Source organism: Variovorax endophyticus (assembly GCF_025376855.1).
In the GTDB taxonomy this organism is placed as follows: Bacteria; Pseudomonadota; Gammaproteobacteria; order Burkholderiales; family Burkholderiaceae_C; genus Variovorax.
Window position 1 is genome coordinate 1 of sequence record NZ_JAHUTH010000027.1, and the last position, 57671, is coordinate 57671.

Here is a 57671-nt window from a genome sequence, read left to right on the forward strand (position 1 = left end):
GCGGGCGTACGAGGCGCCCGAGGGGGAGGTGGAGCAGGCGCTGGCGGGTATCTGGGCGGAGGTGCTGGGCGTGCAGCGCGTGGGACGCAACGACAACTTCTTCGAGCTCGGCGGGCATTCGCTGCTCGCGCTGCGCCTGCTCGAGCTGGTGCGCCGGCGCCTGCCGGACCTGGGCCTCGATCTCCAGCGGCTGATGGCGCGGCCGACGATCGGCGGCCTCGTGGAGAGCGCGCCGGGCGTTTCGGCGCTCACGCCGCTGAACAGGGCCGTGGACGAGGTGCCGCCGCTGTTCTGCATTCATCCGGGCTTCGGCACCGTGCTCGGCTACCTGCCGATCGCGCGCCGGCTCGACGGCGTGCGCCCGGTCCTCGGCCTGGCCTGCCGCACGCTGGCCGATCCCGCGCACCGCGACGAGTCGCTGGACCGCATGGCGCAGGATTACGTCGCGATGGTCCGCGAGCGCCAGCCAGCGGGGCCCTATCACCTGCTCGGCTGGTCGCTCGGCGGCACGCTGGCCGCGCGCATGGCGGCGAGGCTCGAGGCCCTGGGCCAGGAGGTGCGTTTCCTCGGACTGGTCGATTCCTATGTCTCGCTCGATGGCGAGCACGAGGCGCCCAAGCCCTGGCGCGGCGAATTCCCGGTCTTCCTCGAATCGATCGGCGTGCGGCTCGATGCGGGCTGCGTGCTGCCCGAGGGCATCGCCGACCCGATGCAGGCCGAGGAGGCGCTGCGCGACTGGATGCAGGCGCAGATGGCGCAGGGCCGCGCGACGGGCCTCGGCGCCCACGAAGGCGTGACGGCCGGCGAGTTGGTGCGCCTGTACGTCACCAGCCGCGCCCTCGCCGAGACGGCGCGGCGCTCGCGCGGACCGGTGGACGCGGTGGCCGCCGCCGCGCACTGCTGGTGGGTGAAGGACCGGCCCCAGGCGCAGGTGCAGGGGCTGGGCCGGCAGCTCGGCGCGTCGGTCGCGCACGGCTATGTCGATGCCGACCACATCCGGATCGTGGAGAGCGAACCGCTGCTGCAGGCGCTGTCGAGGTTGCTCGCGCGGGAAGCGAGCGCCTGAAGCCGGGGCGCGGCGGGCGCGTCCGCCTGCCGCGTCCCCGCCCGACCAGGTTGCCGCGAGCGGCGACCTTTCCCAAAAGGAAGAGCGGGACCTTCGTTGCCGAAGGTCCCGCTCTTCTTGCGTGGAGTGCGCCTCGCGGCGCGGGTGCCTACCAGCGATAGGTCGCGGTGCCCACCACCTTGCGGCGCTCGCCGTAGCCGCAGCTGTACTGGTCGCAGCTGCGGCCCACGTAGATCTTGTCGGTCAGGTTGCGCACGTTGAGCGCGAGGCTCCAGTTCTCGAAGTCGTAGCCCACCATCGCATCGACCACGGTGTAGGAGGGGATCTTCGCGATCGAGGAACTGTTGGCGCCCCAGGTCGAGCCGACGAAGCGCACGCCCAGGCCGGTCTTCACGCCGTTGCCGAAGCGGTAGTCGCCCCAGATCGCGATCTGGTTGCGCGGCGTGGCGATGAGCTGCCTGCCGATCTTCTCGGGGTTCGCGTCCGCCGTGATCTTGGCCGAGGGCGTGTAGGTGTAGGCAGCGACCAGGTTGAGGTTCTTCACCGGCTCGAAGGTGGCCTCGAGCTCGAGGCCGCGCACGCGCACCTCGCCGGTCTGGCGCGGCACGAAGTCGGAGTCGAAGGTCACGATGTTCTTGCGCCGCAGGTCGAACAGGGCGGCGCTGTAGCTGCTCTTGGTGCCCGTGGGCTGGTAGCGCACGCCGACCTCGTACTGCTTGCCGGTCTCGGGCTGGAACGGCTTCTTGGTGTCGGGGTTGATGAAGGTCGAGGGCGAGAACGACTCGGAATAGCTCACGTACGGCGCGATGCCGTTGGGTGCGAGATAGACCAGGCCGGCGCGCCCGGTGAACTTGCGGTCGACCTGGTAGGAGGTGCTGTTGTCGTCGAGCCGGTTGATGCTGAAGACGCTCGCGCGGTCCCAGCGGCCACCCAGGGTGGCGACCCAGCGATCGCCCCACTTGATCTGGTCCTGCAGGTAGAAGCCGGTCTGCACCAGGCGCACGTACGAGTTGGTGCTCGGCGTGGCGGGCAGCTCGAAGGGCGCGCCGTAGACCGGCGCGAAGACGTCCAGCTGCGGGCCGGCGCCGTAGTACTGGACCGTGTCGAAGCTGCTGCGCTGGTGGTCGAGGCCGGCCAGCAGCGTGTGCTGCCAGGAGCCCGCTTTCAGCTTGGCCTGGATCTGGTTGTCCATGGTGAAGAGGTCGCCCTGCTCGGGGCTGCTGGCGAACAGCTGGCGGTTGACCACGCGGTAGTTCAGCGGGCTGAACGGGTTCTCGGGATCGAGGGTGGCGAAGCCGCCGCCGTAGATCTGGCGGTAGTCGGTCTTGATCTTGCCGTAGCGCGCGCTCTGGCGGATGGTGATCGTGTCGTTCAGCCGCGATTCGAGCTGGTAGCCGACGTCCCACTGCTTCTGGTTGAAGCGGTCGAAGTCGGGTTCGCCGAGGAAGGTCGAGGTCGCGATGCGGCCGTTGGGCGAGGCCAGCAGCGAGGCTTGCGGGGGCAGGAAGCCGTAGGTGTTGCCGACTTTGTAGTTCGTGTAGTGCGCCATCAGCGTGATCGAGGTGTCGCTCGAGGGCCGCCAGGTGAGCGAGGGCGCGAAGTACTGGCGCTTGTCGGCCGCGTAGTTGACCTGCGTGTTGCTGTCCAGGCCGAGCGCGGTGAGGCGGTAGAGAAGCTTGCCCTCGGCGTCGATCGGGCCCGAGAAGTCGGCCGCGATCTGTTTCTGCGAATGGTTGCCGACCTGGACCTGGATCTCGCGCAGCCGCTCCTCGGTCGGGCGCTTGCTCACCACGTTGATCATGCCGCCGGGACCGGTCTGGCCGTACAGCACGGACGAGGGGCCGCGCAGCACCTCGATGCGCTCGGCGCCGTAGCCCTCGAGGCGCCACACCGCGTAGTTGGAGTTGTTGCGCACCTGCATGCCGTCGAGATAGAAGCCCGGCGAGTAGGCGTCGAAGCCGCGCAGCGTGAGCCAGTCGAAGCGGCTGTCGAGGCCGTCGAGCATCTTCACGCCCGCGGTGTACGCGAGCGCGTCGGACAGGCGCGTCACGCCGAGCGAGCTGATGCGATCGGCCGTCACCACCGAGATCGACTGCGGCGTCTCGATGATCGGCGTGTCGGTCTTGGTGCCGGTGGCGCTGCGCTTGGCCACGTAGCCGTTCACGCGGCTGGTGGCCGAGGACTCGGTTTCGGAGTTGACGGTCACCGGCGGCAGCGTCTGGCCGCTCTGGCCGGTGACGGGGGCCGTGCCGGCCGGCGGCGCGTCGGCGGTCTGTGCCGCGGCGCAGAGCCCCCACAGCGCGGTGGCGGTTCCGAAGGCCGCCACGAGCGAGGCATTCAGCAGGCGTTGGCGGGGCAGGGGAAGGTTGCGCATGAAAGTTCTCTTCATTGTTGAGCCGGCCGGATTTTAGTGAGAATGGTTCTTATTTGTGTGACATGGTTACAACAGGTGTTCCTCGAGGCATGCGCTTTTTCTGCAACCGGGTGGCGAAATAGTTCTTTCGTATTTATGCGCCGCGCCTGACGTGCGGCGCGAGCAACTCGAGGCCCTGGTGCAGCGCGGGGAAGAGGCTCAGGTTGAAGTTGTTCCAGCGCAGCTCGAGGATCGAATCGCCGGGCCCGATGTCGGTGCCGAGCACGTCGAAGATCACTTCGCCCGAGTCGATGCCGTTGTCCACGTAGTGCAGCGACGCACCGGTCTTCGTCACTCGTGGCGCGGGCACTTTCGCCATCGTGTGCCAGTCGCTCACCCGCAGGCCCTGCGCGCCGTGCAGCGCGTCGAGCGTGGCGTGCGCGCCGCGGCGCTCGTAGGGCGACTCGATGCGCGTGATGCCCGGATGGATGTTGACCATGCGCCGATGGAAATGCGCGCCGGGCCGCACCAGCTCGTCGAGGATGATCAGCAGGCCGTCGAGCACGACGATGTCGGCCTGCAGCGTGAGCAGCTTGTCGAGCAGCGTGCGCTCGTAGGCGCTCTTCGCGGCCGGCCGCTCGGCGGCATCGAGCGGCAGCCGCCTGTAGGTCGACGGCACCGCGTGCAGCATCTCGCGCAGCAGCCGTCCCTGCACGCGCTGTTCGGCCGGGAAGATCCACGCCTTGTCGGGATGCCAGGCGAAGCCGTAGTCCCGCAGGGCCGCCTGGTCGCGCGGCGACTGCTCGTCGTCGTCGTAGACGATGCCCTCGAGCGAATACTGCTCGCCCAGCGGCGTGTGCTCGAGCGCGTGGGCCAGGTACTCGAGCGGCGATTTCATGTAGCGCTGGCCGCCCTGGTAGGCGATGTGCTGGCCGGCCTTGTCGGCGGCGCCGTTTCTCAGCGAAAGAACGTAGACGAGCTTTGCCTTGGGCATGGATGTGTGCGGGTTGGGATGGACGAACGCCGGCGGCGACCGCTCGCAGGCGGGCCGCCGCCGGTACCTTCGTGAAGAGACGCGGGGGCGTGCGATCTGTTCACGCCTCGGCGGCGCCGGCCTCGCGATGCCGCGGCGCGAGCGGGCAGGCCCCGCAGTGCTCCTCGCCGGGCAGCAGGTGGTAGAGGCAGCATTGCCGGTGCAGCCGCAGCGGTGGGCGGGGATCGCCCGCCGGGCGCGGCAGCACGCGCTGCCGCCCGTGCATGGGGTTCGCGCCCTGCAGGCTCTCCGGGGCGCGTGGCCAGCGGGTGGCGCACAGCAGGTGCTCGCGGTCCTCGGCGACGCGGGCCATGCCGCCGGTCAGCGCATGGGCCTGCGCAAGGATCGGCTCGAGCACGCGCGCCACGTCGCCCCAGAGGATCTTCGGCGCCACCTTCGTGAGCGCGCAGAGCGCTTCGAACAGCGGATGCAGGTGCCGCCACAGCAGGGCCTCGTAGCGTTGCGCGGTATCGGCGCCGGGCAGCGGCATGCCGATCTCGCGCAGGTGGAAGTCGATCGGACCGCCGCCGGCGTCGAGCCGCACCCAGACCTCGGCGGCATCCATCGGGAACACGTGCTGCACCACCGTGGCCGCGGCCACCACCGGCGGCAGCAGCGCGCCCAGGTAGTCCAGCACCCAGGCCGAGGCGACCGCGCGCAGGTCGGGGCCGGCCACCTGCCGCACCGCGGCCTGGCGCTGCATCAGGGCGCGCAGCACGTCGCCGTGCAGCAGGCTGTCGACCCGCAGTGCACCGGGCGGGATCGCGTCCGCGCACTGGAGGCGTTCGCCCATCGGCGCGAACTGGCCCTGGAAGAACGGCTTCAGCAGCGCGAGCATGGTTGGGCTCGCCCGCGACACGGGCAACGGATGGGGCGGTACATCACGCAAGGACGTTCGGCCACGCCGCATGTTCATCGCCGGCTGCGCGATGAACATCGGCGCCGCTGGCGCGTCTACCCCGCAAGCGGCGTCGTGCCGCCGGCAATCCGTGCCCTGCGGGGCCGTGCAATCGCCCCTCGTGGCGGAAAGAGTCTTCGAATGACATCCCCTGGCGGCCACCGCTCCGAGGCCCTGCGCCTGCTGCGACCCTTCCTGCCCTGGATCGCGCTGTCCGCGATCACCGGCGTGTGCGCCGGCGTGGCCACCGTGTTCCTGCTGCGCACCATCAACGAGGTGCTCAACCAGCAGGGCGGCATGGCCGGGGGCCTGCTGTTCACCTTCATCGGCCTGTGCCTGGTCGCGCTGTTCGGGCGCATGGCCTCCGACGTGTCGACCAACTTCGTCGGCCAGCGGCTGGTGGCGCAGGTGCGCAAGAGCCTGGCGCAGAAGATCCTCGCCGCGCCGATCGACGCGCTCGAGCGCTACCGCACCCATCGCCTGATGCCGGTGCTGTCGCAGGACGTCGACATGATCAGCGACGCGGCCTTCGTGCTCTCGTCCACGCTGATCGCGCTGGCGGTCGCGCTCGGCTGCCTGACCTACCTGGCGGTGCTGTCGCTGCCGCTGTTCTGCCTGCTGATGGTGGCGCTGGTGCTCGGCGCGACGGCGCAGATCGTGGCCCAGACCCGCGCCGAGGCCGGCTTCTGGAAGGCGCGCGAGCACGAGGACCAGTTGCACAAGGCCTATCGCCAGATCAGCGAGGGCGCCAAGGAACTGCGCATGCACCGCGAGCGCCGCGTCGGCATCTTCGGCGGCCAGATCGAGCGCATCGTCGACGACATCCGCCGCGTCAACGGCCGCGCGATCAACATCCACGTCATGGCCACCGCCTTCGGCTCGGCGCTGTTCTTCCTGCTGATCGCGCTGATCCTCGGCTGGGCCGCGTTCCGCAGCACCGAGCCCGCGGTGCTCAGCGGCTTCGTGCTGGTGCTGCTGTTCATCAAGGGGCCGATCGACATCATCGCGGGCACGCTGCCGAACGTCGGGCGCGCCAAGGTCGCTTTCAAGCGCATCGCCGACCTGTCCGCGCGCTTCGCCACGCCCGAGCCGCATCTGCACCTGGAGCGCGCCGGCGGCGGCGCCGCGATGGCGCAGGGCATCGGCATGCGCGGCGTGCGCTATGCCTTCGACGCGCCCGAGGGCGAGGCGCCGTTCGTGCTCGGCCCGATCGACCTCGAGCTGCGCCGCGGCGAGATGGTCTTCGTGGTGGGCGACAACGGCTCGGGCAAGACCACGCTGATCAAGCTGCTGCTGGGCCTGTACGCGCCGCAGCAGGGCGAGGTGCTGCTCGACGGCGCCGCCGTCACGCCGCAGTCGCGCGACGACTACCGCCAGCTCTTCACCACCGTGTTCTCCGATTTCTACCTGTTCGAGGACCTGGTGTCGCGCGAGAAGGGCGAGGCCGCCGCGCACGCGCTGCCGCAGGCGGCGCTGCCCTACCTGCAGCGGCTGGAGATCGCGCACAAGGTGAGCGTGAAGGACGGCGCCTTCAGCACCGTCGACCTCTCGACCGGCCAGCGCAAGCGGCTCGCGCTGGTGCATGCCTACCTCGAGGGCCGACCGGTGCTGGTGTTCGACGAGTGGGCGGCCGACCAGGACCCGGCCTTCCGTCATCTCTTCTACACCGAGCTGCTGCCCGAACTGCGCGCCAAGGGCCACATGCTGGTGGTCATCTCGCACGACGACCGCTACTTCCACGTCGCCGACCGCGTCATCACGATGCGCGCGGGACGCATCGCCGAGGACCGCGCGCGCCCGGCAGCCTCGCGGCCTGAGGCGCGGCCCGCGCACGCCCACACCCAACAGACAGGAGTTGAGATTCATGCAGCACATCCATGACCTGATCGGCGTCGGATTCGGCCCGTCGAACATCGCGCTGGCGATCGCGCTCGAGGAGAAGCGCCATGGCGGCCGGCCGGCGGACGCGCTGTTCATCGAGCGGCAGCCCAGCTTCGCCTGGCATCCGCACATGCTGCTGGAGCAGGCCCACATGCAGATCTCGTTCCTCAAGGACCTCGCGACGCTGCGCAATCCCACCAGCCGCTTCACCTTCATCAACTACCTGCACGAGAGCGGGCGCCTGCCCGACTTCATCAACCTCAAGAGCTTCTTCCCGAGCCGCCACGAGTTCAACGACTACCTGGGCTGGGCCGCGCGCCAGTTCGACGATGCCTGCGCCTACGGCGAGGAGGTGTTCGAGGTGCTGCCCGAGAAGCAGGGCGCCGAAGTGCCGCTGCTGCGCGTGCGCTCGCGGCGCGAGGGCGGCGGCGTGCAGGAGCGGCTCGCGCGCAACCTGGTGGTGAGCATCGGCGGCACGCCGCGCATTCCCGAGTGCTTCCGGCCGCTGCGCGGCGACGGGCGCGTGCTGCATTCGAGCGGCTACCTGCGCGACATCGCCAAGGTGCTCGATGGCGGCGCGGGCCGGCGCATCGCGATCGTCGGCGCGGGCCAGAGCGCGGCCGAGATCTTCATGGACCTGCAGGGCCGCCCGGGCGCGCCGCGGGTCGACTTCGTGATGCGGGCCCGCTCGATCCGGCCGTCGGACGACAGTCCGTTCGTCAACGAGGTCTTCAACGTCGATTTCACCGACTATGTCTACAGCCGCCCGAGCGAGGAGCGCGCCGCGCTGCTCGAGGAAGTCGCGCAGACCAACTACGCGGTGGCCGACCTCGACCTGATCCAGCAGATCTACAAGGTCTTCTACGACCAGAAGGTGGCGCGCGGCGAGCGCCTGCGCATGCTGCGCCAGCACGAGGTGCGCGCGGCGCGCGCCTCGGCCGACGGCATCCACCTGCAGCTGCGCGACCAGGACGCGGGCGTGGAAAGCACGGTGCGCTACGACGCCGTGGTGCTCGCCACCGGCTACGAACGCGAGCAGCACAAGGGTCTGCTGCAGCCGCTGGCGCCGTACCTCGGCGACTTCTCGGTCGACCGCCACTACCGCCTCGAGGCCACGCCCGATTTCCAGCCGGGCATCTTCCTGCAGGGCGCCTGCGAGGACAGCCATGGCATCAGCGACACGCTGCTGTCGGTGACCTCCGTGCGCACCGGCGAGATCGGCAACGCGCTGCTCGCCGCGCTGCCGCGCATGCGCAGCGCGGCGCGCGAGGACGTCCGGGTGGCGCAGCTCTAGGCACCGGGCCCGCGTCGCCGCCGGCGCGGCGGCGCGGACCGTCGTCCCGTGCGGTCATGCGCGGCCGGCGCCGGTCCGCGTCCCGCCATGTGCGCCGCCTTTTTCCCCCGGTGTCCCGCGCGCCGGGCGCGAGCGACGTCCTCCATCGCCCGCTTCCGCCGAATGCCCCGTTCCTCCTCCATGCGCAGATTCGTCCTTCCCCTGTTCCTCGTGTTTGTCTCGGCCACCGTCGGGGCCGGCTATCTCTGGACGAGCCGGCCCGCGGCGCCCGCGGCCTCGGTCGCGATCGCGCGCGCGGACATCGAATCGAGCGTGACCGCCGTCGGCACGCTGCAGCCGCGGCGCTACGTCGATGTCGGCGCCCAGGTCTCGGGACAGATCCTGCGGCTGGCGGTACAGCCCGGCGACCGGGTGCAGAAGGGGCAACTGCTGGTGGAGATCGATCCGAGCGTGCAGCGCGCGACGGTCGATGCCGGGCGCGCCTCGCTCGCGGGCCTGCGCGCGCAACTCGCCGACCAGCGCGCCCAGCACCGCTGGGCCGGGCAGCAGCATGCGCGGCAGCGCAGGATGGCCGCCGACAACGCGACCCGCGAGGAGGACGTGCAATCGGCCGAGGCGACGCTGGCCTCGGCCGCGGCGCGCATCGACAACCTCGCCGCGCAGATCGCCCAGACCCAGGCCACGCTGCAGGCCGACGAGGCGCGCCTGGGCTACACGCGCATCTTCGCGCCCATGGCCGGCACCGTGGTCTCGGTCGACGCGCGCGAAGGCCAGACCCTCAATGCCACCTACCAGACGCCGAACGTGCTGCGCATCGCCGACCTGTCCTCGATGACCGTCTGGTCCGAGGTCTCGGAGGCCGACGTGCGGCGCGTCAAGCCCGGCATGGCGGTCTACTTCACGACGCTCGGCGCCGCCGACCAGCGCCGCTGGAGCGGCACCGTGCGCCAGCTGCTGCCCGCGCCGCCCACGCCCGCCTCGAAGACCGGCAGCACGGAGAGCGGCGCCACGCCGACCGGCGCGCCGAGCAAGGTGGTGGTCTACACCGCGCTGTTCGACGTCGACAACGCCGACGGCGAACTGATGCCGCAGATGACCGCGCAGGTCGCCTTCGTCGAGGCTTCGGCGAAGGACGTCGTCGCGGTGCCCGCGGCGGCGCTGCTGCCGGCAGGGGCGGGCGCCGCGGACCGGCCCTCGGTGCGGCTGCTGCGCGCCGACGGCTCGATCGAGACCCGGGCGATCCGCATCGGCGTGCGCAACCGCGTGAGCGCGCAGGTGCTCGAGGGCCTGGTGCCCGGCGACCGCGTCGTGGTCGGCGCGCTGGTGCCGGGGGCGCCCAAGCCGTGAGCGCGGCGGCGCTGATCTCGCTGCGGGACATCCGCAAGTCCTACGGCCGCGAGGGCGACCCCGACAGTCCCGCCACACAGGTGCTGCGCGGCATCTCGCTGGACATCCATGCCGGCGAGTTCGTCGCGATCGTCGGTGCCTCGGGCTCGGGCAAGTCCACGCTGATGCACATCCTGGGCTGCCTCGACCGGCCCAGCGGCGGCCGCTACCTGTTCGAGGGCGAGGACGTGGCCGGCTTCGATGCCGACGCGCTGGCCTGGCTGCGCCGCGAGGCCTTCGGCTTCGTGTTCCAGGGCTATCACCTGGTGCCGACCGAGTCGGCGCGCGAGAACGTCGAAATCCCGGCCCTGTACGCCGGCATGCCCGAGGCCGAGCGCCGCGAACGCGCCACCGCGCTGCTGCGGCGGCTGGACATGGGCGCGCGGCTCGACCATCGGCCGAACCAGCTCTCGGGCGGCCAGCAGCAGCGCGTGGCGATCGCGCGCGCGCTGATGAACGGCGGGCGCATCCTGCTGGCCGACGAACCCACGGGGGCCCTCGACAGCCGCAGCGGCGCCGAGGTCATGACGCTCCTGCGCGAACTCGCGGACGCGGGCCACACCGTCATCCTGATCACCCACGACCGGCAGGTCGCGGCGCAGGCACGGCGCGTGATCGAGATCCGCGACGGCGAGATCGTGGCGGATTCCGGCGCCGTCGCGACCGATGCGCCGCCGCCGGCGCATGCCGCCGCCTCGAGGCGCGCGGGCCCGCGCTCGCAGGCCTCGCTCGCCGCCGACCTGCACGAGGCCGCGCGCGCCGCCTGGCGCGTGATGTGGGCCCATCGCTTCCGCACCGGGCTCACGCTGCTGGGCATCGTGATCGGCGTGGCCTCGGTGATCGCGATGCTCGCGGTCGGTGGCGGCTCGCAGCGGCAGGTCATGGCGCAGTTCGAGACCTTCGGCGTGCGCACCATGTTCCTCGCCGCGCGCGAGGGCAGCGTGCGCTCGCCCGTGGCGCCGCTGACCTTCGAGGATGCCGAGATCGTGGCCGGCGTGCCCAACGTCGAGGACGTCGCGCCCTACATCGAGGACCGCGTGGTCGCGCGCCGCGGCAACGTCGACCATGCCACCGAGGGCGGCGGCACCACGCCGGGCTTCGCGCGCGTGCTCGGCTGGGGCGTGAGCGAGGGCCAGATGTTCGACGCGCTCGACGAGCGGCGCGTGGCCAAGGTGGCGGTGATCGGCCAGACCGTGCGCCGTGCGCTGTTCGCCGACGGCAGCGATCCGGTCGGGCAGGACATCCTGATCGACAAGGTGCCGTTCCAGGTCGTGGGCGTGCTCGCGGCCAAGGGCTCCACCGACGGCGAGGACCAGGACGAACGCGTCATCGTGCCGTTCTCCTCGGCCGCCGCGCGGCTGTTCGGCCACCGCAACCCGACCTGGATCGGCGTGCAGGTGCGCGACCTCGAGCAGGCCACGCAGACCGCCGAGGCGATCGAGACGGCGCTCGCCGAGCGCCGCCGCGTGCGCGACGTGCGCGTGTGGAACCGCGTCGAGGCGATCCGCGTGCAGTCGGCCACCGCGCGCGCCATGACCGTGATGCTCGGCCTGATCGCCGCGATCTCGCTGGTGGTCGGCGGCATCGGCGTGATGAACGTGATGCTGATGACGGTGCGCGAGCGCACGCGCGAGGTCGGCATCCGCATGGCGACCGGCGCGCGCCAGACCGACATCCTGCGCCAGTTCATGACCGAGGCCGTGCTGGTCACCTCGGTGGGCGGCACCGTCGGCGTGGTGGCCGGGCTGCTGATCGTCGCGGGCCTGATGCTCGCGAGCGTGCCCGTGGTGTTCTCGCTCGCCGCCACGCTCGGCGCCTTCGGCTGCGCCGTGCTGACCGGCCTGGTCTTCGGCTTCATGCCGGCGCGCAGCGCGGCCCGCCTCGATCCCGTGGTGGCCCTCGCATCCCAGTAGGCAGCGACCGTGCGCCCTTTTCGTCCCCAGCCTTCCGACGCCATGCCGCTGACTTCCCCGTTCCCTCGCGCGCCGTGGCTCCCGCTGGCGCTCGGTGCCCTGTTGCTGGCGGGATGCGCCACGCCGCCGGCCGACGCCGACCGCGCGGTGGTCCTGCCCGCCGCGTGGCGCTCCGCGGCGCCGGCCGCCGCGCAGGCCGGCGCCGCCGATGCGCAGTGGTGGCGTGGCTTCGGCAGCGCCGAGCTCGACGAGCTGATCGAACGGGCGCAGGCCGGCAACCATGACCTCGAGATCTCGGCCGCGCGCGTGCAGGCGGCCCGCGCGCAGGCGCGCATCGCGGGCGCGGCCTTGCTGCCCACGCTGGCCGGTACCGTCGATGCCAGCCGCGACGCGCGCCTTGGCGGCCGCGGCGGCCAAGGCGGCGACTCGAACTTCCTGGGCTTCGCGGCACGCTACGAACTCGACCTCTGGGGCCGCCTCGAAGCCTCGCGGCGCGAGGCGCTGCAGGGGCTGCGCGCCAGCGAATTCGACCGCGATGCCGCGCGCCTCGGACTGAATGCCCAGGTGGCCTCGGCATGGCTGCAGCGGGCGGCGCTGCGCGAGCGCGAAACCATCGCGCGCGACAACCTCGACAACGCACGGCGCGTGCTGCGGCTCGTGGCGTCGCGCCATGCCGCCGGTGCCGCCACGCCGCTCGAGCTCGCGCAGCAGCGCGGGCTGGTGGCGGCGCGCCAGCGCGAGCTTCTCGCGCTGGGGCAGCAGGCCGCCGACGCCCAGACGGCGCTGGCCCTGCTGTTCGGCCTGCCGTCGTCGGCGCAGGGCGGGGTGCCGGCCGGCGACGCGCGCCTCGAGGCCCTGCGCGTGCCCGCGATCGACGCCGGCCTGCCGTCCGAACTGCTGGCACGCCGGCCCGACATCGCCTTCGCGGAGGCACGCCTGGCGGCGGCCGATGCGAACGTGCAGGCCGCGCGCGCCGCGCTGCTGCCGAGCGTGTCGTTGAGCGCCACGCTCGGATGGCGCGGCGGCAGCGGCGCGGGCAACCCGTTCGACAACCCGGCCTACGGCCTCGTGGCGGGCCTCGCGGCACCGGTCTTCGATGGTGGACGGCTGCGCGGCGAGCAGGCGCTGGCCGAGGCGCGCCGCGAAGAACTGCTGCAGGCCTACCGCCGCAGCATCGCCGCCGCTTTCGCCGACACGGAGACCGCCCTCAACGGCCTGGCCGGTCTCGACGCCCAGGCCGAGATCCAGGCCGAGGAACTGCTGCAGGCCCGCCGTGCCGCCGAGCTCTCGGAGTCGCGCTACCGCGCCGGTGCCGAGACGCTGCTCGCGCTGCTCGATGCGCAGCGCACGCTCTACGGCGCACGCGACCAGCAGGTGCAGCTGCTGCAGTCGCGCCTGCAGGCGCGCGTGGCGCTCTATCGGGCGCTCGGCGGGGGATGGCGCGAGGCGCCGCCGGGCGGCCGAGGCCTTCGCGCCGCGCGCCCGGGTGAGCGCCTGCTTTCCCGGAGCGGCCCGGAATGAACATAGGCCAGGGTCGTGCGTCAGTACGAAGACGCAGACAACGCTTCGGCACATTCGCAAGGCAGTCGACGATGAAAAACTCTTCTCTCACGCGTTCCGAAGCTGCCGTCGCGACTGCCTGGACGCTCTTCAGCCGCCTGCACGACGAGCCTTCGCGCGCCCATGCCCACAGGCTGGTGACCTGGCTCGGCGAGGACCCGCTGCATGTGCGCGCGCTCGACGATGCCCTCACGCTGTGGGCACTGGCCGGCGCGGCGCTGTCGCGGCCCGCGTGCGGCGACGACGCCACCGTCCCGCGCACCGGGCTGCAGTGAACAAGGCGGCGCCACCGCCGTCTTCCGGAGGAGCAACGGCCCTCGGCTACCGATCGGGCTGTGTTGCCGCAACCAGGCGGAGTCGCGCGTGATCTTTTCTTCGATGGCAGGTGCCCCGGCGGCATCGGGCCGGCAACCGACGGCGCGCGCCACGCGTGCCCTGGGCATGGCGTTCGTGCTGGCGCTGCTGGCGGGCCCGCCCGCCGGCGCGCGCGAGCCCGGCGAGCCCGTTCGCGAGCGCGTGTCCGCCTCCGCGATCGACATCCGCCGCACCGCCGACGGCATGCCGCACGTGCGCGCATCGGACTGGCGCGGCCTGGGCATCGGGCAAGGCTATGCACAGGCACAGGATGCCCTGTGCACGCTGGCCGATGCCTTCGTCACCTACCGCGGCCAGCGTTCGTTCTATTTCGGTCCCGACAGCAAGCCCGCGACGAGATCGACCTTCGGCACGCCCGCCAACCTCGACCTCGATTTCTTCTTCAAGGCCTTCGCCGATGCGCCGGCCATCGAGGCGCTCAAGCGCGAGCAGCCCGCGGCGCTCGATGCGCTGATCGCGGGCTACGCCGAGGGCTACAACCGCTACCTGGCGACGCTGGACAAGCCGCGGCCCCGGGGCGCCGCGAGGCCGGCCTGCGCCGATGCGCCCTGGGTGCAGCCCATCGGCGCCGACGACGTCTACCGGCGGATGGTGGCCGCGGCCCTCGTGGGCGGCTACCTCCCCTTCCTCGCCGAGATCGTGAAGGCCCGGCCCGCGGCCGATGCGCCGCCCGTGTCGCCCGACCGGCTCTCGCTGTCCTCGCGCCTGGCCATCCCGGTCGGCGACGCTATCGGCGTCGGCAGCAACGTGCTGGCCTTCGGCGGCCAGGCCACCGGCGGGCGGGGCGGGGTGCTGTTCGGCAATCCGCACTGGTACTGGGGCGGGCCCGACCGCTTCTACCAGTCGCACCTCACGCTGCCGGGCCGGCTCGACGTGGCGGGCGTGTCCTTCCTCGGCATCCCGGTGGTGATGATCGGCTTCAACAACGACGTGGCCTGGAGCCACACCGTGTCGGCCGCGCGGCGCTTCGGCCTGTTCGACCTCACGCTCGACCCGGCCGATCCCACGCGCTACATGGTCGATGGCGTCTCGCAGCCGATGCGGGCGCGGCCGCTGGCCGTCGAGGTACGGCGGCCCGACGGTTCGACCGCCATCGAGCGCCGCACCCTCTACAGCACCCGCTTCGGGCCGGTGGCCGATCTCGGCGCGCGCCACCCGGCGCTCGGCTGGAGCGCGCGCAAGGCGGTCGCGCTGCGCGACGTCAATGCCGACAACCACCGCATCTTCCGCAACTTCTTCCGCTGGAACCAGGCCCGCTCGCTCGACGAGTTCATCGCCATCCAGCGCGAGGAGGCCGCGATGCCCTGGGTCAACACCGCGGCCATCGGGCGCGGCGACGACCGTGCCTGGTATGCCGACATCGGCGCCGCGCCGAACGTGCCCGATGCGTTGCGAGCCGCCTGCGCCACGCCGCTGTCGCAGGCCTTCGCGGCCTTCGACGCGGCCACGCCGGTGCTCGACGGCAGCCGCTCGGTCTGCGATTGGCAAGGCGATGGCGCCGCCGTCCAGCAGGGCGCGACACCCGTCGCGCGCATGCCCGGCCTGCTGCGCCGGGATTTCGTCGCCAACATGAACAACAGCCACTGGCTGGCCAATCCGGCGCAACCGCTCACGGGCTTCGCCAGCAACCTCGGCGGTGGCGAAGCGGCGCTGTCGCTGCGCGCGCTCGAGGGCCTCGGCATCGCGGGCGAACTGGCGGGCGCCGGCTCGCGCTCGGCCCGCTCCCTCGCGGACCGCGTGGCCGCCAAGGTGCTCGAAGCGCGCGCCTACAGCGCCGAGCGTTTCAAGACGCCGTTGCTCGACGGCATCTGCCCGGCCGGCAGCGTGGCGCTCGGCGCCGGCGATACCGCCCCGGGCCAGGCCGTGGCCGCCGCGCGCTCGGTCGACATCCAGCCGGCCTGCGAGGTGCTGCGCCGCTGGTCCGACCGCGCGGATGCGCAGGACCGCGGTGCGCTGCTGTGGGACTTCTTCTGGGCCCGCGTGCAGAAGATCCCGCCGGCCGAGCTCTATGCCACGCCGTTCTCGCCGCGGTCGCCGCTGACGACGCCGGACGCCATCCGGGCGTCGGACCCGCGCGTGGCGCGCGCGCTCGCGGGCGCGGTCGAGGACATGGCGGCCAGGGGCTGGCCGCTCGACACCCCGCTGGGCGCGCAACGCTTCGCGCGCAGCGAGGGCCGCGCCGTGCCGCTCTACGGCGGCTGCGATGCCGAGGGCTACTTCACCGTGGCCTGCGCGCGCGACGGCGACTACACGATGGGCGAGCTTTCGCACGGCAACACCTACCTGCAGATCGTCCATTTCGACGCACGCGGCGTGCAGGCCCGCACGCTGCTCGCGCATGGCGAGCGCGAGACCGCGGTGACGAATGGCGCGGGCGCCGCGCCGGTGCTGCGCTATGCGCGCAAGGACTGGCTGCGCTTTCCGTTCCGCGAGGAGGAGATCGCGCGCGATCCGTTGCTGGTGCGGGAGACGCTGCGGCCCTGAACGACGCGTTTCAGGCGCGCGGTGCGTTCAGGGTGCTCATCCGCTGGACGATGTCCGCGCAGACGCGTTCGTTGCCCGGCATGAACCGATGCAGCAGGGCCCGGGCATCGAGGCTGCTCGATGCACGAGGCCAGTGGGAGCTTCGGGCCGGGAACACCGTCACGTCGAAAGACGTCCAGTACCCGAACACCGCCATCCGCGCGAGCCGATGCTCGGTGCGCCGAAGCTCCTCGAGCACCGGGCTGCCGGGCCGCATGTCGCGGGCGCCCTTTCCCGGATAGAGGTAGGCCAGCAGCGTTCCCCGGTGCGGCGCCGAGACCGCGAACAGGGCCTCGCAGCGCGAATGCCCGTCGAGCAGCTGCAGGTAGTGGCGCGAGACGATGCAGCCCATGCTGAAGCCCACGATGGCGATCGGCTCGGTCGGGCCGAGCTGCTCGTCGACGTAGGCCTTCAGCTTGCAGGCAAGGTCATGGATGCCGCGGCGTCCATCCGCCGGCTTGAGCGCGGGTACCCAGCAGCGATGGCCGGTGTCGCGCAGGCTGCGCTCGAGGCGCCGGAAGATCGCGCCGTCGTCGAAGATGCCGTGCACCAGGACCACATTCATCGCGGTTGTCTCGGAACGAGGTCGGCGTGCACAGGCATCGCACTCACTGCCAGTTGGCTGCCAGCACCGGTGCCAGGCTGCTCTGGTAGTTGGCCGGGAGGGTCGTTTGCCCGGCTGCCGGCGGTGCGAATCCCGCCATCGCCTGCACGAGGTTCTGCACCTGGCTGTCCAACAGGGTCTTGCCACCGGCCTTGAACTGCTCGACCTGGTATTGGTCGCCCAGATACCAGTTGCTCAGCGTGAACTTGTCGGTGGAGCCGATGACGCTGACTTCCAGGTTGTTGCCGACCTTCTGGAACCAGAGCTGATCGATGGCGATATCGGCGGCGAACTGCGCCACATCGGTGTTGCCCGCCGTGGCATCGTTCTCCGTGATGGTGTCGATGCCGTAGCCGCGGCCAAGCACGTAGGTGTCGTTGCCGACACCGCCTGCCAGCGTGTCCGCGCCGGCGCCTCCGTTGAGCGTGTCGTTGCCCGCGCCGCCGGTCAAGCCATTGGCACCGGCGTTGCCGATCAGGATGTCGTTGTAGCTGCCGCCGACCAGGTTTTCGATGTTGAGCAGCGTATCGGTGCCCGAGCCGCCGGTGGCTTGCGCCGCGGTACTGGCGAGGCTGACCGTGACGCCCGAGGCGGCATAGGCGTACGACACCGTGTCGGAGCCGTCCAGTCCGTCGATCACGTTGTTGCCCGCGCCGGCATACAGCACGTTGGCGAGCGCATTGCCCGTGGCATTCACCGCACCGGTGGTGTTGATGTAGAGGTTCTCGAGGTTGGCGCCCAGCGTGTAGCTGATCGTGCTGTAGACGGTGTCGATGCCTTCGTTGGCCAGTTCGGTCACGACGTCGCCGATGTTGTCGACGTAGTAGCCGTCGTTGCCCAGGCCGCCGATCATCGTGTCCGCGCCGGCACCGCCGTTCAGGCTGTTGGCTGCGGCATTGCCGGTGAGCTTGTCGTTGAAGTTGCTGCCGACGAGGCTTTCGACGTTGAGGATCGTGTCGCTGCCGGAGCCGCCGGTGGCCTGAGCCGTGGTGATGGCCAGGCTGGCCGTGACGGCCGAGGCTGCATAGGCATACGACACCGTGTCGATGCCGTCGCCGCCATTCAGCACGTTGTTGCCGTCGCCCGCGTACAGGATGTTGTTCAGCGCATTGCCGGTGGCGTCGATGTTGCCGGTGGTGTGCAGGCGGATGTTCTCCACGTTGGCGGCGAGCGTGTGGCTGACGTAGGCGTAGACGATGTCGGTTCCCTCGTTGGCGAGTTCCGTGACCGTGTCGCCGGTGTTGTCGACGTAGTAGGTGTCGTTGCCGGCACCGCCGAGCATGGTGTCGATGCCGGCTGCGCCGTTGAGCGAATCGTCGCCCGCCCCACCGGCAAGCGTGTTGTTCGCCGCGTTGCCCACGAGCACGTTGTTCAGGGCGTTGCCTGTACCGTTGATCGCAGCGCCGCCCGTCAAGGTCAGATTCTCGACGTTGGCGCCGAGCGTGTAGGTGATGGCGCTCTGGACGAGATCGGTGCCCTCGTTGGCGAATTCGGTGACCACGTCGTCGGCGACATCGACGACATAGACATCGTTGCCTGCGCCGCCGATCAGCGTGTCCGTGCCGGCCCCTCCATCGAGCACGTTGGCCGCCGCGTTGCCTGTCAATTTGTCGTTGAACGCGCTGCCTGTGAGGTTCTCGATCTCCAGCAGCGTGTCGCTGCCGGAGCCGCCCGTGGCTTGTGCTGTGGTCAGGGCCAGGCTGGCCGTCACGCCGGAGAGCGCGTACTGATAGGAGGCCGTATCGATTCCGCCGAGGCCATTGAGCACGTTGTTGCCGGCGCCCGAGAAGAGAACATTGTTCGCCGCATTGCCCGTGCCGTTGATCGCCGCGGTGCCGGTCAAATGGAGATTCTCGACGTTGGCGCTGAGCGTGTAGCTGATGGCACTCTGGACCAAGTCGGTACCTTCGTTGACAAGCTCGGTGACCACGTCGCCCGCGACGTCGATTACATAGATGTCGTTGCCCGCCCCCCCGATCAACGTGTCCGTTCCGGCGCCTCCGATGAGAGTGTCGTTACCGCCACCGCCGGTCAGGGTGTTGTTGGTGGCGTTGCCAATGATCAAGTTGTCGAGGGCATTGCCGGTACCGTTGATGGCGGCGGTACCCGTGAGGGTTAGATTCTCGACGTTCGCGCCCAGCGAATAACTGATGGCGCTTTGCACCAAGTCCGTTCCCTCGTTGACCAGTTCGGTGACCACGTCACCCGCTCTGTCTACCACAAAGGTGTCGTTGCCGGTGCCCCCGATCAACGTGTCGTTGCCAACACCGCCATCCAGGACATCATTGCCCGCGCCGCCATTGATTACATTGTCAAGATCATTCGTCGTGATCCGGTCATTGAACCGCGTGCCAATCACATCCCTCACACCCTCGATCTGACTGCCCATCGAGTCAACCATGGTATCTATATAGAAGGGAGTCAGGTCCTCTCCCCACGCCAATTCCCGCTTGCCCTTCACGTCAACGCCAGCGTTGAGTTCACCGTAGGACACTGTATCGTTGCCTCCCATACCCTTCACGCGTGTGCCTAGTCCGGTCATAACGAAGATATCGTTGCCGCTTCCACCCTGCAGCTCGGTATCACGATCGCCACCGATCAACGTATCGCCGTACTCGGACGCGGTGATCGAGGTGACATGTGTTTGCCCGTCGAATGTGTTCTCGCCGCGCAGGCTACGCATGCCACTTCGAGACGTTCGGTATGTGACATTGTTAACTCCTGTCAGATTGGCATACAGATCAAGTTTTGCCGCATCCACTCCCAACAAGGTTACCTTGGGTTGGCCGTTGAAGTACAAAACTGTGTTTCCTCGGCCATCTTCAGTGACGGTGATGTAGTCCCACGGGTTTCGCCTGTTGATGAACTGAATCTGATCACCCTTGGCCCCTGTCTGGAAGCCGCTGACCGTGATGTGACCGGACACGTTGGTCACCGCGACGTTGTCCACGCCCGAGTTGAGAACGAAGGTCTGGTTGCCCCGGTTGGCGATCAACAGGTTGTAGCCGTTGTCCACCGTGGTGGTCTGACCGTCCTTGCCAACGTAGGCCTTGGAGTAGCCGTTGGACTGCGCGATCGCACCGAGCATCTGGTCGCCGAGGATCTTCAGCTCTGCCATCGGTTGCAACGCCGCCGCGTACGCCCGGAACGCCTCGGCTGCCATCGTGGCATCCGCGCGCGTCAAGAAGGTCCACCCATTGGGCAGATGTCCGTTGGCATTGAGGTTCTGCGGCACCAGTTCGTTGAGCTTGTTCTGGATGTCTGGCAGCCGGGCCGTCATGGCCTCGATCTGGTCCCTCACGTCCAGGTAGTTGACGATGGAGTTATCCCAGGCCTCGGCGACGACCCGTGCGGCTGCGGAGGCATCATTTCGTGCACCGCTTGTCTGCGTGGCATTGGCCACCTGCGCCTTGCGCTGCGCCTCGGCTTGCTTGTTTCCGGCCCATTCGATGGCCTGCGCTGCTTTGATCTCTCCCTGGCGCAGCGAGGCAATGCCGTTGAGCACATTGACGATATCCGCTGGAGCGCTATTGATGCGCCGGAATGCGGGGTCGATCCTCGTCAGATCGCTCCCCGGCGGAGCAAAGTAATACGTGATCTTGTCGTTCAGCCCCGTCGGGCCCAGGCCTGCCTGCTGGGACCAGCTCGCCTTGATACGGTACTCGATCATGGCCGAACCGAGAGGCGGTGTACCCGGGGGTATCCCAAACGTGCGCTGCAGTGCCGAGATCGCCGACTGCTCGTTGGCCTGGCGGCTCATTGCGAGGATGGCGGTCGCCTTGGCCTGACCAGCTGCCATCGCGGCGTAGCCCTTGCCCGCATACTCCGCGAAGGCCAGCGCGGCGGCCGATACTGGCCGCACGCCGTCCGTGAGTGTTGTCAGTTCCGTGGCCAATCCCACATCGTTGATCGTGTGGCGCTTGCCGTCGGCCGTGGTGTAGCTCGCCTTGCTCAGGATGGCGTTGCCGTCGTTGTTGCGATTGACTGCCTGAGGATTCAAATCAATGGAGGTGATGCCCAGGCTTGCGAGGGTGCGGAGTTCGCCCGCATCGGTCTTGCCGTCCTGGTCGGCATCGATCCAGACTTGCAGTTCGTCGAAGTAGCGTTTGCCAGTGGCTGGGTTGATCTTGGAGGTGGTTGCCGAAAAGGACGTCGCTCCGGCGTTGGCCAGCGTGGCCAGGGCCTTGAAGCCGTCCTGGTTCGCCGGCGGTGTGCCCGAGGCAGCGAACTGCTGACCGAACCATTCGCTGGCATCGTCGACAACGCCATTGGCGTTCTTGTCGAACACGAGGATGCCTTCCTTGCGTCCTACCCAGCCCACTGTTTTGACCTGGCCATTCGCATCGACGTCGAATGTGGCGTTGCTGCGGTCCAGTGCCGTCAGTTCAAGCCCGTCGTCGCCGAGATCGAGCACCAGCGGCAGCGAAAGGTTGGCAGATGCCGCGAGGCGGCGATGGTGGCGATGTAGGTGGGGGAGGCATGTTGCCAAAGCCAAGCACACGGACCGTGAAGTACGAGGGCGTCTGCTGGCGCAATGTGCTGACGCGGCTTTGCGACAAGATGCCCAATGCCTGTCTGACAGCTGCGTCCATTCCGCTGGACAGCATCAGCGTGGAGGGAATTCCGGCTCCGAGGACATTCGGCGCCCATTTATCGCTGACCCCTGGCATTCCGAGGCGTCTGGCCAGCGTGTCCAGGGATGCACCGGTGTCCTTGGCGTTACTCACACCGGCGGCGTTGTCGCCCCCGGAGTTGGCGAATTGCTGGTCGTAGCGGCCATAGGTCGCGGATTCGCTGCTGCTCAGGTCTGCTGCGTCGGAATTGCTCTGGAGGTTCGCGATGAACGTGCCCAAATCGTCTCCGGTGTAGGTCTGGCCGTCCTGAGTCCAGGAGCTAGGCCTCCAGTTACCGTTAGCGTCCTGGACGTAGATGGATGAAACCTGCCCATTCGCGCCAACCTCCTGCACTTCGATTCGATCAGGATAGTCTGAACCAGGAGAATAGGTACTGATGATCGTGGCCCGCCCCGTTTCCGCATTGCCGGGGATTGTTTCTGTGCTCCTGAAAAGGTTGCCCGAGGAGTCAAAAATCAGATCCGTCCTGTTGCCATTGTCGAAAACAATGCTTCCACTGAAGGAGCCATCGTCGCGCATCACGAAATCCCGAGGGGCAAATCCCATGACGTTGTAAGAGCGTTGAATAAGTTCCTCGAATGCCTTGGCCTCTGGCGAGCCCGCAGGCAGTCTGAGCTGGCCTAAGGCCATTCCCGTGTACTGCTTGACGTACTCGCGCGCGTTGTAGCCGCCCATTACAGGGCGTGCTCCTGCGATGATGAAAGCGGTTTTATTGTCCCCCGTCAGGTTCTTGGCTGCCGCTTCCGACTCCAAACGCTGGAACTGCGCATAGAGCGGATTCCCCTGAAGAAAAAACTTGATCTTCCCCGGCTCCGATATCTGGAGCTGCGCCATTTGATCCAGTGCCAAGTAGGCTTGATAGCGTGCGTTGGTTTCATCGTCGAGCCATGCCTGGACGAATTGATCGCCGCGCTGCGTCGACGTCAGAATGTCGCTGGGAGTTCTTAAAATATTAAATGCTTGAAGTCGAGTTTCAATATTTTTATTGTTGCCATGACCTAAAACCTCATGAATTATGGTATCAATGAGATTGATGGCGCTGAATGAACGGTTTTCGGAGACATAGTTCGGGCTGATGACGATCTGGCCGCGCTTGATAACATTGCCAGCCGAATCTCGTATCGGGTCCACAAACATCCCACCCGCGCTGGGGCTCAACTTGTCTTCAGGCGTGGCGATTCGCAAGTCGTAGGTTTTTTGCGAAAGAATCTGCCGCAGTGGCTCCGCCAGCGTAAAGCGAGCATCATTCAGTATTCTGACAACTTCGTTGATGAGGGAGGTGTTGGCACCTTTCAAACCAACGAACATCTCTGCGTTGATGTTAGTCATGAATCATTCCTCCTTGGGGTAACGACCAAATACCGTTAATGAATATACGCAACCTACACGAATAGTTTTCTGAGTGCTTTCGTCTTTGTCTATTCCAATCGCAATGGAGGAGCCTGGCCCACCGTACCGGCCGGTGTTACTCCATGCGAACATGCCCCAGACATAGGCAGGGGGCCAATAGCGAACATTGGCATGTGGCGAAGTGTCTGCATTGACAAAGCTCCAGCCGGTATAAACCGCCAGGTCGTAGGGATTAAGGCAAAAGCCACTCAACTTGGGGGCGATCTCCAGACGCAATGTCTGTATTCTTTCGCCATTCTCGGCCTGGAGACTTGAGATTCCATAGAAGGATCGAAAAACTTGAGAAAAGTAATGCTCGGTAGGATCCACATAACGCGTCCCACGGACCTCGAATCGCTTGTGCCAAGTCCGTCGATCCCAGAAATTCTCGAGCTGCTGTTCGACAAGAGTTATTCCCATCCTTCGCTGAACTTCCTCAACATTGGGGGCGGGATCGACCATGTTCTTCGGAAACAACGTGATCATGTTGTCGATCAGTTGCTTGAACTCGGGCGGCCAGGTGTCGGCGATGGTGGGGTCCTGCGGCGGCAGCGGTGTGCCTTCGGGTTGCGGTATCAGCCGTGTGGGCGGCATCGGCAGGGGTGGTGCGGGCGTGGCTGCCTGAGCGGAGGGCTCAGCAGCACCCGGGGTCGCCGCCAGCGCTTGCGCCACGGGCGTAAACGCCACCACCAGTGCCATGGCTGCCATCACGGAAGTGGTCTTCACGACCAGCACCAGGACGGCCGTTGCCCGAGTGAGGCGGCGTTGAATCGCAAAAACTTCTTCCATATCCATCGGCCTTTCTATTCAATTGCGTTCTGTTCGGATGTTTTTCACTTTGCTATCTTTCCCGCAAGCTCTCGCTAGTCGCTTTCTCCACCGGACTGAGCAGGAACTCAATAACCCGCCTCTTCCCCGTCTTGATCTCCGCCGTCAGATTCATCCCCGGAGAGAGCTTGATCGGCTTGCCATCCACATCGATGCTGGTGGCGTTGAGGTTCAGCGTCACCGGGAAGATCGCCCCGCGCTTCTCGTCGTTGACCGCATCGGCCGTCACCGTCTTCACCGTCGCATCCACCGTTCCGTAACGCGTGTACGGGAAGGTCTCCAGCTTGATGCGCGCTTCCTGCGTCGGGCTCACGAAGCCGATGTCCTTGTTCTCCAGCGTCACCTCGGCCGTGACCTGCGCGTCGTGCGGCACGATCACCATCAGCGGCTGCGCCTCGGTCACCACGCCACCCTCGGTGTGCGTCACCAGCTGCTGCACCGTGCCGGCCACCGGCGCCTTCAAGGTCGTCAGGCGCTCTCGTTGCCCCGCCTTGGCGAGTTCCTGCGTGCCCTGCTGGCGCTTGAGCTCGGCCGCGGCTTCCCTGGTGCGCAGTGCATTGCGGGTCTCGGCGATGTAGGAGGCCCTGGTGTTCTCGCTCTCGCGCAGCGTCGCGTTCGCCTCGGCCAGCCGCGCGCGCTGGGTGGCGAGGTCGCGCTCCAGCTCGATGCGCTCGCGCGTGCGGTCCTGGTTCGCATGGCTGGACATGAAGCCCTGGTTGGCCAGCTGATGGAAGTCGGCCTCTCTCTGCTTCGCAATCGGCAACGTGGTCTCGAGCTTGGCCACCATCTCGCGCACGGTGGCGATCTCGGCCTGGCGGCGCTGCAGCTCGGCCGCCGCCTTCGCGAGCTTGGCGGTGATGTCGCTCCATTCGTCGCTCAGCTGGAGCTTTGCCGCGGCGACGTCCACCTCGCTCCACGCCGGCAGGTTCGTGCCCAGCTCGGGAGTGCGGGGGGATGAGGCATTGAGCGCCTGCAGCAAGGCCCGTGTTCTTAGCACCTCCGACTGCGCCGACTTCAGCTGTTCGTCGATGCTGGTCTTGTCTGCATTGGCGCTGGTCGGATCGAGCTCGACCAAAGCCTGCCCGGCTTCCACATGGTCCCCATCCTTCACCAGCACCCGCTTGACCACGCTGACCTCCAGCGGCTGGATCAGCTTGGTGCGCTCGCTCACCACGATCTTGCCCGGCGCCACCGCCACGATGTCCACCTGCCCGACGATGGACCACACCAGCGCGATCAGGAACAGTGCGATCAGCGCGAAGGCCAGTCGCCTCGGTGCGGGGTGCACGGGCGTGTCCTGCAGGCTCAGCGCCGCCGGCAGGAAGGCGGCTTCGTCGCTCAGGCGCTTCGGGCCGGCCAGTTCATGGCGATGGCGCCAGGCGGCCTGGAAGACTGCGCCATAACGCCCGAGCAGCTCGACCACCGGATGGCGCACGCTCGGCTGGTTTGCCGCGTCGGTACGCTGGACGGAGGAGGTCATGCCGGCACCTCCATGCCCGCGGGCTTGCTGCCCTCCATGTGCCCACCACCCTGCATGTTCCACAGGTAGGCATAGATCCCCTTGGGCCGATTCAGCAGCGCCTCGTGCGTGCCGCCCTCCACGATGCGCCCCTTCTCCATCACGATGATCCGGTCGGCATGGCGCACGGCGCTCAGGCGGTGGGCGATGATGAAGACCGTGCGCCCCTTGCAGATGTGCGCCATGTTGCGCTGCACGATGGCCTCGCTCTCGTAATCCAGCGCGCTGGTGGCCTCGTCGAAGATCAGGATGCGCGGTTGCGTGAACAGCGCCCGCGCGATGGCGATGCGCTGGCGCTGGCCGCCCGACAGGCTCGCGCCCTGTTCACCCACCACGGTGTCGTAGCCTTCGGGCAGCTCACTGATGAATTCGTGCGCACCCGCCAGTCGCGCCGCATGCAGCACCGCCTCCAGCGGTGCGGCCGGGTCGGCGATCGCGATGTTCTCGCGCACGCTGCGGTTGAACAGGGTGTTCTCCTGCAGCACCACGCCCACCTGCCGGCGTAGCTGCGCCGCGTCGATCAGGCCGATGTCGATGCCGTCGACCAGCAGTCGCCCCTGCTCGGGCGTGTACAGCCGCTGGACGAGCTTGGTCAGCGTGCTCTTGCCCGAGCCCGAGCGCCCGACGATGCCGATGACTTCGCCCGGGCGCACGTCCAGGCTCACGCCGTGCAGCACGGGCGGGGCCTCGGGGCGGTAGCGGAAGGTCAGCCCCTCCAGCGTGACGCGGCCCTTGAGCGCGGGCAGTTGGGCCGCGGTGCTCGGCGGCACCTCGGTGCGGGTGTTGAGGATGTCCCCCAGCCGGGCCATGGAGATGCCGGTCTGCTGGAAGTCGGTCCACAGCTGCGCCATGCGCATGATGGGCTGCGACACGCGCTGGGCGAACATGTTGAAGGCGACGAACTGGCCCACGGTGAGACCTGCACCGGTGGCGTCGTTGTTCATCACGAGGTGGGCGCCGTACCAGAGGGTGGCGGCATTGACCAGCTTGCCGATCAGGTTCACGCCCTCGTGGGCCCAGCTCGCGAGGTTCTGGGTGCGGAAGCTCGCGCTGACGTAGGCGGCGAGCTGGTTGTCCCAGCGCCGCGCGAAGGCCGGCTCCAGCGCGGTGGCCTTGACCGTCTGGATGGCGCCCACGGTCTCCACCAGCATGGCCTGGTTCTCCGCGCCGCGCGCGAACTTCTCGTCCAGGCGCCGGCGCAGGATCGGCACCACCGCCAGGCTCAGGCCGAAGTACAGCGGCAGGCTCACCAGCACGATCAGCGTGAGCGGCACGCTGTAGAACAGCATGATGGCCACGAAGACGACCGAGAACACGACGTCCAGCAGCACGGTCAGGGCGTTGCCGGTGAGGAAGCTGCGGATGTTCTCGAGCTCGCGCACGCGCGCCACGGAGTCGCCCACGCGCCGGGCCTGGAAGTAGGCCAGGGGCAGTTGCACGAGGTGGCGGAACAGCCGCGCGCCCAGTTCCACGTCGATGCGGCTGGTGGTGTGACTGAAGACGTAGCTGCGCAGGCCGTTGAGCAGCGACTCGAAGATGACCACCACCACCAGGCCCACGACCAGCACGTCCAGCGTGGTGAGGCCGCGGTGCACGAGCACCTTGTCCATCACGACCTGGAAGAACAGCGGGCTGACCAGCGCGAACAGCTGCAGCATGAAGGAGATGAACAGCACCTCGCCCAGCAGGCGCCGGTGCTTCACCAGGCTGGGGATGAACCAGGAGAAGTCGAATTTGGCGAGCTCGCCCACGAGGCTGGCGCGGCTGGTGACGAGGATGAGTTCGCCGCTCCAGTGGGTGGCGAAGACTTCCAGGGGTTCGATGACGGGGCGCGCTGCACGTGTCGGATCTGGCGAGGCCGGGTCTTGCAGCAGGACGCGCTGGCCGTCGCACTGGGCGAGGATGACGAAGCGTTCGCTGCCGTCGGGATCACGCAGTGCTGCAAGGGCGGGCAGGGGCGTGTGGGCCAGGCGCTCGATGCCGCTGCGGCTGGATTTGGCCTTCAGGCCCAGGTGGCGGGCGGCACGCAACAGTGTTGCGGTGTCGACGGCTTCCGAAGAGGCCAGGCCCAGTTGGTGGGCCAGCAGGGCAGGGTCTGCTGCGATCTGGTGGAAGCGCGCGAGCGTGCACAGCATCGCCAGAGACGGCGATGCCTCGGATCGCACCTCATCCTCCATGCTGGATATGGCCGCGCTGTCCACGGCCGATGCCGATCTGGCACCCGTTTGGCCCAGTTCTCCCACTTTTCACTCCCTGCACATTCTTGTGCCGGGGACGGTAGCGGAAGATGGATCGAACTACAACGACAGTTCAATGACAAAAGCTCCGGAGCTTTTGACAAGTGTCCTGTAAAGGCCCGTCGGCAAGGTCCTAGAGCCTGAGAACTATCGATCCTCGGTCAAAGCTCCAACACCAACCGCTCCCCCGCACAAGCCCGCGAGCAGCAAGTCATCATCCGTCCATTCGCCTCCCGCTCCGAGCGCGTCAGCACCACGTCGCGGTGGTCGACCCTGCCGGCCAGCACGCGCACTTCGCATGAGCCGCACAGGCCTTCCTCGCAGTCGCTCTGCACGTCGATGTTGGCGGCGCGCAGTGCGTCGAGCACGGTGCGGTCGGCGGGCACGGGCACGACGATGCCCGAGTCCTTGAGCTCGACCTCGAAGGCATGCTCCTTCGACGGATCGAGCGTGCCGAGCTTCGATTCGAAGTGCTCCACGCGCAGCGAATCCTCGGGCCAGGCGGCGCAGCAGGCCTCGAGGGCGTCGAGCATGCGCGCGGGGCCGCAGGCATAGACCTGGGTGCCTTCGCGCGGCGTGGCGAGCAGGGCGGCGAGGTCGCAGCGCCGGCCTTCCTCCTTCGCGTAGACGTGCAGGCGCTCGCCATGCAGCGCCGCCAGCTCGTCGACGAAGGCCATGCGCGCGCGGCTGCGGCCGCTGTAGTGGATCTCGTAGGCCAGGCCCAGGGCCTTGGCGCGGCGCGCCATCGCGGCGATGGGCGTGATGCCGATGCCGCCGGCGATCAGGATCAGCCGCTGGCGGCTCTCGTCGAGGTGGAAGTGGTTGCGCGGGCCGCGCACCTTGAGCTTGTCGCCGGGGCGCACGTTGGCATGCACCCAGGCCGAGCCGCCGCGGCCTTCTTCCTCGCGCAGCACCGCGATCTCGAGCACGTCGGCCTCGGCCGGGTCGCCGCACAGCGAGTACTGGCGCGAGCGCTCGGGCGAGCCGCATTCGATGTCGATGTGCGAACCCGGCGTCCAGCGCGGCACGGGGCGGCCGTCGGGCGTGGCGAGGCGCAGCTTCACCACGCCCTCGGCGACCGGGGTCACGGTCTGCACCACCATCTGGCGCGAGATCGCATGCTTCGAGGGCTCGCCGATGCGCACGGGCACCTGCTGCTGCAGCAGCGCGGCATCGCGACGCTCGGGGTTCCGGGACGGGTCCCATTCGACCCACAGGTGCTCGGGGCCGCGGAACGAGGTGTTGGGCACGTAGCTGAACTGCTGCTCGGCCAGCTTCATGTGCGGCAGGCGGCGCGTGAACTCCTCGAGGAAGATCTGCATCTCCATGCGCGCGAGGTTCTTGCCCATGCACTGGTGCGAACCGTAGCCGAAGGTCAGGTGGTCGCTGGCGTTGTCGCGCCGGATGTCGAACAGGTCGGCATCGGCGAAATGCGCCTCGTCGTGGTTGGCCGAGGAGGTGACGATCAGGAGCTTCGAGCCGGCGGGAATGTCGATGCCGCCGACCTGCACGTCCCTGGTCGCGAGACGGCGCCAGGCCGCGACCGAGCCGTTGTGGCGCAGGCATTCCTCCACCGCGCTCGAGATCAGGCCCGGGTCCTCGCAGATATCGCGCCAGGCCTGCGGATGCTGCAGCAGCAGCTTCATCGCATTGGCCGTGGCGTTGGCGGTGGTCTCGTGCGCGGCCACGATGCCGGCCATCATCATCGAGTGCAGGTAGGAGTCGGTCACGACCTCGGGATGCTCCTTCTGCTTGCGCAGGCCGTAGGGCATCCAGCCCGGCGCGTCGGGGTTCAGGCGCATCTTGTCGAGCACCTTGCCCGCGAACTGCCAGAAGTTGCCGACCGCATGCGCCACCGCCACCTGCTCCTCGGGCTTGGGGCGGCCCCAGGTGTTGACGGTGTGGGCGATCGAGTACTGGCGCAGCGTGTCCATGTCCTCCTCGGGCACGCCGAGGAAGTGCAGGGCCACGGTCAGCGGCACCTCCCACAGCATCTGGTCGACCAGGTCGGCGCGGCCGTCGTCGATGAAGCGGTCGACGTACTCGCGCGCGAGCTGGCGCACCATCGGCTCGTGGTGCTTGAGCGCCTCGGGCGTGAACGGGTCCATCAGCACGCGGCGCCGCGGCATGTGGGCCGGCTCGTCCTCGTTGACCAGCGTGCGGTTGAGCGCGAAGCCGTAGCTCGCGAGCACCGCGTTGGCCTCGGGACCGGTGGGCGTGATCTTCTCGAGCGCGATCGAGGGGCTGAAGGTGAGGTTGTCGCGGAAGATCGCCTTGATGTCCTCGAAGCGCGTGACCACCCAGTAGCCGAGCTTCGGGCTGTAGAACACCGGCTCCTGCTCGCGCGCCCAGCGCACGTATTCGGGCGGGTCCTGCTGGTAGCCGTCCTCGAAGGGATCGAAGTCGGCGGCGCGCCGGCTCACCGGGCAGCCGGTGGGCGAGCGTTCGGCGGACAGGTCGCCGTGCGCCACGGGGCAACCCCCGGTGCGCGCGGCGGCGGCTTCGGAAACGGTGGACATCGAGAAGGCTCCTTCCGCGCGGCGCGTCAGTCCAGGGTGATCTTCAGGTCGCGGATCAGCTTCTGCCAGCGCACGGTCTCGCTGCGCAGCAGTTCGCCGAACTGCGCGGGCGTGTTGCCCACGGGTTCGACGCCGAAGTCCTCGAGGCGCTTGCGCACCGTGGGTTCGTTGATGGCCGCGACCACGCGCTTGTTGAGCGCGTTCACCACCTCGGGCGGCGTGGCGGCGGGCACCACCATGCCGACCAGCGCGGCGGCTTCCACGCCCTTGTGGCCGAGCTCGGCGAAGGTGGGCACGTCGGGCAGCTGCGGCAGCCGCGTGGCGTTGGCCACGGCGATGGCCTTGACCTTGCCGCCCTTGATGAAGCCCGCGCCCGCGGCGAGGTCGACCATCATGGCCTGCACCTGGCCGCCGGCCACGTCGGTGAGGGCCGGTGCCGCGCCGCGGTAGGGCACGTGCACCATGAACAGGCCGGCTTCGGTCTTGAGCAGTTCCATCGCCAGGTGGTGCGGGCTGCCCGCGCCGGCCGATGCGTACGAGAAGCTGCCGGGCTTGGCCTTGGCCTGGGCGATGAAGGTCTTGGCGTCGGCGATGCCGCTGGCCGGATTGACCACCAGGATCATCGGGAAGCGGCCCATCAGCGTGACCGGCGCGAGGTCCTTGGTGGGGCTGTACGACAGCGACTTGTAGAGCGAGGGGTTGAACACCATGGTGCCGTTGTCGGCCGACAGCACGGTGTAGCCGTCGGCCGCCGAGCGCGCGGTCTCCGCGGCCGCGATGGCGGTGTTGCCGCCGGGCTTGTTGTCCACCAGCACCGGCTGGCCGGCCTGCGTCGACAGCGTCTGGCCGATGGTGCGCGCGAGGAAGTCGGAACCGCCGCCCGCGGCGTAGGGCACGAGCCAGCGGATGGGTTTGGCGGGGTAGGCAGCGGCCTGGGCGAAGGCGGTGCTCGTGACGGCGAGCGCGGGGAGGGCCAGCAGGCAGCCGGCCAGGAACTTCTTCATCGTGTCTCCTGGTTTCTAGGGTTCTGGGAAGCGCAATCCGGGGTCAAAATCCGCGACGGCGAGTTTTGCGTAATGATTGTACGCATAGCGTAAATCGCGAGGCAAGCCCTGGTGCCACCGTACTTACCATCGGGTGCCCCCACTTTTTTCGAGAACGAGACGATCAGCACATGGCTTCCACCCCGAAGAAGAAAGCGCCCGCCGCCGCCGCCAAGCTGCCCGCCACGCCCGCGCCGCGCGAGCGGCGCCAGCGCGTGCAGTCGGCCGAGACCGGCATGGCGGTGCTCAAGGGCCTGGCGCGCATGGGCGGCAACGCGGGCCTGTCGGGCCTCGCGGCGCACGTGGGCGAGAGCCCGGCCAAGGTGCACCGCTATCTCGCGAGCCTGGTGCAGGAAGGGCTGGTGGCGCAGGACGTCGATTCGCAGCGCTACCGGCTCGGCCCCGAAGCCATCAACATCGGGCTGGCCGCGATGCGCCAGTCCGACCCGGTGCGCGCGGCCGAGCCCGCGCTGGTGCGGCTGCGCGAAGGGCTCGAGGTCACCTGCTTCGTCGCCGTGATGGGCAACAAGGGCCCGACCGTGATGCGCTTCGAGGAGCCGGGCCTGCCGGTCACGGTCAACGTGCGCGCGGGCTCGGTGATGTCGATGCTGTGGTCGGCCACGGGCCGCGCCTTCCTCGGCCTGCTCAACGAGCGGCGCGTGCGCGAGCTGGCCGAGCAGGAGCTCGCCGCGGCGCCGCGCGAGATGCGCGCGCAGCTCGACGCGAAGCAGCCGATCGAGGCCCTGCGCGCCGAGGTGCGCGCGCTGCGCTGCGCGGTGGTGCGCGACACCTACCTGCGCGGCATCAGCGCGGTGGCGGCGCCGGTCTACGACTTCACGGGGCGCGTGTGCGCGGTCATCACCGCGCTGGGCGCGAGCGGCGGCTTCGATCCCTCGGCCGATGGCGAGATCGCGACCGCGGTGCTGCGCGAGGCGGCGGCCACCAGCGAGGTGCTGGGCCATGTCGCGGCGAAGGAATGCTGAACCGCGCTTGACCCGCGCGCGATCCCGGCGATAGGCTGCGCCCGCGCGGCGCAAGGGAGTGCCGCGCCTCCTCGCGGAGCCACCAGCCATCGTCAAAGAACGGACAACAAGACTTATGAAGACTTTCGCCTTCCCCTTCCTTCGCACCCCGGCCATCGCGCTGGCCTGCGCGCTCGCGTTCGCGGGTGCCGCCTCGGCGCAGCAGCCGAACCAGGCCGTGCTCGACGCCGCCACGCAGAAGAAGGAAGAGACGCTCAAGCTGCTCGAGCGCCTGGTCAACATCGACTCGGGCTCGACCAATGCCGAGGGCCTCGAGAAGGTCCGCACGCTGGTGGTGGACGAACTGCGCCAGCTCGGCGCGCGCATCGAGACCTTCCCGGCCGAGCCGCATCCGGGCAGCAACGTGGTCGCGACCTTCACCGGCACCGGCAAGAAGAAGATCCTGATCCTGGCCCACATCGATACCGTGTTCAAGGACGGCACCGCCGCCGCCAAGCCCTTCTACGTGAAGGACGGCCGCGCCTACGGCCCGGGCGTGATGGACAACAAGGGCGGCGTGGTCGCAGGCCTGCAGGCGCTGAAGATCCTGCAGCAGCTGGGCTTCAAGGACTACGGCCAGCTCACCTTCCTGATCGACACCAACGAGGAGACCGGCTCGGTCGGCACCAGCGCGCTGATCGAGCGCGTGGCGAAGCAGCACGACGTGGCGCTGAACCTCGAGCCGGGCCGTCCGGCCGACGGCCTGGTGGTGGAGCGCAAGGGCTCGGCCACCGCGCTGATCGAGGTCAAGGGCCTGGCCGCGCATGCGGGCGTGGCGCCCGAGGCCGGCCGCAATGCCGCGATGGAGGTGGCGCACCAGGTGCTGCAGCTGTCGAAGACCGCCGATGCCGCGAAGAAGACCACCGTCAACTTCACGGTGCTGACCGCCAACGGCCCGACCAACGTGATCCCCGCCACCGCGAGCGCGCGCGGCGACGTGCGCGCCGCCACGCCCGAGGAGCTCGATCGCGTCGAGAAGGACCTGCAGCGCATCTCGCAGAACAAGCTGATCCCCGACACCGAGGTCAAGGTGCGCCTGATCCGTGGCCTGCCGCCGATGCCGCGTTCGCCCGCTTCCGACAAGCTGGTGGCGACTGCCGAGGGCATCTATGCCGAGATCGGCAAGAAGCTCACCATCGAGAGCAGCGGCGGCGCGGCCGATGCGAGCCTGGTGGCCGGCGTCGGCGTGCCGGTGCTCGACGGCTTCGGCATCGTGGGCGGCGGCATCCACACGCCCGAGGAGTACGCCGAGGTCGAGAGCATCGTGCCGCGGCTGTACCTGCTGTCGCGGATGCTGATGGCGTTGAGCGCGAACTGAGGTTCAGGCCGCTGCGCTCTTCAGACGCGGCAGCACCTCGCGCCCGAGTTCCTCCACGATCTCGCGCGCGTCGCGCGGTCCACGCGCGATATTCATCAGCACGTGGGCCACGCCCGCATCTTCCAGCCGGTCGAGGTAGGCCACCAGCGCGTCGCGCCCGGTGCGCAGCCCCAGTTCGATCGGCTCGGCCGGCGCATCGGCGCGCTCGAGCAATTCGAGCTGCAGCGACTGGATGAAGGGCTTGGCCTCGCCACCCGCGCGCTCGCGCAGCGCGGTCTGCCACAGGCCGATGCGGCCCTGCTGCCGCGCCTCGTCGCGGTGGTAGGTGGCCCAGCCGTCGGCATGGGCCGCGGTCCATTGCAGCGACTGCCGCGCCGACCCCACCACCACCATGCCGATGCGTTCGGCCGGCGCCGCCATCAGCTCGTGGCCCGCCGTAGCCTCGCGCAGCACGGCGCGCTCGGCAGCCAGCGGCGCGAGGGCCGAGCGCACCAGCGTCCAGCGCTCGCGGAAGGTCTCGGCGCGCCGCGCGATGTCCTCGCCGAAGATCGCGAACTCGGCCTCGCGGTCGCCCGAGCCGAGCCCGAGGATGAAGCGCTCGCCCGACAGCCGGTTCAGCGACAGCGCGGCCTTGGCCAGGTGCAGCGGCTGGCGCAGCGGCAGCACCGCGGCGGCCGTGCCGAGCGCGATGCGCTGCGTGGCCGCGGCCAGCGTGGCGAGCCAGAGGAAGGGCTCGTCGAGCGGGGCCGTCGGCATCATCCGCTCGCCCTGCGGCGCGAGCACCGGCACGTCGCGCGTCCACAGCGCCGCGAAGCCCAGTGCGTCGGCACGCTGCGCGAGATCGCGCTCGACGGCGAGCTCGGCCATCGCGTCGTCGGGGCGCGCGATCGGTGTCATGAGGCCGAGCGTGAGTCGGCCGGCCTGGAGGGTCTGCTGGTAGGCGCGGTTGAAGGAGGGCATGGCGGCAGGATGAGACGAAGGAAATGATCGCATGCGCATGCCGCCCGGCGCGCCATGGGGGCATGGCGAGCATCTCGATCGGAGATGCGCCGATCTTCAATCCATATGAATCTTGCGCGTAAACCCGCTGCGGCGCCTTCGCGTGCCGCCGCGACCATCGGCGCACCGAATTACCAGCACAGCGAGACACCCACTCCATGAACACGAGCGCGATCACACGGCCCCGGGCAGCGGCGGCGCAAGAGGACGGCGGCGCCGATGCCGTCTACCGCAAGGTCGGCTGGCGGCTCATCCCGCTGCTCTTCGTCTGCTACATCGTGGCCTACCTCGACCGCGTCAACGTCGGCTTCGCCAAGCTGCAGATGCAGGGCGACCTGCAGTTCAGCGAGGCGGTGTACGGCCTGGGCGCGGGCATCTTCTTCATCGGCTACTTCCTGTTCGAGGTGCCGAGCAACGTGGTGCTGCACCGCGTGGGCGCGCGCCGCTGGATCGCGCGGATCATGATCACCTGGGGCCTGCTGTCGGCCGGCACCATGTTCGTGAGCTCGCCGATGTCCTTCTACGTGATCCGCTTCCTGCTGGGCGCGGCCGAGGCGGGCTTCTTCCCCGGGATCATCCTGTACCTGACCTACTGGTACCCGGCCGCGCGGCGCAGCAAGGCGACCTCGCTGTTCCTCGCGGCGATCCCGTTCGCGGGCATCCTCGGCGGCCCGATCTCGGGCTGGATCCTGCAGGGCATGGGCGGCGTCAACGGCTGGGCCGGCTGGCAGTGGCTCTTTCTGCTGCAGGGACTGCCGACCGTGGCACTGGGTCTGGTCGTGTGGCGCTACCTCGACGACCGCGTGAAGGACGCGCAATGGCTCAGTACCGTCGAGCGCGAGCTGATCGCGCGCGACATCGCGGCCGAGAACCAGGGCAAGGCCGAGCCGCGCATCCTCGAGGTGCTGGGCAACGGCCGCGTCTGGCTGCTGGCGCTGGTGTACTTCGCCTACACCTCGGGCCTGTACGGCATCTCGTTCTGGCTGCCGAGCATCATCAAGGCGATCGGCGTGAAGGGCGCGCTCGACATCGGCCTCTTGAGCGCCATCCCGTGGACCTTCGGCGTGATCGCGATGTACCTGATGGCGCGCAGCGCCGACCGCCGGCTCGAGTACCGCTGGCACAGCGCGCTGGCCGCGATCGTGGGCGCGATCGGGCTGGTGCTCAGCGTGGCCTTCCACGGCAACGCGGTGCTCGCGATGGCCGGGCTCACGCTGGCCACCATGGGCATCATGTCGACCCTGCCGATCTTCTGGGGCATGCCGACGGCGTTCCTGGGCGGTGCGGCCGCCGCCGCGGGCATCGCGCTGATCAACTCCTTCGGCAACCTCTCGGGCTTCAGCGCGCCCTTCCTCATCGGTCTGATCAAGGACGCGACGCAGAGCACCGACGCGGGCCTGCACATGCTCGCGGGCCTGCTGGTGGCGGGCGCGGTGCTGGTGCTGCTGGCCAAGCCGGCCGCCGCGCGGCGCTGAGTCTTCGTCTTTTTCGCGCCGCGGCGTTCGCCCGCGGCGCTTCGTTCCCGGTTCCCCACAGAAAGTCCCACCCCATGGATGCGGTCGTGATCTCCCCTGCGCGTCGTTCGCCCTCGGCCGAACTGCTCGCGCTGCTGCAACGGCGTTTCGAGGAACGCCTGTCGACCAGCCAGGCCGTGCTGCTGCAGCACGGCACCGACGAATCGGCCTATGCGCCGCAGCCGCCCGACGCGGTGGTGTTCGTGCAGAGCACCGACGAGGTCGCCTTCGTGGTGCGCGCCTGCGCACGAGAGCGCGTGCCGGTGATCGGCTTCGGCGTGGGCTCGTCGGTCGAAGGCCACCTGCTCGCGGTGCAGGGCGGCGTGTGCATCGACTTCTCGCGCATGAACCGCGTGCTCGCGATCCGCGGCGGCGACCTCACGGCCACGGTCGAGGCCGGTGTGACGCGCGGCCAGCTCAACGCGGCGCTTGCCGACACCGGCTTCTTCTTCTCGGTCGACCCCGGCGCCGACGCCTCGATCGGCGGCATGGTCGCCACCGCCGCCTCGGGCACGAACACCGTGCGCTACGGCACCATGCGCGACAACCTCGTGAACCTCACGGTGGTGACGGCCGAAGGCGAAGTGGTGCGCACCGCGACGCAGGCGCGCAAGAGCTCGGCCGGCTACAACCTCACGCAGCTCTATTGCGGTTCCGAAGGCACGCTGGGGCTGATCACCGAGGCCACGGTGCGGCTGCATCCGCATCCCGAGGCGCATGCGGCGGCGGTGGTGCATTTCCCCTCGGTTCGCGCGGCGGTCGACGTGGTGATCGAGGCGATCCAGCTCGGCGTGCCGCTCGCGCGCGCCGAGATGCTGGACGCGCTCACGATCCGCGCCGTGAATGCCCACAGCCGCACCACGCTGGCCGAGCAGCCGACGCTGTTCCTCGAGTTCGGCGCGAGCAAGGCGCAGATCGACGAACAGGCCGAGCTGGTGCGCGAGATCGTGGCCGGCCATGGCGGCGGTGCCTTCCAGTGGGCGCTGCGGCAGGAAGAGCGTTCGCGGCTGTGGACGCCGCGCCACCACGCCTACTTCGCCTGCCTGCAGCTCCAGGCCGGCTGCCGCAGCCTCACGACCGATGCCTGCGTGCCGCTGTCGGCGCTCGCGCAGTGCATCGACGAGACCCAGGCCGACATCGCCGAGCATGGGCTGCTGGCGCCGGTGTTCGGCCATGTGGGCGACGGTAACTTCCATTGCCTGGTGCTGGTCGACCCCGACGATGCCGCGCAGAACGCCGCCGCCGAGGCCTTCAGCCACCGGCTGGTGCAGCGCGCGCTGCGCCATGGCGGCACCTCCACCGGCGAGCACGGCGTGGGGCTGCACAAGATGCAGTACCTGGTCGAGGAGCACGGCGCGCAGGCGGTGGGGCTGATGCGCGCGATCAAGCGCGCGCTCGATCCGCACGACATCTTCAATCCCGGCAAGGTCGTGGACCACGCCTCGGTCTGAGTACCCCCGAATACGACAACACAGGAGACAAGACGATGAAGCGTTCGCACAAGCACACATGGGTCGCGATGGCCGCGGCAGCGTTGATGGCGGGATGCGGTGGCGGGGGCAGTGGCAGCGGCTTCGTGCCGCTGGTGCCACCGGCGAGCGCGCCGCCGGCGGCACCGCCGCCCGCGCAGTCGTTGGCCGAGAAATGCCCCGCGTTCAAGGGCCGATCCGTCGCCGAAGGCGCGGTGCGCGTCGACGATGCGAAGCTGGTTGCCGCCACCGGCGTTCAGCCCGAATACTGCGTGCTCACGGCGAGCTTCCAGGGTTCGAGCCTGCGCTTCGAGGCGCGCCTGCCGACCTCGGGCTGGAACGGCAAGCTGGCCTTCATCGGCGGTGGTGGCTTCGACGGCACGCTGCCCAGCGCGGCCGATCCGCAGTTCAGCGCCTCGATCTTCAGCGAGCGCTACGCCACGATCGGCACCAACGGCGGCTACGACTATCCCGGCGTGCGCGACGCCGGCTACTTCGCGGCGCGCTTCGCGGCCGATCCCGCGAAGCTGCTCGACTTCACGCAGCAGTCGGAGCACCGCGCGCTGCCGCCGGGCAAGGAACTGATCGCGGCCTTCTTCGGCAGCGGCCCCGCGCGCAGCTACTTCGAGGGCTGCTCGATGGGCGGCCACGACGCGCTGATGCTCGCGCAGCGCTTCCCGGACGACTTCGACGGCATCGTGGCGCGCGCCCCGGCCGGCAACATCATGGGCCTGTTCGTGCAGTTCAACCGCATTTCGAAGCAGGTGCGCGTGCCGGCCAACACGCTGAACCCGGCCAAGCAGACGCTGCTGGCCAACGCGGTGCTCGCGCAGTGCGATGCGCTCGACGGCGTGGCCGACGGCATCGTCTCGAAGCCCGCGGCCTGCAACTACGACCCTGCGCCCTTGCGCTGCGCGGGCGGCGCCGACACCGGCGATGCCTGCCTGTCGGACGCGCAGATCGCCACGGTGAAGACCATCACCTCGCCGGTCGCCACCTCGGACGGCGCCTGGTCGCACCCGGGCTACAACTTCGGCCTCGAGAACACGGCCGATGGCTGGGGCTCCTACATCTGGCCGCAGGCGGCGCTCGGCGGCAACTCGATCCAGGGCATGTTCTCGGACGGTTTCGTGCGCTCGTTCGTCACGCAGGACCCGGCCTTCGACACGCTGGCCTGGAACCCCGACCAGTGGCTCGCGCGCATGGGCGTGGTCGGCGGCCTGTTCAGCGCGGCCGATCCCGACCTGGAGCGGCTGCATGCGCGCGGTGCGAAGCTGATCCTGTGGAACGGCACCAACGACACCTCGGTGAGCGCGCGCGACACCTCGCGCTACTACGACCAGGTGGTCGGCAAGCTGGGGCAGCCCAAGGCCGACCAGACCGTCGAACTGTTCCTCGCGCCGGGCGTGGGCCATTGCGCGGGCGGCCCGGGCGCCGACAAGGTCGACCTGCTGAAGGCGATGGCGACCTGGGTCGAGCAGGGCGTGCCCGCGTCGGCCCAGGGCCTGGTGCAACGCAAGCTCGACGCGGCCACGGGCGCCACCGCGCTCGCGCGGCCGATGTGCAAGTACCCCGCGTACCCGCGCTACAAGGGCGCGGGCGACACGAAGGATGCGAAGAGCTTCGACTGCGTGAACTGAGGCCTTGTCCGACCCATGGGCCGCGAACGCGCGGCCTAGAATGGCCGGCCGTTCCCGCAACCCTGTGGCGAATGGCCGGAGACCCCCGCCGATGGAACTGCGCCAGTTCAAGTATTTCGTTGCCATCGTCGATTGCGGCAGCCTCTCGCGCGCCGCGCAGCAGCTCTACGTGGCGCAGTCGGCGCTGAGCAAGCAGATGGCCGAACTCGAGGCCGAGCTCGACACCCAGCTGCTGCTGCGCAGCCGCAACGGCGTGGCGATGACCGAGGCCGGCAAGGTGTTCTACGAATACGCGCAAGGCATCACCAAGCAGGTCAGCGATGCGCGCGCGGCGGTGCACGTGGCGGCCGACTCGGTGGTGGGTTCGGTGGTGGCGGCGCTGCCGCAGAGCGTGTCACCGATGATCGCGCTGCCGCTGATGCGCGCGGCCGCGCGCCGCTATCCCGACGTGGTGCTGCACCTCAACGAGGAGCTCACGGGCAACATGGCCGACCAGCTCACGCGCGGCCGGGTCGACGTGGCCGTGTTCTCGCCGACCATGCCGGCCGAGGACGTGGCCTTCACGCCGCTGGTGGAGGAGGACTTCGTGTTCCTCGAATCGCCGCAGAGCCCGCATGCGCTGCCCGAGGGCGAGGTGAGCATCGAGCAGGCGACCGCGCGGCCGCTGGTGTGGCCCGCCAATGCGCACGGGCACTGCACGCGCTGGCTGGTCGACGCGGTGCTCGAGGCCGCGGGCCAGCCGGCCGCGCGCGTGGCGGCCGAGATCAATTCGGTCTACACGCTCAAGGCCGCGGTCGAGGCGGGGCTCGGGCCGACCATCATGCCGCTGGGGCTCGCGCAGCGCGAGGTGAGCGAAGGGCGGCTCGCGGCGCACCGCATCGCCTCCGGCGCGATGTTCCGCACGCTGGGGCTGTGCGTCTCGGTGCACCTGCCGACCGGCAACGCCAAGCGCGCCATCTGCGCGCTGATCGCCGAGGTGATGCAGGGCCTGTGCGCGTCGGGCGAATGGGCCGGCGCGCGGGCCGTGCAGGCCGCGAGGAAAACGAAAGCCTGAGTCAGGCGCGGCGCTTGCGCGCGACAGCCGGCTTGCGGAGCTCGGCGGGCCGCGGGAACAGGCGCAGGATCGCCGCGCGCACGTCGTCCTTCATGCGCTCGGCCGCATCGGCCTCGCCCGACAGGTGGCGCAGCAACCCCTGCTGGAACAGGCCGTCGAACAGCGAATAGGCCGCGGCGGGCGGCAGGCCCGTGGGCACGCCCGCGAGCTCCTCGAAGCGGGCCATGATGCGCCAGATCATCGCCTCGAGGCTCCTGTCGATCTCGGTCACGTCGTCGCGGAAGGCGGCCTCGAACAGCGCCTGCGAGCGCAGGTCGTACCACAGGCGGTGCATGTGGCCCTCGTCGCGCAGCGTGTCGGCCAGGCTCTGCAGGAAGCCCTCCGTCAGTTCGTCGAAGGTGGTGGCGCTGTCGACCGCATGGTCGTAGCGCTTGACGCAGCGCGCCTTGTACTGCTTCACGCTGCAGACGATCAGGTCGACCTTGTCGGTGAAGTAGTAGTGCAGCACGCCGTGCGAGAACTCGGTGTTCTGCGCGATCTCGCGCAGGCTGGTGCGCGCGTAGCCGAGCGTGGCGAGCGTGGTCAGCGCGGCCTCGCCGAGCTCGGCGCGCCGCTCCTCGAACTTGTCGACCCTGGCCTTCGGCACCCGGGCCGTCGACGGTTGTTCCTGCTGTCGTGTCGTCATTTCCACCGCGCCGCGCGATGCGCGAGCCGCTCTCGTTGTCCGTTGATCTGCAAACCATAGCACGCATGGCACGCCCGTGCGAAACGGCGTTCCAGCCTGTTCCGGGCGCCATTCTAAAAAATCTGGACGGTCGTCAAAGAAAATCTTGACACTCGTCAAGACGATTTCTAGGATGGCCGCTCCATCTCACAACCAGACCACAGGAGACAAGCGATGGGACAGTTCGATCTGAAGGGGCGCAAGGCGCTCGTGACGGGTGGCGCGCGCGGCATCGGCGCCAGCATTGCGCAGGCGCTGACCGAGGCCGGCGCGGCGGTGATGATCGGCGACGTGCTCGCCGACGTGGGGCGGGCGACCGCCCAGCGCCTCTCGTCCGGCGGGGCGAAGGCGGGCTTCGTGCCGCTCGACGTCACCGACGACGCGGCCTGGGCCACGGCCGTCGAGACCACGGTGAAGGAGCTCGGCGGGCTCGACATCGTGGTCAACAACGCGGGCATCGAGATCACGTCGCTGGTGGTCGACGTGCAGGCCGAGGACCTGCGCCGCATGCTCGACGTGAACGTGGCCGGCACCCTGCTGGGCATGAAGCACGCGTTCCGCGCGATGCGCCCGGGCGGCGCCGCGGGCGCGGGCGGCGCGGTGGTCAACATCGCCTCGGTCGCCGCGACCATCGCCTTTCCCGCCATCGCGGGCTATTCGGCCACCAAGTCGGCGGTCGACCGCGCGACCCGCGTGGCCGCGATGGAGTCCGGCAAGCTGGGCTACGGCGTGCGCGTCAACTGCATCTACCCGGGGCTGGTGCCCACCGACATGGGCATGAAGCTCGCGAACGACATCGTCGCCGCGGGCCTCGCGCCCAGCGTGGAGGCGGCCGTCGGCGACGTGATCGGCCAGACGCCGCTCGGCCGGCTCGGCGAGGTCGGCGACATGGCCGACGTGGTGGTCTTCCTCTGCTCCGACGCGGCCCGGTTCATCACCGGCGCCGGCATCGCGGTGGACGGCGGCATGGGCATGTGAAGGCCATGCGCGAACAGAACGAGTCACACATCAGGCAAGAAAAAGGAGAGACGACATGAGCAGCAAGAACAAGAAGCCGGTCATCGTGTACGGCGCCTCGGGCTACACCGGGCGCCTGGTCTGCGAGTACCTGCGCGAGTACAACATCCCGTTCATCGCCGCGGGTCGCAGCCAGGAGAAGCTCGACGCCGCGATGAAGTCCAACGTGCCCGGCATCGAGACCGCGCGCTACGAGGTGGTGGAGGTGGCGCATTCGGTGGAGGCGCTCACCGAGCTCTTCACCGGCGCCTCGGTGGTGCTCAACACCGTGGGGCCGTTCGCCAAGTTCGGCCCCGAGGTGGTCGAGGCCTGCCTCAACGCCGGCTGCCACTACACCGACACCACGGGCGAGCAGGACTGGCTGATCACTCTCGACCAGCAATGGGGCGCCAAGTTCGCCGCCGCGGGGCTGCTGTTGTCGCCGGGCCTGGCCCACATGTACACCACGGGCGAGATCGCGGCGCAGCTGTGCCTCGAGACCCCCGGGCTCGACACGCTCGACATCGCCGTGTTCTGGGGCGGCAGCCCGACCATCGCGTCGACGCAGACCATCCTGGTCAACGCCGCCACCTCGAAGGCCTACTACCTCGAGCAGAACGAGTACGTCGAGTGGCAGCCCGATGCCGGCCTCTACCACCTGTCGATCCCGGGCCAGCACGAGGCCGCGCTCGCGCTGCCCTGGGGCGGCACCTCGCACCCCGTGTGGTTCAAGCGCGATCCGCGCGTGGCCAACGTCAAGGTGCTCGGCGGCGTCTTCAACAAGCCGCTGATGATGGGCGTGCCGCAGATCGTGGCGGCCGCGCTCAAGGCGACCGAGGGCATGAACGAGCAGGACCGCTACGAGGCGCTGGCCAAGACCGCCTCGAGCGTGATGAACACCATGCCGCCGCGCGAGAACCCGCGCATCAACAAGTCGGTCGACTCGGTGCATGCCTCCGGTCCGCTGGGCCGCGTGCACTGCGTGATCTTCGGCAACTGCAACTACAAGCAGACCGGCCTGCTGCAGGCCTATGCGGCCGCCTCGCTGCTGCAGCAGCCGCCGCGCCGCGCGGGCTTCGCCTCGGGCTGCCAGGCCTTCGGCCACCGCGAACTGCTGGGCGCGCTGCGCGGCTTCGGCCTGGTGCAGGAACCCGTGCTCACGCGCATGGGCTGACCCCGATGCGTCTCGTCGACTACCTCGACAAGGGCGCCCAGCTGGGCGCCGACGCGCCCTGCCTGACCCTGGGCGAGACCGACCTCGGCTATGCCCAGGTGCAGCGCATCAGCTGGCGCGTGGCGCGCGGCCTGCAGCGCGCGGGCCTGCAGCCGGGCGACAAGGTGGCCGTGCTCTCGAGCAACGATGCGATGGCCTTCGCCACGGTGTTCGGCATCTCGCGCGCGGGCGGCGTGTGGTGCCCGATCAACCCGCGCAACGAAGCGAGCGAGAACGCCTTCGTGCTCGATGCCTTCGACTGCGCCTGCCTGGTGTTCCACGGCAACTACGCGCCCATGGTCGAGCAGATGCGTTCGCAGCTGCCCAAGCTGCGCGCGCTGGTCTGCCTCGATGCGCGCCAGCCCTTCGCGCCGTCGATGGACGACTGGCTCGAGGGCCTGGACGACGCGCCGCTCGACATCGCGCCGATCGACGACGTGGCGATGATCGCGGGCACCGGCGGCACCACGGGCCAGCCCAAGGGCGTGATGCTCACGGGGCGCAACCTCGAGGCGATGTCGGCGCTCACGCTGATGGGCTATCCCTTCGAGGGCCGGCCGGCCTACCTCGCGCTCGCGCCGCTCACGCACGCGGCCGGCGTGCTGTGCCTGCCGGTGATGGCGCTAGGCGGGCGCGTGGTCATCATGCCCAAGCCCGACCTCGGCGAGTTCCTCGCGCTGATCGAGCGCCACCGCATCACCCACGCCTTCCTGCCGCCGACGCTGATCTACATGCTGCTGCAGCATCCGGAACTCGCGGCGACGAAGCGCGATTCGCTGCAGTGCTTCTGGTATGGCGCCGCGCCGATGTCGGCCGCGCGGCTCGAGGAGGCGCTCACGAAGATCGGCCCGGTGATGGCCCAGCTCTTCGGCCAGACCGAGGCGCCGATGATGATCTCGATGATGTCGCCGCGCGAGCACTTCAATGCCGACGGCTCGGTGGCGAAGCACCGCCTCGCCTCGGCGGGACGGCCCGGGCCGCTGGTGCAGGTGGGCGTGATGAACGCCGAAGGCGAGCTGCTGCCCGTGGGCGAGAGCGGCGAGATCGTGGTGCGCGGCTCGCTCGTGATGCAGGGCTACTACAAGGACCCGAAGGCCACGCAGGAGGCCTCGCGCTTCGGCTGGCACCACACGGGCGACATCGGCCGGCTCGACGACGACGGCTTCCTCTACATCGTCGACCGCGCCAAGGACATGATCATCTCGGGCGGCTTCAACGTCTATTCGGCCGAGGTCGAGCAGGCGCTGATGCAGCACCCCGACGTGCAGGACAGCGCGGTGATCGGCCTGCCCGACGAGAAGTGGGGCGAGCGCGTGGTGGCGGTGCTGCAGCCGCAGGCGGGCCGCAGCATCGACGCCGAGGCGATCAAGGCCTTCGTCAAGGCGCGCATCGGCAGCGTGAAGGCACCCAAGCAGGTGGAGGTGTGGGCCGACCTGCCGCGATCGAAGGTGGGGAAGGTGCTCAAGAAGGACGTGCGCACCATCCTGCTCGCGGCGCTGACGCGCGAGCCGGGCGAATAGGGGCGGCCGACCGGCGGCGGTGCGCCGCCGCCGGTGGGCCTCCGATCAGAAGCGCGCCTTGAGCGAGGCCGTCGGGCCCTGCAGGCGGATCTTCAGCCGCGCGTCGGCGAAGCCGCTGTCGCGCGTGATGTCGATGTTGGTCACGTTGTAGGCCAGCACCAGGCCCACGTTCTTGACCGGGAACCACTCCACGCCGGCCGCGGCGTTGTAGATGTTGCCGTGCGAGCTGCCGCCGTTCTTCCACACGCCCGAGGCGTCGGCGAACAGCCGCAGGTCGGGCGTGATCGCGTGGCGCACGCCGATCTCGAGCAGCGGCGCGATCGCATCGCGGCTCGAGCTTTCGCTGAGCGTGCCGAACTGGCCATTGACGCCCGCGAGCGCGCTCACGCCGAGCTTGATGCGGTAGTAGGCCGCGCCGGCACCGAGGCCCAGCACCGTGTTGCCCGAGCCGATCCACCACTTGTACGAGAGCTTGGCGAAGTCGACCTGCGTGTCGACGTTGGCATTGCCGAAGGCCGCGATGGTGCCGAGGCCGCCGAGCGAGGTGCCGCCCGAGAGGCCGCCGAAGTAGTCGCGCTTGTAGCGGAAGTAGTCGAACGAGAGGCCCTGCGTGTCGCCGAGCAGCACGTCGGCCGTGATGCGCGGCATGGTCACGCGGCCGGGCTTGATGTCGCCGGTGCGCAGCGCGCCGTAGGGCGTGCCCACCGAGGCGTCGAACTTGGGGTCGGCGCCATAGGCACCGACGGAAAGGCTGAAGCGGTCGAGCGCCGGCGACGGGTCGGCGAGGGCGGGCGTGGCGGCTGCGAGCAGGCCGCCACCGGCCAGGGCGGCGACGAGGGTGGCGTGGCCGCGGGCGCGCGAGCGGGGCAAGGGCATGAAGAAGGTCCTTCGAAGAAGAGGCAAAAAATGGAACCCTCGGACCTTCGATCGCCGTACCGCGAAGGCCGGTGCCGGCCTGCGGTGTCGCTCGGTGTCCGGGGCGCTGCTCCCTGTTGTTGACCTCCAAGTTATTAGGTGCGGCCCATAGCGCGTATGCGTCGAAGCCGCCAGCGCCTGTAGGAGATTCGCCATGCCCGCGTTCGCCTTCAGCCGACGGTAATGTGCCGCGCGCCGGCCTAGGGCGCGGCGCGGTTCGCGCCTCAGCGCCGCGCGATGTCGAGCTGCGTGACCGGCGCGCTGTCGTTGCCCCACGAGCCGCGGATGTAGGTCAGCACGGCCGCGAGGTCGGTGCCGTCGAGCGTCTCGCCGAAGGGCGGCATGCCGTAGGGGCGCGGATTGCCCGCGGTGGTCGGCAGGAAGCCGCCATGGCTCACGACCTGGATCAGGTTGACGGGCCGCGCCATGTTGACGGCGCGGCTGCCCGCGAGCGGCGGGTAGGCGCCCGGCGCGCCCTGGCCCTGGTCGCCATGGCAGTAGGCGCAGCGCTGGTCGTAGATGCGGTTGCCGCGCGCCATCTCGCCGGCATCGCGCCGGTAGGTGGCGGGGCGCGCGGGCTTGGCGTCGCCGGCCTCCTGCGCGACGGCCGGCAGGTCCTTGAGGTAGGCGGCCATCGCCGAGAGGTCGGCCTCGGACAGGTGCTGCGTGCTCTCGAACACCACGTCGGCCATCGGGCCCATCACCGAACCGCGCGGCGCGCTGCCGTTCTTCAGCAGCGCCACCACCTCGGTGGCGGGCCAGCCGGACACGCCGGCCTCGCGCGGATCGGCCAGCGAGGGCGCATACCAGTTCTGCACCGCGATCAGGCCGCCCGAGAGGCCGCGCTGCGTCTCGGTGGCGCCGAAGGCATTGCGGCTGCCGTGGCAGGCGATGCAGTGGCCCAGGCCGTCGACCAGGTAGGCGCCGCGGTTCCACTCGGCCGGCTTGCCCGCGTCGGCGACGAAGGTCTGCGGCGTGAAGAAGAGGGCGCGCCAGACGCCGAGCGCGGCCTGCGTGTCGTAGGGGAAGCGCAGCCGGTGCGGCCGGTTCGGCGTGTCGGCCGCGGGCAGGCTGCGCAGGTAGGCGTAGATGGCGTCGGAGTCCTCGCGCGTGACGCGCGTGAAGCTCGGATAGGGGAAGGCGGGATAGAGCAGCCGGCCGTCCTTCGAGCGGCCGTTGTGCATCGCGCGCCAGAAATGCGCGCTGCTCCAGCCGCCGATGCCGTGCTGCGCATCGGGCGTGAGGTTGGTCGAGTGGATGGTGCCGAAGGGCGTCTCGATCGGCAGGCCGCCCGCGTAGGCCTGGCCGCCGCGCGTGGTGTGGCAGCCCGCGCAGTTGCCGGCCAGCGCGAGGTAGCGGCCGCGCTCGATGCGCTGCGGCGTGGCCTCGAAGGCCTCGGCCTGCTCGGGGATGGCGGCCTCGCCGCGCAGGTTGAGCGCGACCACGCCGCCGGCCACGGCGGCCAGCAGCAGCACGAGCACGAGCAGGGTCCAGCAGAGGCGTTTGAGCGCGGTCATCGTCGCGGCCTCACTGCATGCCGCCGCAGGCCATCGGCAGCGGCGCGGCCGGCGCGGACACCGGCTTGGGGTTGGCGGGCATCGGCTGCACCGCGAGCCAGCTCGCGACGGCGTTGATGTCGGCGGTGGTCATGCGGCCTCCGATCTCGGCCATGCAGTCGGGCGCGAGCGCATGGCGCTCGTTGGTGAGCCAGGCGCCGAGTTGCGAGGAGACGTAGAGACGCGGCAGTCCCAGCAGGCCCGGGATGGCGGGCTGCACGCCCGTGAGCGCGGCGCCGTGGCAGTGCACGCAGGCCGGGATCCTGCGCGCGGCGTCGCCCTCGAGCGCGAGCTGGCGGCCGCGCGCGAGCTGCGCGGGAGCCGCGTCGCTGGTCGGCGAGACCGCGGCATAGGGCAGGTCGAGGCCGGCGAAGTAGTCCGCGATCTCCTGCAGGTAGGCGTCGGACATGTGGCGCACCATGTAGTTCATGTCGGTGTTGGAGCGCCGGCCGTCGCGGAAGCTGCGCAGCTGGTTGAACAGGTAGCCCGCGGGCTTGCCGGCCAGCCGCGGGAAGAAGGCCGCGTTGCCGGTCGAGCCCTGGCGGCCATGGCAGGCGATGCAGGCGGCCACGCGCTGCTCGATGGTGTCGGGAACGCCGGCCGGTTCGGCCGCGCGCGCGGACTGGAGGCCGAGCAGGCCGAAGGTCGCGACGGCCAGTGCCGCCAGCGTGGCGCGCAGCCCGTGGTGCAGGGGTCGCGAAGGAAGTCGCACGTGTCTCATGGCGGAAGGGCGCGGCTGCATCGGCCGCACGTCGTTGCTTCGTGGGAAAACGTCGTCGGGCCCGGCGCGGTGCCCCGGGGACGTCGTGACCATACCAGCGCCCGCGCGCGGCGGCGTGCGCTGGGACAAAAAGTCCCATCGCTCGCGCCGCACCGCGCAGCGCCGTGGCCACGGCGCTAAGCTGCGCCCCATGTCCACGCTCCATCCCCTGTCCACCACCACCGGTCCGCAGCGCCTGCTGTATGGCGGCATTGTCGGCGTCGCCGTCGCGGCGATCCCCTGGCCGCTGGGCCTGATGGCGCGCGGGCTGGCCGGCTGGTGCGCGGCCGTGCTGGTCTACCAGGTGCTGACCTGGTGGCTGGCCGACACCTTCGATGCCCAGCGCACGCGCGAACGCGCGCAGTCGCTCGACCAGCCGAACCTGATGATCCTGGTGTCGATGCTGGTGGTGGTGGGCGCGAGCGTGGTGGCGATCGCGATGCTGCTGCAGCAGGTGAAGCAGCTGAGCGGCATCGAGCGCGCGGTCCACATCGGACTCGGGCTGGTGGCGCTCGCGGGCTCGTGGCTGATGATGCATTCCATCTACGCCTTCCACTACGCGCACCGCTACTACCACGACGAGAAGCACCGCGGGCCCGATGCGGGCGGGCTGGACTTCCCGGGCAAGGAAGACCCCGACTACTTCGACTTCCTCTACTACGCCTACGTGATCGGCATGACCTCGCAGGTGTCGGACGTGCAGGCCACCTCGCGCGAGATGCGGCGCATCACGCTGATCCACAGCGTGCTGGCCTTCGCCTTCAACATGCTGGTGCTCGCGCTGTCGGTCAACGTGGTGGCCGGCGCGATCTGATCGCGGATCAGGCCTTGGCGGCGCGCGGCCCGAGCTTGACGAGGCCGGTCGACAGCGCCACGCCGCAGACGATCACCACGGCGCAGGTCAGCATCCATTGCGTGATGGTCTCGCCGAGGAACACCGCGCCGTAGAAGGCCGCGAACACCGGCACCAGGAAGGTCACGGTCAGCGCGCGCGCCGGGCCGGCGCGTTCGATCAGCCGGAAGAACAGGATGTAGGCCACGCCGGTGCAGGCGATGCCGAGCGCGAGCAGCGCGAGCCAGGCGCGCGCGCCGGGCATCTGCGCGGGCCAGAGCCAGATCGCGGGCACGGCGAGGAACAGCGAGGCGCCGATCTGGCTGCCGGTGGCGGTGGCCAGCGGCGGCACGCCGGTGAGGAAGCGCCGCGTGGCGCTGGCCGAGATGCCGTAGCACAGGCAGGCCGCGAGACAGGCCAGCATGGCCCACAGCGCCGCGAGATTGCTGGCGCCGGTGTGCAGGCCGGCACCGCCGCTGGCGAGCATGGCGACGCCGATGAAGCCGATCACGAGGCCGACCAGCCGCGAGCCGTCGGGCCGCTCGCGGAACCAGGCCCAGGCCACCAGCGCGCCGAACATCGGCGTGGCCGCGTTGAGCACGGCCGCGAGGCTGCTGTTGATGCTGAGCACCGCGAAGCTGAACAGCGCGAAGGGCAGGCCCGAGTTGAAGACGCCGACCGAGAAGCTGGGCTTCCAGTGGCGCGCGAGCGCGGGACCCTGGCCGCGCAGCAGCGCGATCGGCAGCAGGAACAGCGCGGCGATGCTCACGCGCACCGCCGCGGTCGGCAGCGCGCCGAACTCGGCGGCGCCGATGCGCATGAACAGGAAGGAAGCGCCCCAGAGCGCGCCGAGCAGCACGAGGTCGACGAGCCAGCCCTTGGGCTTGGGCGCGCCGGCAGCGGTGGTGGTGGAGGTGGTCATGCGGTGTTGTCGTTGTGTTTTCTCTTGCGCCTGGCCGTGGGCCAGGCGTTCCCGACCCGCGAGCCTAACGCACGCCTTCGAGCTCGAGCAGCGCGCTCTTGCGCTCGAGCCCGCCGGCATAGCCGGTCAGCGAGCCGTCGGCGCCGAGCACGCGGTGGCAGGGCACGATCACGCTGATCGGGTTGCGGCCCACGGCCGCGCCCACCGCGCGCACCGCGGCCGGGTTGCCGACGTTCGCGCTCAGCGCGCCGTAGCTGGTGGTGGCGCCCGCGGGGATCGCGAGCAGTGCCTGCCACACGCTCTGCTGGAACGCCGTGCCGTGCGACAGGTCGAGCGGCAGTTCGAAGCGGTCGCGCTTGCCCGCGAAATAGTCGCGCAGCTGCGCGGCGGTTTCGACGAACACCGGGTGGTCGTCGCGCGTCTGCCAGCCCGTGGTGTCGGGCCAGTGGCGCTGCTGGTCGAACCAGACACCGGCCAGGCCGGCGTCGGTGGCGGCCATGGTGATGCCGCCGAGCGGGCTGTCGTAGTGCGAGGTGTAGATGACGGTCTTCTTGAACTTCATGGCTTCTCAGGCGGTGAGGCCTGCCGTGGGAGTGGAGGGGATGTCCGCGGCGGCTGGCTCGGCGGACGGCGTGGAGGGGACGGGTGCGTGCCAGGCGCGCAGCACGGCATAGCTGCGCCACGGACGCCAGGCCTGCGAGGCCTCGCTCGCGGCGCGCGCGGTGCTCACGCCCAGCGCCTTCTGCAGCGCGACGTCGCCGGCCGGAAAGGCATCGGGCCAGCGCAGCGCGCGCATCGCGATGTACTGCGCGGTCCAGGCGCCGATGCCCGGCAGCTCCTGCAGCGCGGCGATGGTCGAGGGCACGTCGGCGCCCGCATGCAGCGGCAGCCGGCCTTCTGCCACGGCGCGCGCCAGCGCATGCAGCGCGGCCTGGCGCTGGCGCACGATGCCGAGCTGGCCCAGCGCATCGCCGCTGGCGGCCGCGATGGCGGCGGGCGTGGGGAACAGGCGGTCGAGCCCGTCGACGGGCGTGGCGATCGGTTCGCCGAAGGCCTCGACCAGCCGCGAACCCAGGGTGCGTGCCGCGGCCACCGTGATCTGCTGGCCCAGCACCGCGCGCACCGCGAGCTCGAAGCCGTCGACCGTGCCCGGCACGCGCAGCCCGTCGCCGTGCGAAAAGGCGTCGTGCAGCGCGGCGTTGATGGCCATCGGGTCGGCGTCGATGTCGAGCATGGCGCGGGCGCGGCTGATCACCACCGGCAGCACCGGCGCCAGCGAATCGCTGACCGACAGCAGCATCTGTTCGCGCGCCATGTCGAAGCGCAGCTGCAGCCAGCCCGCATGCACCTGCGCGCCGTGCTGCACGCGCAGCGTGCGCGCCAGCCGCGTGAAGGCCGGGGCCTGGGTGTTCTTGCCCGCCACCGGCACCTTGCCGTCCTCGGCCGTCACGCGCTCGACCCCGCGCAGCGCGCGGCGCGCGAAGAAGCCCAGCATCGCGTTCGGGTCGTAGGGCGGGCGAAAGCCCAGCCGCACCTCGATCGCGCGGCCGTCGCCGCCCTCGGTGCCGCCGGCGCGCCGCAAGGCGCTCGGATTGAGCCCGTAGTGCTCGACGAAGGCCGCGTTGAAGCGGCGCACGCTCGCGAAGCCGCTGGCCAGCGCCACCTGCGTCATCGGCAGGCGGGTGTCGGCGATCAGCTGCTTGGCCGCGAGCAGGCGGCGCGTCTGCAGGTACTGCAGCGGCGAGACGCCGAACTGGGCCTCGAAGATGCGGCGCAGGTGGCGGTCGCTGACGCCGAGCCGGGCCGCGATCTGCGCGGCGCCCGGGCCCTCGTCGGTCCAGGCGTCGGGCTCGTCGATCAGCCGCGCCGCCTGCTGCGCGAGGATGCGCGAGGCGTCCTCGGTCGACCAGTTGGCCGTGCCCATGGGGCGCGGCGCCAGTTCGGGCCGGCAGCGCAGGCAGGGGCGGAAGCCTTCGGCCTCGGCCTGCGCCGCGTGGCGGAAGAAGCGGCAGTTCTCGCGCCGCGGCAGCTTCACGCGGCAGACCGGCCGGCAGTAGATGCCGGTGGAGGTCACGGCGGTGAAGAACGAGCCGTCGAAGCGCGCGTCGTGCGTCTTCAGCGCCAGGTAGCAGGCATCGCTCTCGAGCTCTTCGGGGGAGGCATTGGCGTTCGTCATGGGCCAAATATTAAGGTTTCGAGGCGTTTCGACTGGCCGTTTTCGGACATGTGCGCCCCATGGCGGGTGCCTACAATCCCCCGGTCCACGAATCACAGGGAATCCTTTTTCATGCAGCTCAGCGCGTCGATCTTCAAGGCCTACGACATTCGCGGCGTGGTGCCCTCCACGTTGAACCCCGAGGTGGCGGAAGCCCTGGGCCGGGCCTTCGGCAGCGCGGCGCGGGCCGCCGGCGAGAAGTCGGTGGCCGTGGGGCGCGACGGGCGCCTGTCGGGGCCTTCGCTGTCCGAAGCGCTGATCCGCGGCCTGGTGGCCACCGGCGTCGAAGTGATCGACGTGGGCGCGGTCACCACGCCCATGCTCTACTTCGCGGCCCACACGCTCGCCACCAGCGGCATCCAGGTCACGGGCAGCCACAACCCCAAGGACTACAACGGCTTCAAGATGGTGCTGGCCGGCCGCGCGATCTACGGCGACGAGATCCAGGCGCTGCGCCGCACCATGGAGGACGGCAGCGCGACGCTCGCCGCGGGCGGTTCGGTGCGCCAGGTCGACGTGACCGAGGCCTACACGCAGCGCATCGTGGGCGACGTGCGGCTCGCCCGGCCGATGAAGATCGTGGTCGATTCGGGCAACGGCATCGCCGGCGCCTCGGCCCCGGCGATCTTCCGCGCCCTGGGCTGCGAGGTGACGGAGCTGTTCAGCGAGGTCGACGGCGACTTCCCGAACCACCACCCCGATCCCAGCAAGCCCGAGAACCTCAAGGACCTGATCGCCGCGCTGGAGCGGGGCGACGCCGAACTGGGCCTGGCCTTCGACGGCGACGGCGACCGCCTGGGCATCGTCACCAAGGATGGCCAGAACATCTTCCCCGACCGCCAGATGCAGCTGTTCGCGCAGGACGTGCTGTCGCGCGTGCCGGGCGGCACCATCGTCTACGACGTGAAGTGCTCGCAGCGCCTGGGCCCGGCCATCGAGGCCGCGGGCGGCCAGCCGCTGATCTTCAAGACCGGCCACTCGCTGATCAAGGCGAAGATGAAGGAACTCGATTCGCCGCTGGGCGGCGAGATGAGCGGCCACATCTTCTTCAAGGAGCGCTGGTTCGGCTTCGACGACGGCACCTATGCGGGCTGCCGCATGCTCGAGATCCTGAGCAGGAGCCCGAACGCCAGCGACGTGCTCAACGCGCTGCCCACGAGCTTCTCGACGCCCGAGCTCAACGTGAAGTGCGCCGAGGGCGAGCCGCACGCGGTGGTCGAGCGGCTGCTGAAGGAGGCGAGCTTCGAGGCCACGGCCAAGGTCTCGACCATCGACGGCCTGCGCGTGGACTGGCCCGACGGCTTCGGCCTGATCCGCGCCTCCAACACCACGCCGGTGCTGGTGTTGCGCTTCGAGGGCCAGACCCAGGCGGCGCTCGAGCGCATCGAGGCCCGCATGCTGGCGCTGCTCAAGACCGTGAAGCCCGACGCCACGCTCGCCGAAGCGGCGCACTAGACCTTGGCCGTGCGTTCGCTGCTGCTGCGCCTGTACGGCGCCTTCACCACCCTGGCCCAGCCCCTGGTGCGCCGCAAGCTGCGGCGCCGCGCGGCGGCCGAGCCCGGCTACGCGGTGGCGGTCGAGGAGCGCTTCGGCCACTACGACACCGCCACCACCGGCCACGCCCAGTGCTGGGTGCACGCGGTCTCGCTCGGCGAGACGCGCGCCGCCGCCATCCTCATCGAGGAGCTGCGGCGCCAGTTCCCCGAGATCCCGATCCTGCTCACGCACGGCACCGCCACCGGCCGCGAGGAGGGCGCCAAGCTGCTGCGCGAGGGCGACACGCAGGTCTGGCAGCCCTGGGACACGCCGGGCGCCGTGGCGCGCTTCCTCGACCGCTTCCAGCCGCGCATCGGCGTGCTGATGGAAACCGAGGTCTGGCCCGAGATGGCCGCGGCCTGCGCCGAGCGCCGCATCCCGCTGGTGCTGGCCAACGCCCGGCTCAACGAGAAATCGCTGGCTTCGGCCGAGCGACTGGGTTGGCTGGCACGGCCGGCCTATTCGGCGCTCAGCGCGGTCTGGGCCCAGACCGAGGCCGACGCGCACCGGCTGGTGTCGCTGGGCGCCAAGGTCTCGGGCATCTACGGCAACCTCAAGTTCGACGCCACGCCCGACGTGCGCCAGCTCCATGCAGCCGCCCGGCTGCGCGGCACGCTGCCCAAGCCGATCGTGGTGCTGGCGAGTTCGCGCGACGGCGAGGAACGCCTGCTGCTCGAGGTGCTGCGCCGCTTCGGCGCCACCGCGCCGGTGCCGCCCGAGCAGGGCGCGGTCCGCTCGATCTCGAAGCGGGTGCACGACGTGCAGTGGATGATCGTGCCGCGCCATCCGCAGCGTTTCGACGAGGTGGCCGCGCTGATCGAGGCCGAGGGCTTCGCCGTGGCGCGCCGCAGCGCCGCGGGCCAGCCGTCCGAGTCCGAGATCTGGCTCGGCGACTCGCTCGGCGAGATGGCGCTGTACTACGGCCTGGCCGACGTCGCGCTGCTCGGCGGCAGCTTCGAGCCCCTGGGCGGCCAGAACCTGATCGAGCCCGCGGCCTGCGGCTGCCCGGTCGTGATGGGGCCGTCGACCTTCAATTTCGCGGAAGCCGCGCAGCTCTCGCTCGCGGCCGGTGCCTCGCTGCGCGTGGAGACCATGGAGCAGGCCGTGACCAGCGCGCTCAAGCTGGTCGAGAACCGCGAGCGCCGCGAGGCGATGTCGCAGGCCGCGCAGGCTTTCTCGTCCTCCAATCGCGGCGCGGCCGAGCGCACGGCGGCTGCGGTGCTCGCGATCGCGATGGCGGCCGAGCCCGAGGAAGCGGTGGAGCCCGCGCTGGCCGACGAGCCCGCGAAGCCGCCGGTCCAGGCCGCGCAGCCCGCGCCGGAAGGTCCGCGCGAGCGCGCGGAACCGACGCTCGATTAGGGGTTCAGCGCCCCGGGTTCAGCACCGGCGGCGGAGGCGGTGCCACGGGGATCGCGGGCGGCGGCGGATTGAACGGCGCCACCGGCACCGGCGGCACCACCGGCACGCTGGGCCGCGCGGGCGGCACGGCCACGGCGTTCGGATCGGCCGGCGCGGTCGATGGGGCCGGCACCGCGGGCACGCTGCCGTTCTTCGCCAGCGTGGCGTTGATGGCGTCCATGTCGGCCACGCTCAGCGTGCCGTTGGCCTGGCGCAGCTTCAGGTTGCCCAGCAGCACGTTGTAGCGCGCCTGCGCGAGGTCGCGCTTGGTCTGGTAGAGCTGGCTCTGCGAATTGAGCACGTCGATGTTGATGCGCACGCCCACCTGGTAACCCAGGCGGTTGGCGTCGAGCGCGCTCTGGCTCGAGGCCTCGGCGGCCTCGAGCGCCTTGACCTGGCCCGCGCCCGAGACCAGCCCGAGGTAGGCCGCGCGCGTGGCCTGCGCAACGTTGCGGCGCGTGCCGTCGAGCACGCTGCGCGACTGGTCCTCGAGGGCCAGCGTTTCCTTGATGCGGTTCTCGGTCGCGAAGCCCGCGAACAGCGGCAGGTTGAAGGTCACGCCCACGGTGGCGGCGTTGATGCGCGTGCCCACGCTGCTGGTGCTGGTGCCGTTGGGGTTGCGCGTGACGTTGTAGCCGAGGTTGGCGTCCAGCGTGGGCTTGTGGCCGGCGCGCGCCTTCTCGATCTCGAGGCCCGCCACGTCGACGCCGAGCTGCGCCTGGCGGATCGCCGGATGGCCGGCGTCGGCCTGCGCCACCCAGGCCTCGATGTCGGCCGGCTGCGCGGTCGGCAGCACCACCGGCACCGCGAGCGGCACCGGCACGCTGCCGGGGCGGCCCACCAGCTGGTCGAGCACGATCTTCTTCACGCGCAGGTCGTTCTCGGCCGCGATCTCCTGCGCCACCACGAGGTCGTAGCGGGCCTGGGCCTCGCGCGAGTCGGTGATGGTGGAGGTGCCGACCTCGAAGTTGCGCTTGGCCGAGGCGAGCTGCTCGGACACGGCCGCCTTCTGCGCGCGCACCAGCGCCAGGCTGTCCTGGCTCGCGAGCACGTCGAAGTAGGCCTGGCTCACGCGCACGATCAGGTCCTGTTCGGCGATGGTGAACACCGACTGCGCGATCTCGGCCTGGCGCTTGCCCTGTTCCCAGGTGGCCCAGTTGGCGGGCCGGTACAGCGGCTGGGTGGCGTTGATGCCGATGTTCTGCTGCGTGAAGTCGCGCGAGGAACTGCCCTGCTGGTTGCCCGTGATGACGTCGATGTCGAGGTTGTTGCGGTTCACGCCCGCGCTGAGCCCGACGGCCGGCAGGATGCCGGCCCTGGCCTGCGCGGCCCGCGCCACGGTGGCGTCGTACTGGGCGCGCGCGCCCTGGTAGGTGGCATCGAAGCCACGCGCCGATTCATAGAGTTCGTTCAGTGTCTGGCCCTGGGCCGGCGATGCGAGCAGCGTGGCAAGAAGGCTTGCGATGGCTGCGGAAAGAGGCAGGAGCCGGGGCCTGGGAGGCATTGAAAGTCCTTGGGGGAGAAGAATCAGTAGCGCGGCACGGCGGGGTCGTGCTGCGCGGACCAGGCGTCGATGCCGCCGGCCACGTTGGCCAGTTGCGCAAAGCCGTTCTGGTGCAGGAAGGCGGCCACGCGCTGGCTGCGGGCGCCGTGGTGGCACAGGCAGGCGATGCGCTGGTTCTCGTCGAGCTCGGACAGGCGCGCGGGGATCTCGTTCATCGGGATCGCCAGCAGCGTGAAGCCCGCCGGGGCGACGCTCGCGGTCTGCAGCTCCCAGGGCTCGCGGACGTCGAGCAGCACGGCGGGTGCGTCGGCGTCCTGTGCAAACCAGGCGGCGAGGTCGGCGGGGCGGACTTGATCGATCATGCGGTGGACCCGGATCAGAACGCGAAGCGCGACGGCTCGGGGAAGTTCAGGAGGCGCGGCGCCACCGTGTCCCAGGGCTGGATCGTGTCCCACTTGCTCTCGCTGGTGCGGGTCACGAAGTGGGCGCGCATCATGGGCTCGTCGCCGACGATCGCCGCCAGGCGGCCGCCGACCTTGAGCGAGCCGAGCAGGTTCTGCGGAATGCGCGCGACCGAGCCGCTGAGCACGATCACGTCGAAGCTCGGGCCGCTGGGCAGCGGCACGGCGCCGTCGGCATGGCGCACCTCGACGTTGGTCACGCCGTTCTGGCGCAGCGTCTCGGCGGCGCGGGCGGCCAGCTCGGGGTTGATTTCGAGCGACAGCACCTTGGCGGCGCGGGCGCCGAGCAGGGCGGCCATGAAGCCGGAGCCGGTGCCGATCTCGAGCACCGATTCGTGCTTCTGCACGTGCAGGTCCTGCAGCGTGCGGGCCTCGACCTTGGGCGACAGCATGAATTCGCCGGGCACCGAGCCGTCGAGCAGCGGCAGCTCCATGTCGAAGAAGGACAGCGCGCGGTGCGCCTCGGGCACGTAGTCCTCGCGGCGGATGGCCGCGAGCAGGTCGAGGATTTCCATATCCAGCACATCCCAGGGGCGGATCTGCTGTTCGATCATGTTGAAGCGCAAGCGCTCGAGGGTGGGGGCGGTGCTCATGGGTTTTCCTTCTGGGGGGCGGGTCAGGACAAACCTTCAATTTTAGGCGGCACCCGACGGGCCAGCGGCTTCGTCGGGTTCGGCCTGCGCCCGCGGCCGGGTGCTGAGGCCGTAGAGCACCGCGTCGGCCTGCGCCTCGATGTAGCGCAGGGGGTCGAAGTTGCCGCCCTCGTCGACGCAGAGGTTGGCCGAGTGCTTCCAGAGCATCAGGAAGATCATCGGCGCGACCACCGAGTAGATGGTGTGGTCGACGTCGACCGGCCGGAATTCGCCGCGGTCGATGCCGCGCTGGATGATGCGCCGGAGCAACGCATGGCCCGGCTGCACCACCTCCTGGCGGTAGAAAGCGGCCAGTTCGGGGAAATTGGCGCCCTCGCTCATCATCAGCTTGGTGAGGCCCGAGGCCTGGGTCAGGCCCACGCGCTCCCACCACACGCGCATGCAGTAGCGCAGCA

Annotated in this window: 43 protein-coding genes (1 of these 43 running past the window's edge); 20 read left to right on the forward strand and 23 right to left on the reverse strand. The window is 69.7% G+C overall.

Features of this window, described 5'->3' with window-relative positions; all coding sequences use genetic code 11:
• A partial coding sequence (locus tag KV106_RS29155; protein ID WP_261214319.1) for an alpha/beta fold hydrolase occupies positions 1-1066 on the forward strand: 1066 nt, incomplete at its 5' end.
• 148 nt (positions 1067-1214) lie between these two features.
• Here KV106_RS29155 and KV106_RS29160 read toward each other — a convergent pair.
• The 3 genes from KV106_RS29160 to fhuF all read right to left on the reverse strand — a co-directional run bounded on the left by KV106_RS29160 (position 1215) and on the right by fhuF (position 5290).
• The gene (locus KV106_RS29160) at positions 1215-3440 is read right to left on the reverse strand and encodes a TonB-dependent siderophore receptor (protein ID WP_261214320.1); all 2226 of its coding nucleotides are present in this window, start codon (positions 3438-3440) and stop codon (positions 1215-1217) included.
• Between the two features lie 133 nt (positions 3441-3573).
• On the reverse strand, positions 3574-4413 hold the full coding sequence (locus KV106_RS29165; RefSeq protein ID WP_261214322.1) for a formyltransferase family protein: 840 nt from the start codon (positions 4411-4413) through the stop codon (positions 3574-3576).
• A 100-nt stretch (positions 4414-4513) separates the two neighbouring features.
• Positions 4514-5290, reverse strand: coding sequence for a siderophore-iron reductase FhuF (gene fhuF / locus KV106_RS29170; RefSeq protein ID WP_261214323.1), 777 nt, complete (start codon positions 5288-5290; stop codon positions 4514-4516).
• A 201-nt stretch (positions 5291-5491) separates the two neighbouring features.
• On the opposite strand from fhuF, the gene KV106_RS29175 reads away from it, so the two are divergent.
• The 7 genes from KV106_RS29175 (at position 5492) to KV106_RS29205 (ending at position 16243) form a co-directional block, all read left to right on the forward strand.
• Positions 5492-7231 carry a cyclic peptide export ABC transporter gene (locus tag KV106_RS29175; RefSeq protein ID WP_261214325.1) on the forward strand — a complete coding sequence of 580 codons (1740 nt, stop codon included), beginning with the start codon at positions 5492-5494 and terminating at the stop codon, positions 7229-7231.
• Positions 7215-8525: a lysine N(6)-hydroxylase/L-ornithine N(5)-oxygenase family protein gene (locus tag KV106_RS29180; protein WP_057596706.1), complete on the forward strand. Its 1311-nt coding sequence runs from the start codon at positions 7215-7217 to the stop codon at positions 8523-8525. The genes KV106_RS29175 and KV106_RS29180 overlap by 17 nt, the downstream gene beginning before the upstream one ends.
• 180 nt (positions 8526-8705) lie before the next feature.
• Entirely contained in the window at positions 8706-9872 is a 1167-nt protein-coding gene (locus KV106_RS29185) for an efflux RND transporter periplasmic adaptor subunit (protein WP_314733654.1), read from the forward strand.
• Positions 9869-11824: a MacB family efflux pump subunit gene (locus KV106_RS29190; RefSeq protein ID WP_261214328.1), complete on the forward strand. Its 1956-nt coding sequence runs from the start codon at positions 9869-9871 to the stop codon at positions 11822-11824. The genes KV106_RS29185 and KV106_RS29190 overlap by 4 nt, the downstream gene beginning before the upstream one ends.
• A 42-nt stretch (positions 11825-11866) precedes the next feature.
• On the forward strand, positions 11867-13345 hold the full coding sequence (locus KV106_RS29195) for an efflux transporter outer membrane subunit (RefSeq protein WP_261214330.1): 1479 nt from the start codon (positions 11867-11869) through the stop codon (positions 13343-13345).
• Between the two features lie 71 nt (positions 13346-13416).
• A complete protein-coding gene (locus tag KV106_RS29200) occupies positions 13417-13659 on the forward strand; it encodes a hypothetical protein (RefSeq protein ID WP_057596710.1) in 243 nt (80 codons plus the stop codon).
• An 88-nt stretch (positions 13660-13747) separates the two neighbouring features.
• Positions 13748-16243, forward strand: coding sequence for a penicillin acylase family protein (locus KV106_RS29205; RefSeq protein WP_261214332.1), 2496 nt, complete (start codon positions 13748-13750; stop codon positions 16241-16243).
• 10 nt (positions 16244-16253) lie between these two features.
• On the opposite strand, the gene KV106_RS29210 is transcribed toward KV106_RS29205, so the two are convergent.
• The 8 genes from KV106_RS29210 to KV106_RS29245 all read right to left on the reverse strand — a co-directional run bounded on the left by KV106_RS29210 (position 16254) and on the right by KV106_RS29245 (position 31016).
• Positions 16254-16847: an esterase/lipase family protein gene (locus KV106_RS29210; RefSeq protein WP_261214334.1), complete on the reverse strand. Its 594-nt coding sequence runs from the start codon at positions 16845-16847 to the stop codon at positions 16254-16256.
• A gap of 43 nt (positions 16848-16890) precedes the next feature.
• Complete coding sequence (locus KV106_RS29215) at positions 16891-21300, reverse strand: calcium-binding protein (protein ID WP_261214336.1); 4410 nt, start codon at positions 21298-21300, stop codon at positions 16891-16893.
• Complete coding sequence (locus tag KV106_RS29220) at positions 21272-22849, reverse strand: hypothetical protein (RefSeq protein ID WP_261214338.1); 1578 nt, start codon at positions 22847-22849, stop codon at positions 21272-21274. The genes KV106_RS29215 and KV106_RS29220 overlap by 29 nt, the downstream gene beginning before the upstream one ends.
• Positions 22850-22852: 3 nt before the next feature.
• Positions 22853-23704 carry a hypothetical protein gene (locus tag KV106_RS29225; RefSeq protein ID WP_261214340.1) on the reverse strand — a complete coding sequence of 284 codons (852 nt, stop codon included), beginning with the start codon at positions 23702-23704 and terminating at the stop codon, positions 22853-22855.
• Positions 23705-23750: 46 nt separating this feature from the next.
• Positions 23751-25217, reverse strand: coding sequence for an HlyD family type I secretion periplasmic adaptor subunit (locus KV106_RS29230; RefSeq protein ID WP_261214342.1), 1467 nt, complete (start codon positions 25215-25217; stop codon positions 23751-23753).
• On the reverse strand, positions 25214-27433 hold the full coding sequence (locus tag KV106_RS29235) for a type I secretion system permease/ATPase (protein WP_261214344.1): 2220 nt from the start codon (positions 27431-27433) through the stop codon (positions 25214-25216). The genes KV106_RS29230 and KV106_RS29235 overlap by 4 nt, the downstream gene beginning before the upstream one ends.
• A 221-nt stretch (positions 27434-27654) precedes the next feature.
• Positions 27655-30012 (reverse strand): cytochrome P450/oxidoreductase, encoded by a 2358-nt coding sequence (locus tag KV106_RS29240; RefSeq protein WP_261214346.1) that lies wholly within the window; start codon positions 30010-30012, stop codon positions 27655-27657.
• Positions 30013-30038: 26 nt separating this feature from the next.
• The gene (locus KV106_RS29245; protein WP_093340161.1) at positions 30039-31016 is read right to left on the reverse strand and encodes a Bug family tripartite tricarboxylate transporter substrate binding protein; all 978 of its coding nucleotides are present in this window, start codon (positions 31014-31016) and stop codon (positions 30039-30041) included.
• A 170-nt stretch (positions 31017-31186) separates the two neighbouring features.
• Here KV106_RS29245 and KV106_RS29250 point away from each other — a divergent pair, with 170 nt between their 5' ends.
• Positions 31187-32038 (forward strand): IclR family transcriptional regulator, encoded by an 852-nt coding sequence (locus tag KV106_RS29250; protein WP_261214349.1) that lies wholly within the window; start codon positions 31187-31189, stop codon positions 32036-32038.
• Positions 32039-32153: 115 nt separating this feature from the next.
• Positions 32154-33395: a glutamate carboxypeptidase gene (locus KV106_RS29255; protein WP_261214358.1), complete on the forward strand. Its 1242-nt coding sequence runs from the start codon at positions 32154-32156 to the stop codon at positions 33393-33395.
• Between the two features lie 3 nt (positions 33396-33398).
• Here the strand turns inward: KV106_RS29255 and KV106_RS29260 are convergent, their stop codons facing one another.
• Positions 33399-34355: a TIGR03571 family LLM class oxidoreductase gene (locus KV106_RS29260; RefSeq protein WP_261214360.1), complete on the reverse strand. Its 957-nt coding sequence runs from the start codon at positions 34353-34355 to the stop codon at positions 33399-33401.
• A 197-nt stretch (positions 34356-34552) separates the two neighbouring features.
• Between KV106_RS29260 and KV106_RS29265 the strand changes: the two genes are divergently transcribed.
• From KV106_RS29265 to KV106_RS29280, 4 genes are all read left to right on the forward strand, one after another.
• Entirely contained in the window at positions 34553-35869 is a 1317-nt protein-coding gene (locus tag KV106_RS29265) for an MFS transporter (protein WP_261214374.1), read from the forward strand.
• 74 nt (positions 35870-35943) lie between these two features.
• Complete coding sequence (locus tag KV106_RS29270; RefSeq protein WP_261214375.1) at positions 35944-37359, forward strand: FAD-binding oxidoreductase; 1416 nt, start codon at positions 35944-35946, stop codon at positions 37357-37359.
• Between the two features lie 35 nt (positions 37360-37394).
• Complete coding sequence (locus KV106_RS29275; RefSeq protein WP_261214377.1) at positions 37395-39017, forward strand: tannase/feruloyl esterase family alpha/beta hydrolase; 1623 nt, start codon at positions 37395-37397, stop codon at positions 39015-39017.
• Positions 39018-39108: 91 nt separating this feature from the next.
• Entirely contained in the window at positions 39109-40071 is a 963-nt protein-coding gene (locus KV106_RS29280; RefSeq protein WP_057596299.1) for a LysR substrate-binding domain-containing protein, read from the forward strand.
• A 1-nt stretch (position 40072) separates the two neighbouring features.
• Here KV106_RS29280 and KV106_RS29285 read toward each other — a convergent pair whose 3' ends face one another.
• The gene (locus KV106_RS29285; RefSeq protein WP_261214379.1) at positions 40073-40756 is read right to left on the reverse strand and encodes a TetR/AcrR family transcriptional regulator; all 684 of its coding nucleotides are present in this window, start codon (positions 40754-40756) and stop codon (positions 40073-40075) included.
• A 213-nt stretch (positions 40757-40969) separates the two neighbouring features.
• On the opposite strand from KV106_RS29285, the gene KV106_RS29290 reads away from it, so the two are divergent.
• From KV106_RS29290 to KV106_RS29300, 3 genes are read left to right on the forward strand one after another with little or no spacing between them, the layout of a single operon-like run.
• On the forward strand, positions 40970-41773 hold the full coding sequence (locus KV106_RS29290) for an SDR family NAD(P)-dependent oxidoreductase (protein ID WP_261214381.1): 804 nt from the start codon (positions 40970-40972) through the stop codon (positions 41771-41773).
• Between the two features lie 55 nt (positions 41774-41828).
• The gene (locus KV106_RS29295) at positions 41829-42965 is read left to right on the forward strand and encodes a DUF5938 domain-containing protein (protein ID WP_261214382.1); all 1137 of its coding nucleotides are present in this window, start codon (positions 41829-41831) and stop codon (positions 42963-42965) included.
• Between the two features lie 5 nt (positions 42966-42970).
• On the forward strand, positions 42971-44524 hold the full coding sequence (locus KV106_RS29300; protein ID WP_261214384.1) for an AMP-binding protein: 1554 nt from the start codon (positions 42971-42973) through the stop codon (positions 44522-44524).
• 45 nt (positions 44525-44569) lie between these two features.
• Here the strand turns inward: KV106_RS29300 and KV106_RS29305 are convergent, their stop codons facing one another.
• The 3 genes from KV106_RS29305 to KV106_RS29315 all read right to left on the reverse strand — a co-directional run bounded on the left by KV106_RS29305 (position 44570) and on the right by KV106_RS29315 (position 47716).
• Complete coding sequence (locus KV106_RS29305) at positions 44570-45400, reverse strand: hypothetical protein (RefSeq protein WP_261214386.1); 831 nt, start codon at positions 45398-45400, stop codon at positions 44570-44572.
• A 263-nt stretch (positions 45401-45663) separates the two neighbouring features.
• Positions 45664-46956, reverse strand: a complete 1293-nt coding sequence (locus KV106_RS29310) for a c-type cytochrome (RefSeq protein ID WP_261214388.1) — start codon at positions 46954-46956, stop codon at positions 45664-45666.
• A gap of 10 nt (positions 46957-46966) precedes the next feature.
• Positions 46967-47716 carry a c-type cytochrome gene (locus tag KV106_RS29315; RefSeq protein ID WP_057596303.1) on the reverse strand — a complete coding sequence of 250 codons (750 nt, stop codon included), beginning with the start codon at positions 47714-47716 and terminating at the stop codon, positions 46967-46969.
• 190 nt (positions 47717-47906) lie between these two features.
• Between KV106_RS29315 and KV106_RS29320 the strand changes: the two genes are divergently transcribed.
• A complete protein-coding gene (locus KV106_RS29320; protein ID WP_261214390.1) occupies positions 47907-48569 on the forward strand; it encodes a DUF1345 domain-containing protein in 663 nt (220 codons plus the stop codon).
• A gap of 7 nt (positions 48570-48576) precedes the next feature.
• Here KV106_RS29320 and KV106_RS29325 read toward each other — a convergent pair whose 3' ends face one another.
• From KV106_RS29325 to KV106_RS29335, 3 genes are all read right to left on the reverse strand, one after another.
• Complete coding sequence (locus KV106_RS29325) at positions 48577-49509, reverse strand: DMT family transporter (protein WP_261214391.1); 933 nt, start codon at positions 49507-49509, stop codon at positions 48577-48579.
• Between the two features lie 64 nt (positions 49510-49573).
• Entirely contained in the window at positions 49574-50071 is a 498-nt protein-coding gene (locus tag KV106_RS29330) for a methylated-DNA--[protein]-cysteine S-methyltransferase (protein WP_057596290.1), read from the reverse strand.
• Between the two features lie 6 nt (positions 50072-50077).
• On the reverse strand, positions 50078-51685 hold the full coding sequence (locus tag KV106_RS29335; protein ID WP_261214394.1) for a DNA-3-methyladenine glycosylase 2 family protein: 1608 nt from the start codon (positions 51683-51685) through the stop codon (positions 50078-50080).
• 111 nt (positions 51686-51796) lie between these two features.
• Between KV106_RS29335 and KV106_RS29340 the strand changes: the two genes are divergently transcribed.
• Both KV106_RS29340 and KV106_RS29345 read left to right on the forward strand, forming a co-directional pair.
• Positions 51797-53179 carry a phosphomannomutase/phosphoglucomutase gene (locus tag KV106_RS29340; protein ID WP_261214396.1) on the forward strand — a complete coding sequence of 461 codons (1383 nt, stop codon included), beginning with the start codon at positions 51797-51799 and terminating at the stop codon, positions 53177-53179.
• A 9-nt stretch (positions 53180-53188) separates the two neighbouring features.
• On the forward strand, positions 53189-54619 hold the full coding sequence (locus tag KV106_RS29345; protein ID WP_261214398.1) for a 3-deoxy-D-manno-octulosonic acid transferase: 1431 nt from the start codon (positions 53189-53191) through the stop codon (positions 54617-54619).
• Positions 54620-54623: 4 nt separating this feature from the next.
• Here the strand turns inward: KV106_RS29345 and KV106_RS29350 are convergent, their stop codons facing one another.
• The 4 genes in view from KV106_RS29350 to KV106_RS29365 are tightly spaced (at most 42 nt apart) and all read right to left on the reverse strand, a layout consistent with a single transcriptional unit that may run on beyond the window.
• Positions 54624-56162 (reverse strand): TolC family outer membrane protein, encoded by a 1539-nt coding sequence (locus KV106_RS29350; protein WP_057596287.1) that lies wholly within the window; start codon positions 56160-56162, stop codon positions 54624-54626.
• 23 nt (positions 56163-56185) lie between these two features.
• Complete coding sequence (locus KV106_RS29355) at positions 56186-56524, reverse strand: rhodanese-like domain-containing protein (protein WP_057596286.1); 339 nt, start codon at positions 56522-56524, stop codon at positions 56186-56188.
• A 14-nt stretch (positions 56525-56538) separates the two neighbouring features.
• A complete protein-coding gene (locus KV106_RS29360) occupies positions 56539-57216 on the reverse strand; it encodes a protein-L-isoaspartate O-methyltransferase family protein (protein ID WP_057596285.1) in 678 nt (225 codons plus the stop codon).
• Between the two features lie 42 nt (positions 57217-57258).
• Positions 57259-57671: the 3' portion of a TetR/AcrR family transcriptional regulator gene (locus KV106_RS29365; protein WP_057596284.1), read on the reverse strand. The gene runs 301 nt beyond the window's last position; 413 of the gene's 714 nt are visible here — the last part of the coding sequence; its start codon lies beyond the right edge, outside the window; the stop codon is at positions 57259-57261.

Excerpts from the sequence above, each read along its gene's own strand:
- KV106_RS29160 (WP_261214320.1), bottom strand. The coding sequence starts at position 3,440 with ATGCGCAACCTTCCCCTGCCCCGCCAACGCCTGCTGAATGCCTCGCTC.
- KV106_RS29165 (WP_261214322.1), bottom strand. The coding sequence starts at position 4,413 with ATGCCCAAGGCAAAGCTCGTCTACGTTCTTTCGCTGAGAAACGGCGCC.
- fhuF (WP_261214323.1), bottom strand. The coding sequence starts at position 5,290 with ATGCTCGCGCTGCTGAAGCCGTTCTTCCAGGGCCAGTTCGCGCCGATG.
- KV106_RS29175 (WP_261214325.1), top strand. The coding sequence starts at position 5,492 with ATGACATCCCCTGGCGGCCACCGCTCCGAGGCCCTGCGCCTGCTGCGA.
- KV106_RS29180 (WP_057596706.1), top strand. The coding sequence starts at position 7,215 with ATGCAGCACATCCATGACCTGATCGGCGTCGGATTCGGCCCGTCGAAC.
- KV106_RS29185 (WP_314733654.1), top strand. The coding sequence starts at position 8,706 with ATGCGCAGATTCGTCCTTCCCCTGTTCCTCGTGTTTGTCTCGGCCACC.
- KV106_RS29195 (WP_261214330.1), top strand. The coding sequence starts at position 11,867 with ATGCCGCTGACTTCCCCGTTCCCTCGCGCGCCGTGGCTCCCGCTGGCG.
- KV106_RS29200 (WP_057596710.1), top strand. The coding sequence starts at position 13,417 with ATGAAAAACTCTTCTCTCACGCGTTCCGAAGCTGCCGTCGCGACTGCC.
- KV106_RS29210 (WP_261214334.1), bottom strand. The coding sequence starts at position 16,847 with ATGAATGTGGTCCTGGTGCACGGCATCTTCGACGACGGCGCGATCTTC.
- KV106_RS29220 (WP_261214338.1), bottom strand. The coding sequence starts at position 22,849 with ATGACTAACATCAACGCAGAGATGTTCGTTGGTTTGAAAGGTGCCAAC.
- KV106_RS29225 (WP_261214340.1), bottom strand. The coding sequence starts at position 23,704 with ATGGATATGGAAGAAGTTTTTGCGATTCAACGCCGCCTCACTCGGGCA.
- KV106_RS29230 (WP_261214342.1), bottom strand. The coding sequence starts at position 25,217 with ATGACCTCCTCCGTCCAGCGTACCGACGCGGCAAACCAGCCGAGCGTG.
- KV106_RS29235 (WP_261214344.1), bottom strand. The coding sequence starts at position 27,433 with ATGGAGGATGAGGTGCGATCCGAGGCATCGCCGTCTCTGGCGATGCTG.
- KV106_RS29240 (WP_261214346.1), bottom strand. The coding sequence starts at position 30,012 with ATGTCCACCGTTTCCGAAGCCGCCGCCGCGCGCACCGGGGGTTGCCCC.
- KV106_RS29245 (WP_093340161.1), bottom strand. The coding sequence starts at position 31,016 with ATGAAGAAGTTCCTGGCCGGCTGCCTGCTGGCCCTCCCCGCGCTCGCC.
- KV106_RS29250 (WP_261214349.1), top strand. The coding sequence starts at position 31,187 with ATGGCTTCCACCCCGAAGAAGAAAGCGCCCGCCGCCGCCGCCAAGCTG.
- KV106_RS29255 (WP_261214358.1), top strand. The coding sequence starts at position 32,154 with ATGAAGACTTTCGCCTTCCCCTTCCTTCGCACCCCGGCCATCGCGCTG.
- KV106_RS29260 (WP_261214360.1), bottom strand. The coding sequence starts at position 34,355 with ATGCCCTCCTTCAACCGCGCCTACCAGCAGACCCTCCAGGCCGGCCGA.
- KV106_RS29265 (WP_261214374.1), top strand. The coding sequence starts at position 34,553 with ATGAACACGAGCGCGATCACACGGCCCCGGGCAGCGGCGGCGCAAGAG.
- KV106_RS29270 (WP_261214375.1), top strand. The coding sequence starts at position 35,944 with ATGGATGCGGTCGTGATCTCCCCTGCGCGTCGTTCGCCCTCGGCCGAA.
- KV106_RS29275 (WP_261214377.1), top strand. The coding sequence starts at position 37,395 with ATGAAGCGTTCGCACAAGCACACATGGGTCGCGATGGCCGCGGCAGCG.
- KV106_RS29280 (WP_057596299.1), top strand. The coding sequence starts at position 39,109 with ATGGAACTGCGCCAGTTCAAGTATTTCGTTGCCATCGTCGATTGCGGC.
- KV106_RS29285 (WP_261214379.1), bottom strand. The coding sequence starts at position 40,756 with ATGACGACACGACAGCAGGAACAACCGTCGACGGCCCGGGTGCCGAAG.
- KV106_RS29290 (WP_261214381.1), top strand. The coding sequence starts at position 40,970 with ATGGGACAGTTCGATCTGAAGGGGCGCAAGGCGCTCGTGACGGGTGGC.
- KV106_RS29295 (WP_261214382.1), top strand. The coding sequence starts at position 41,829 with ATGAGCAGCAAGAACAAGAAGCCGGTCATCGTGTACGGCGCCTCGGGC.
- KV106_RS29300 (WP_261214384.1), top strand. The coding sequence starts at position 42,971 with ATGCGTCTCGTCGACTACCTCGACAAGGGCGCCCAGCTGGGCGCCGAC.
- KV106_RS29305 (WP_261214386.1), bottom strand. The coding sequence starts at position 45,400 with ATGCCCTTGCCCCGCTCGCGCGCCCGCGGCCACGCCACCCTCGTCGCC.
- KV106_RS29310 (WP_261214388.1), bottom strand. The coding sequence starts at position 46,956 with ATGACCGCGCTCAAACGCCTCTGCTGGACCCTGCTCGTGCTCGTGCTG.
- KV106_RS29315 (WP_057596303.1), bottom strand. The coding sequence starts at position 47,716 with ATGAGACACGTGCGACTTCCTTCGCGACCCCTGCACCACGGGCTGCGC.
- KV106_RS29320 (WP_261214390.1), top strand. The coding sequence starts at position 47,907 with ATGTCCACGCTCCATCCCCTGTCCACCACCACCGGTCCGCAGCGCCTG.
- KV106_RS29325 (WP_261214391.1), bottom strand. The coding sequence starts at position 49,509 with ATGACCACCTCCACCACCACCGCTGCCGGCGCGCCCAAGCCCAAGGGC.
- KV106_RS29330 (WP_057596290.1), bottom strand. The coding sequence starts at position 50,071 with ATGAAGTTCAAGAAGACCGTCATCTACACCTCGCACTACGACAGCCCG.
- KV106_RS29335 (WP_261214394.1), bottom strand. The coding sequence starts at position 51,685 with ATGACGAACGCCAATGCCTCCCCCGAAGAGCTCGAGAGCGATGCCTGC.
- KV106_RS29340 (WP_261214396.1), top strand. The coding sequence starts at position 51,797 with ATGCAGCTCAGCGCGTCGATCTTCAAGGCCTACGACATTCGCGGCGTG.
- KV106_RS29350 (WP_057596287.1), bottom strand. The coding sequence starts at position 56,162 with ATGCCTCCCAGGCCCCGGCTCCTGCCTCTTTCCGCAGCCATCGCAAGC.
- KV106_RS29355 (WP_057596286.1), bottom strand. The coding sequence starts at position 56,524 with ATGATCGATCAAGTCCGCCCCGCCGACCTCGCCGCCTGGTTTGCACAG.
- KV106_RS29360 (WP_057596285.1), bottom strand. The coding sequence starts at position 57,216 with ATGAGCACCGCCCCCACCCTCGAGCGCTTGCGCTTCAACATGATCGAA.